This window comes from uncultured Mucilaginibacter sp., from assembly GCF_913773635.1.
Classification (GTDB): Bacteria; Bacteroidota; Bacteroidia; order Sphingobacteriales; family Sphingobacteriaceae; genus Mucilaginibacter.
Map to the genome: position 1 here is coordinate 1 of NZ_CAJYGQ010000001.1, position 57671 is coordinate 57671.

Consider the following 57671-nt stretch of genomic DNA (forward strand, 5'->3'; position numbering starts at 1 on the left):
GCACCAGCGGCATGAGCATCAAAGGCCATGCGTACACCGAGGGTGTGATCTTTGCAGGTATGCAACAACAATCAGCTCAACGCACTCCTGCACAGGTACTGGCCAGCAGAGAATAAGCTGCAAGTAGCAAAGCCCCTGAATAGATTATTAAATAGATTGTGAAGTAGGATAGGCCGCATCATTGATGTGGCCTGTGTTGTTTATTGGTTAACGTACTTGTTAAGGGTGCCAAGATTGTGTACTGCGCTACCCATGGTGTTGTTAAAGTAAGCGTAAACGGTTTTCCCATCGTCTATCCACTCTTTTATATGTGTAGAGTATTCTTGAAGAAAATCGTCGGTATAGCTGCCGCGGAAGCCGCCTTGCGGACCATGAAAGCGAAGATAAACGAAGTCGACATTACCTACCCTAAGTGGCGCCGCTGAAGCGGGCAAATCATGAATTACTAAACCTGCTCTATGATCATCAAGTGAATCAAAAACCTCGTTGGTATACCATGACCGGTGCCTGAACTCTACCGCAATTTTCCATTTAGCAGTAACGTCTGCATCTTTAAGGGTATTTAATAACATGCTCAGCTGCGATATATTAACTGTTGTTGCGGGAGGTAGTTGCAGGAGTATGCAGCCTCTTCTTTCTCCTGCAAAATTGATGATGTGCATAAACTTATATACATCATCGGGCGAGAAAGCCAACGACTTGTTGTGCGTAATCTCTTTCCAAAGCTTAAAAGTAAATCTGAACGTTTCTGGAGTTTCGGTAGCCCACCGCGCAACCGTTTGAGGTAGTGGTAATTTATAGAATGTGCTGTTGACTTCAACACTATTAAACAATGATGCGTAGTAGGTTAAACGGCTTTTTTGTTTAAAATCTTCAGGAAAGTGCTGCTTATTGGCAACCGGTAAAACCACGTTGCTGGTGCCTGAAAAATAAGCGCTGCTAAAGTCAAAATCTATCCCCGCCATACCAGTTAAACACCCGGATAAAACAAGTGTGTTAACAAGTGGTAATATTTAAGAGCTAATAAAGCATTTCGATATAATCTATAATTGTCATTCCGCCTGGCATCCGGCGTTCAATTGTACGTGTGCCGGCTTTGCTTTCATGAAGTAATAAGCCTAGTTCACTGTCAAACTTGCTACCCAGGTTTAGTTTTTCACTGTATTCAGTAAATGTCAAGGCAAGGCTAGCCAGTGATACTTCAGAGAGGTATACTTCAGAAGTCTCGGGTGTATGTTGCTCCGCACACAGATCAATGGTCATAAATGCAATAAAGTTGGTATTGCAAATATACTTTCAAGTCAGGGCGCAATTATCAGTGTAAATACGCGAGTTGAAATTCACGTAATACTACCTGTTTACAACGGAACTTCGAAAAGTTGATGCCTGATAGCAAAAAGAACCAAACCTGCTGTATTGCGGCTGTTTGTTTTGGTTAGTAAATTATTACGATGCCCTTCTACCGTTCGCACGCTGATAAACAATATTTGTGCAATTTCGGCATTATTAAACTCCTTACATATCAAATCTAATACGGCACGCTCACGTTCGGTAAGGGTTTCATGCACCGGTTTCAGCTTTTTAGATGATTTATTACGTGCCTTGGCGGCAGCAGTAAGCGCGCGCAGTGTTAGTTGATTAATGTAAAAGCCTTCGCTGTAAACCATTCTAACCGCCTTAATCAAATCTTCCTTATCGCAGTTTTTTGCTAGATAAGAAGCCGCTCCGTCGTCAATTACCTGAGTAATTAGCTCCTCTTCCAAATGAACCGATAGCATAATTATTTTAAGCTCCGGTTTGCTTTTATGCAGCTGGCGGTTAAGTTCAATGCCATTCATAAACGGCATATCAATATCCAACAGGGCAACGTCAGGTAAATGAGGGGCAGCTTTGAGCTTTTCTAAAAAATCAAGTCCGTTTTCGGCAATAAATAGCAACTCAAACTCATCAACTGACTGTATAAGCATGCCAAGGCTTTGTCCAAATATTTTATGATCATCTGCAATTGCTACTCTTACTTTATTCATCAGTAATAAATTATTTTAAAGGATATATAATATCAATCCTGAACCCTTTGCCATGCGTATTAATAACCTCGTAAGTTGCATCAATAATACTTAAACGGCTTTCAATGTTTTGCATACCCATGCCATTCCCTGTAAAATTTGGAGGTAAGCCTATACCGTTATCGGTATACTGTATTAGCAATGTATGAGGGTTTGAGCAGGCAAAAGTAATTTCTATCACGCTTGCCTTAGCATGTTTTATAGTGTTGTTTAATAATTCCTCCAGCACACGGTATATGGCAGTTGCAGCTTCGGTTTCGAGGCGGCTTATTATTTCGGGCACCTGGTTGTCAATGCTGCCTTGCAGGTAGTTTGTTCGGTTTATAAATTCAAGTTGTTTATTCAATGCCGCATTTAAACCATGCAACGTAAGCAACGATGGTGAAAGATGATGTGCAATATGGCGTAACTCGGCAACAATAGTATCGATGGTTTCTTTGGTGTTGCTTTTAAACAGTTTAAAATTACTTTGTTGATCGTTCGCTGGCTCGAAAACGTCAATCATCAGGCGTAAGCCCGACAAGGCCGCTCCAATATCATCATGTAAATCCTGGCCTATGCGTTTCCTTTCCGCTTCCTGTGAGGTAATTACGGCATTCAGCAATACACGCTGATGCTTTAGTTCAGCTTCCTGCGCAAGTTCTCTTTGCTTAAGCAAGCGGTTTTGATTGCGTACGTGCATGTAAATGATTGACAAGGCCAAAGCCAGCATCCCCAGCGTACCAATACCCAGTAAAACAGCAATGTTATCACCTGTTACCTGCATTAATCAAGAAAGTTAAGCTTACAGCAGGCAGCTGAAATGGGTAATTAGATAATTGTGTTGGTATAAACATTAAGGCTGTGCCGTTATCGTATCTGAATTTATTTGGATAAAAATATTTATAAATGATGAAAAACAGCTTAAATATGTATAAAAAGCTACAATTTAAGGCATTAAATGTGCTGGTCACGAAAAGTTTCAAGGCTTGATGATGGTACTTTCCCCTGAATAAAAAATCACGTATTTATACGTGTAAAAAACTACGATTTTGCTTATTATTTTTGAATAATGGTTAATATGGTTAATCCATAATGGCCTGATTAAACCAATACAATAATCTTTAAGGTAAACTATAACAAAAACATAACAAGCTGTTAATGAGTTATATTTATTGTAGTAACCAGTAAGGAACCTATACAGAACGATATTGTGATTATGACCTTACCTACGCCTAATCAAAATGTAGACGGTAAATTATTTAGCCTGTTAGTGGCCAGTGTTAAAGACGCTGCCATTATATGGATTGATATCAACGGCTATATTTTAAGCTGGAATTTGGGCGCAGAACACATACAAGGTTATACCGAAAATGAAATAATCGGCCAACATGTTTCAGTCTTTTACCAACCTAATGACATAAACCGCAAACAGCTTCGCAACAACCTTAACCAGGCGTTAAAAAATGGCATGTACGAAACAGAAGGGTGGAGGGTACGTAAAGACGGCAGTAGTTTTTGGGCGCACGTGGTATTTACGACACTTTATAATGATAACGGACATTTAATTGGTTTTGCCAAAGTAACCCGCGACATGACCGAGCGAAAGCTGCTTGACGACCAAAAGGCGCATGCCAACGCTGAGCTTGAGCGGAGGGTTGCCGAAAATACCCGCAAAATTCTGACTACCGAATTACGCTTTCGGAAACTGATTGAAAATAGTTATGATGGCATCGCATTATTAGATCGCAGCCTGGTAATATTTTACCAAAGCATGTCGGCCGAACGGATAAGCGGCTGGCGTGCTGGTGATTTGGTGACGCTTAAGATGGTTGAGATTACTCATCCTGACGATGCTGACTCGCTTAGGCAACTCTTTAATGAGATACTGGCTAAACCCGGTGTGCCGGAAATTCTTACGTTCCGCATAAGGCATAAGAACGGTCATTATATATGGTTAGAAAGCGTTTTTACCAACATGCTTGAGGACAAAAACGTGAAGGCTATAGTGTGTAATTTCAGGAACGTAACCGAGCGTAAAAGCGGTGAAACGGAACGCGATAAAATGATAGCCGATTTGGTGCAGCGCAACAAAGATTTAGAGCAGTTCACATATATTGTTTCACACAATCTCAGGGCGCCGGTAGCTAATATTACCGGACTATCTGCCTTGCTGAATGCTACGGTTGATGACGATCCGGAAAGTCAGGAAGTGTTGCAGGCACTTTCACATTCTATTAATAATTTGGATAAGGTTATTTTAGATTTAAACCACATTTTACAAGCCGGTAGCGCTGCCAACGATAAGATAGAGACTATTGATTTTCCTATACTTATTGAAGAGATAAGGATGAGCATACATCATCTGATTGAAAAAAATAACGCCATCCTTATAGCTGACTTTAATGATTTAAGTCAAATAAATAGTTTAAAAAGCTACATCTACAGCATATTTCAAAATTTAATAACCAATAGCATTAAATACAGGCGGGCTGATGTAGCTCCGCTTATAATCATAACAGGTGAGCGCGAAGGTGATAAAATTAAAATCTCATTTAAAGACAATGGTAAAGGGATAAATCTTTCGCGACACGGCAATAATTTGTTTGGCCTTTACAAGCGTTTTGACCGTAGCGTTGAAGGCAAGGGAATGGGCCTGTTTATGGTGAAAATACAGGTTGAACGCTTGGGCGGAACCATACAGGTGCAAAGTGAGCCGGAACAGGGAACAGAGTTCATCATCCAGTTTCCGCTAAATAAAAAATAGTATTGTGGTGGTAAATACCCGTTATGAAATTCAGGTATTAATACTCATAAATAGAGCCTGATACTTTAATAATTTGCACCAATTTAGTTTCTCGTTGAAGCCAATTTTAATACTTAGTTTTTGTTAGTATATAGTTTTATTTTAGGTAAGGGAAACCTCCAAACGCAAGGTTTGGGGGTTTTATTAAATCTATTTAGCACGTGCATTAGCTCAGTATTTTCATATATTATCGTATTTTTGATAACTGTATTTGTTCCTCGGCAAAATCAGTTATGTTTCGTTGTGTAACCCTTTTATATTTATCGTCATTGTTACGCACCGTTCTGTTGGTTCTGGCATTTTTTTCCTTTCCATTTAACTGGTGCTTTGCGCAAGCTATAAGGGTTATTACAACTAAAGACGGCTTGCCTCAGTCGGTAGTCTCCGGATTGCAGCAAGACCGCAATGACTTTGTTTGGGTAGCCACACGTAATGGGTTAGCCCGTTATGATGGCACTAAATTCAAAGTTTTCCAGCACGACATTTACAACCCGGCAACCATAGCCTCTAACCTTATAATTTCAACTGCTTTTGATGAAAAGAATACGCTATGGATTGAGCATGAATCAGGAGAGATAGACGAACTTAACACCAATACCGAAGTAATCAAACATTATCCTGCTGCTCAGTACCTGAAAAACAAAGGTTTACGCTTTGTGAGGCGTGGCTGGCTTGTTGATGCTAAAAAACAATTATGGGCTGTTCAGCGTAACGGGGGCTTGGTTTGTGCTACAACCAATGGGCAAGTAAATCTATATTCATTGGCAAATAAGGGATTGCCATCTGACACCATACATGCCATGACATTAGATAAACAGCAAAATCTTTGGGTGCTTACACAGTATGGCTTAAGTAAATTCAATGCCCATGCCAGAAGATTTGAAAACTATAAATGCTCGTTAACGCCTGATTTTAATAACTACTTTGAATCAGAAAAAGAAATAATTGACTTACACCAGCGATCAAATGGTGATTTGATGTGGGGCGATTGCCGGTGTCTATACTTTTTTAGCAATACAAAGCACTCTTTCAAAACAATACCTATGCCCAAAGCCAATGTTCATGGAGTGCGCTGGATGAGAAGCGGTAATGACGGTAAGGAGTATTTTGAAAATGGTGGAGAAATTTTTGAATACACTGACAAGTTTGGAATAAAGCCCTTGTTTAAAGCGGGGAGCGGTGTACAATTTGATGCCTGCTCATTCATGGTTGACCGTTCGGGACTTTTATGGGTAGGCACTAACACGGCAGGCATTCAACAAATTTCTTTGAATACGCCCCGGTTTACTTCCTATAACTACAAATTAAGCTTTCATCATGATGTGCTTGAGCAGTTGCTAGCTATAAATGCCGATGCTACATTTAATTGGGCTACTGCCGATGGGCCAAAAGCTGCATCAAGTTACCACTTTAGGTCGGTTTATGATAGCCATCATAATTTATGGATGGCCTTGAACAACAAAGTGGGCTTTTACAACAGCAAAGCTAAACAGGTAACTCAAATGCCGGTGGTGCCTATAAACAAAGTTTTTAAAGACGGCGGAATAGGGATTCAGGGCATAACAATTACAGCTGATGGCCGGCCAATGGTTATTACCTATAACGGGCAAATACTTGAGTGGGATAACCAAAAGCAGAAATGGATAACCTTTATTAACGAAAAATTCATAAGCAACAAATTAAGTGAAACGGTAATTCCGAGGGATATATTAAATGATGGTGAAAGGCTTTGGATCACTACAGATGGAGACGGTTTATTAGTGATCGATATCAAGTCGAAATCCTTAAAGCAGTTGAAATATAAGTCGGTCAAAGGATCGCTTCCAACCGATAAGCTGTTAGGAATTCTGCCAGACCCTAAACAAAAAGACATTCTTTGGATTGGGGGCTACGAGGGTTTGATTTACTTCAATAAGAAAACGCTTACCTGTGAAGTGTTCTCATTAAAACAAGGCTTACCTGATAATACCATTTATTCGTTACAAGCAGACAAAGGCGGATACTTATGGCTCAGCACTAACAAAGGATTATGCAGGTTTAATACCCAAAATAAACATGTGCGCATTTTTCAAACAACACACGGCTTGCCTGGAGATGAATTTAACCGTTTCCATCACCTCAGTTTGCCTGACGGCCGATTAGCATTTGGTGGGCCAGACGGTTGGACAGCATTTGATCCGGTTAACATCCGCAACGATAATTTCAAACCTCGCGTTGCTTTAACCGGTTTGGAAATAAACAATACCTACACCGATCGTATTTCAAGCAATAACACATTTACGAGCATGCATGATGTGCAGGAACTCAAACTGCCTCATGATCAAAATACGCTCACCTTTCATTTCGCCGGCTTGCAGTTCAATCAACCTAATGATTTGCACTACCGGTTCAGGATGGTTGGTTATGATGATGATTGGATTGAAGCTGATAATTTACAATCAGCCAGTTATACTAAAATTCCTCCCGGTACTTATCTTTTTAAAGTCAACGCCAGCAATACATCAGGCCAGTGGAGCAATTATATAAGGTACGTACGCGTAACCATCAATTCACCTTGGTGGCTTAGTTGGCCGGCTTACATATTATATGGCCTTATATTGGCTTGTTTAATTTGGCTATACACTAGATATCGGATAAACAAAGAGATAATTAACAGGGAGCTTGAGCTAAAGCAAAATGAATCGAAGCAGCTTAGAGAAGTTGATGAGCTTAAAACAAGGCTTTTCGCTAACATAACGCATGAGTTCCGTACACCGCTTACGCTTATTTTAGGACCTGCCCAACAATTAAAGCGTGAACCACACATTACAGGCGAGCATACTTTGCTTGCTGAAACTATTGAACGTAATGCACGGCATATGTTGGAGCTGATTAACCAGCTAATGGATATGGCCAGGCTTGAAGCAAAAGCGCTCACACCTCGTGAGGATATAGGCAGTCCGGCTGTAGCAATTAATGCCATTGTATCAGCATTCGGGCAAGAAGTAAATGCGAAGAAAATTACCTTGAGCTTTGAGGATAGTACAAATGGTAGCAATTATGTCTTCGCGTCAGACTTGCTTGGGCACATTATTTTCAATTTATTAGGCAATGCTGTTAAATATACTGCCGAAAATGGCGAAATTAAGATAATTCTGATTGCTGTAGATGAGGGCATACAGCTAATAGTTAAAGATACAGGCTTAGGTATTCCTGCTAGGGATTTGCCTCATGTCTTTAAACGATTTTATCAGGTTGGTAGCAGCACAGCTTACAAAAAAAGTGAACCAAGGCCTGCAGGAACAGGTATAGGCCTTTCGTTGGTTAAGGAAATAGTGGAACTGCAGGGCGGCAACATTGATGTTAAAAGTGTTTATGCCGATGAAGGAGCCGTTTCAGGCACTGAGTTCACCGTCTTTCTTCCTTATCAAAAGCCCGATATACAAACAGCTGCGGTGCAGGAAGGCGTAGAACACAATGCTACATTGGTTGTCAATGAGACCAGTTCGGTTACAACATCAGCAGTAATCTTACTGGTTGAAGATAATCCTGACTTAGCTTTATTTATCATCAATAGCCTGCGCAATCATTACCATGTAGAACATGCTTGGAATGGTTTGGAGGCAAGTAATATGGCCTTGGAGCTAATGCCTGATTTAGTTTTAAGTGATGTATTAATGCCTGTGATGGATGGTCTGGCGCTGTGTAAAATATTAAAAGAAGATTTGCGCACAAGTCATATACCGGTTTTGCTACTTACCGCCCGTTCCGGCTCCGAAAATAAAATTGAAGGATTGGAAATTGGAGCCGATGATTACCTTACAAAGCCGTTTGAAGTAGCCGAACTTTTACTGCGCATTCAAAACATATTTAAAAGGCAGCAAAGCTTCAAAGATTTTATAAAGAGAGAGCTTAGCCTGCCCGCTAAAAAGGAGAGTACTCCGCAGGTAAATGTGGTAAACGATGAGTTTATCAAAAGCTTATATAGTTTTATAGACAACAATTTAGACGATGCAGGCTTTGGCGTTGATCAACTTTTGACGCTCACGAATATGAGCCGTACAAGTCTGCACCGGAAAGTTAAAGCCATAGCGGGTATGTCAACTACCGAACTCATACGTAACTACCGTTTAAAGTGTGCATCTGTGCTTTTACAACAAGGCCATAGTAGTTCTGATGCCGCTTACCATTGTGGATTTTCCAGCGCCGCATATTTTTCAAAATGCTTTCGCGATGTTTACGGACTTACACCCGGTGAGTTTGTAAAACAGTCTTTAACCCCAAATTGAAACGATTTTTATAGCATTTGAAACAGAATTGATAGGCGTGAAGCGGTGCTTAATGCACCTTTGCACTGTTGTTTTAGATGTCGAAAAGCACATCCGATACAAAGATATTTCAACCTAAACCTTATCAACAATGTCTGTTAAGTTTGTACTAAACTTTATCATCATATTGCTTACGGGTTTGTTTATCACAGCGCCCGTGTATGCTGATACTTTTGCGCCTGCTATAGTAAGTGAAGAAGGCTTTGGGCCAAGTTCACTGCTATTGATTGTGCCAGTAACAGCTCTGTTAGGGTTAATTGTGTTAGGATTTATACAATCAGGTAAAAAGCCTAGCAGAAAAAACATGCATGTTGATATTGAAGAGCATGTATCAACACGAATACACAACAAACAAAGTAGTCACAACCGCGAGTTTAATTTTGACAACAAGGATATGCAAAGTTATTTAGCCAAGCCGGTTGCAAAAAAGGAATACACCTAAACCTTAATCACCACTCCAATCACGTTTTACTGTATTGCAAATGGCTCAAAATAGTTTATGCAGGGGAAAACAGTTAAATGTAAAAGGGCAAGCTTAACGGCTTGCCCTTTTGGTTGTAAGTCAAACTCTGTCAGCTACGACAGGTGATTCGGTGGTTGAATCATCAGCTGGGCGTTTACGCCAGTAATTAGCCAGTATAGAGCCGGAGATATTCATCCACGGACTGAACACCGCAGCTGCCAAGCCAACTGTAGCTAATTTCCCCATGGTGCCGGCCAAACCTGAGGCCATACCACCGTTTTGTAAACCTACTTCAAAGGCTACAGTACGCGATGAATTTTTATCCAAGCCAAACAGGCGACTTAGCCAGTAGCCAAAAAAGTACCCTGCACCGTTGTGTATTACCGATGCTATAAAGAGCAATAAACCTACGTTTAACAAATTTTCGCGTCCGGCAGCTGTAGTTACGGCCGTAAAGTACACAATGCCAAACATGGAAAGGTAGGGTATAAATTCGTCAACCTTAGGCAAAGATCTATAAAGCTGGTGATACACAGCTCCGACCAAAAAGGCGCCAATCATAAAGCCAAAAACTTCTAAAGAGAGTAGAGCAGCTTCGTTAAAATAGCTCTCATATATACGGTATAACTCTAAGGGTAGGGCAGCAAGGTAACAGGCACATAGCAATGCAATTATGTAAACTTTACGACGCTGTGGTGAAAGTGCCCGCTTCAAATAATCATGTAACAAGGCTGCACCTATAGGTACCAACACTATTTTGATGATTTCCATCATCATGTTAATGAATTTGATTTGAATTAGTGTGCCCGCCAGCAACTTCATCAGCACAGGAGTCAAAAAAGGAGCTGCCAACGTTGCCATTGCTGTAACCGTTACCGATAATACAAGGTTTGCACGTGCCAGGTAAACCATTACGTTTGAAGCTAACCCGCTTGAACAGGATCCTATAAGGATGATTCCGGCAGCTATTTCGGGCTCAAAGTTAAACACCTTGGTAAGCAGCAAGCCCATTAGCGGCATTACAGTAAAGTGGCAAGCTAACCCTATCAATACACCCTTGCTGGTACTACCAAGGCCTGTAAAATCGCGAAGGCTCATTTGTATGCCCATGCCAAACATCACCATTTGCACCACAGCCAAAATGAGCCACTTATTGCGCAAGTCAAAACTGCCCCACTTTAAAAAAGCTCCGGGGTAAACCATAGCCGCAACCACAGCAGTGATAATCCATGCCGTGTATTGATAATTTGCTACAGCAGGAACTGCACCTATACCAATGGCTCCAAATAGGCAAAGACAAACAGCAGCTGGCTGCCAAATGTTGGCTGATAGTGAAAATAAACCGTACAGTAAAACCAGTGCAGCAATTCCGGCTGCATTTAGGCATGCTTTTCTAACCGTTTTCATCGGTTGAAATGGTTAAAGTACGGTTGCTATATACTTTATAGCAGTTGGCGGACTTGCAACGATTGGAACTGTTTTGTCAGTTTCGTTTAATCCATCTACCACCCGCGCCATAGATGCCTGCGCCAGAAGAATTACGTCAACCTGTGCCGATAGCTCACGCAGGGCAGCTGTTACAATATTATCGTGGGTATCTGTATCGCCACTCATCAGTGCCTCAAACGCACCGTCGCACAGCTTTGAGGTTAGCTCAATCTCTTTACTAGCCAAGGCGGCACGGCGTATCACTAAATCGCTTGTTGGTTCTAGCGTAGTTGATAGGGTTGCTATAACGCCAATGCGTTTACCCATTCGTACGGCCTCGTCGGCCATTGGCTGGTCTACACGTAATACAGGTACACCGGCATTTTCGGCGGCTGCTTCTACAGCCGGACCAATTGACGAACAGGTTACCAAGATATAATCAGCACCCGAATCTTGTGCCGAAGCCACATAATCGGCCACGCGTTTGCTAATGGCAGGAGTGAGGCTACCACGGCTCCTGATGTTTTTTACCAAGCTATCATCAACAATATTTACAATGTTTACGCCGGGCAGTTGGTCTTTAACCAATTGCTGAAACACAGGTATCAGCGTATGCGACGTGTGAATTAATGCTAATGTCTTCATTTATAATTTATAATGGTTTTCCTTTTAGTGCAGTTAAGTAGTAGTTGTCATCGCCCACCTGCCCACCTTTAATATTTACCTGTAGCCCATCTACAGGTTTACCGGGGGCATAGGCTTTGCATAGTGGCGCACCTGTCCACAATGGCGCTATCATTTCAACCGCTTCAATGCCCAATGCGCGCGCGGTATAACTTGAGGTGTCACCTCCGGCAATCACTAAACGTTTAATATTGGTTTGATTAATTACGGCATTGGCCACCAAGCCAAGTGCAGTACCGAATATTTTGGGAGTTTGCGTACGTATGGTTTGTGCATCCCAGCCACGTTTTTCAAACATTGCCTTTGCATCTTTTATACGCTCGTCATGGTTGCCGGTGCTGGTATGTATAATCACACTTTTGCCTTGATGAATACTGTTTACCGCAGCTGCAATGACAGGTAAAATAGTAGCTTTTATGTCTGCTCCCTGCGCTAAAGCCGTAGTATTTATGGGAATGCTTTCAAAATCATGAGCCAAAGCAGTTTCAATTTGCCTTGACGTTACGGGCGAACAACTGCCCGAAATTACCAGCAACTGTTCTACCTCATCCGCTGCAGCCCATGTTGCAGGCGAATTCACTTCATGTGCCGATTGCCAGTAACTGCCCAAAGCCATCTCGATGCCAGATGAGCCTACCGAAAAAAGCGGACTTTGTCTGTCTGCATAATCATCTATTAATTGGCCTGCCTGCCTTAAATGTTCTTCTTCTAAGCCATCGAACAAAACAATTTTAGCCCCCGATTGGGTGATGGTTTTTAAAGATTGCCTGGCATCCTCTAAAGGCTGCGTTATCTTGAAGACATCCATCAGGCCAATACTTTTGTCGGTTTGTTTAGCCAAATGCACCCTTAAATCGCTTTCGTCAGCCGGTGTAACCGGGTGGCAACGCATGGATGGATGACGGTCTAAACGAAAGACTTCACCTTTGCTGCCAATGCCCATGCGGGCAAACAGGTTGCCAAAAAAACAATATCTGCCTAAAGCGGGTGCAGCTACTAGTAGGGGTACAAACGGCGCTTTAAATGCTTCTGCTCCAACATCTATAGCCCGGCCAATGCTGCCAATAGTGGGCGAAGAATCGAACGTGGAGCAAACCTTATAATGAACATGCGGAGCACCTAATAATTTAAGCGCCTTAAAGGCTGGCTTCAATACAGCCTCCATATCATCAGGTGACATAGAGCGCGTTAGCCCGGCTACACCAATAGCCTGTAAATTCTTATACTGTAATAATTGCTCAGCTGTTGGCGGCTGCATAAACAACACCGTCTTTATACCTGCACGGCTCAAAAATTCCAGCGCATCTGTCGATCCTGTGAAATCATCGCCATAGTAGGCCAATAAAAGTTGATTGTTTACCGCCATGCTTCAACTATTTAGCGCCAAATTTTTTAACTGAATTATTAAACTCAGGGTAGGTTGATGCTGCTTGTTCGAGGGTTAGTCCGTCAACAGCGCCTTTCCAGGCTTGTTGCAGCGCTACAACACCGCCGGTTGGCCCATCAGGATGAGCCATAATACCGCCGCCTGCCATGTAAAGCAAATCGGTGGTTTGGGTACGACGATAGGTTTCAAAAGCCTGACCACCCCACTGGCCCGATGATACCACCGGTAATACAGTAGAGCCGTTATCTAAAGGTTTTAGACAGGCCTCAATAGAGCGAGCTACAGAATCATCCGACTCCCAAAACTTATTTTGAATGCCGTTTACGTGTATCTGGTCAACCCCGGCCAAACGCCAAAGCTTTTGGTACGCCGGGAACTCGATACCCAGCAACGGGTGACGGTTAAGCATACCCCAACCGTTGCGGTGCCCATGAATGGCTAACTCACGTTGATCGCATATTTTTTTTACTCCCGATAAACCCACGCTGTTAAGACTTACCATGGCACAAGTGCCGCCAGCATTCACAATGTATTCATACCGGCCAAGCATCTTGTCAACCTCATCGCTTAAGTTAAAGGCATACATTACTTTTTTACCGGTTTTATCGGCGTGAGCATTAATTACACGCATAATAGCATCAACCCGGTCTTCAAATGATGAGTTGGCCGATGCGGAAAGCAGCTCATCATCTTTGATAAAGTCGATACCTGCTTCGGCTAAAGTCTTAACTAATTCGGCCGTTTGCTCAGGCGTCATGCCTATGCTGGGCTTAATGATGGTACCAATCAGCGGACGACCTTGTACACCGGTTAATTGGCGACAACCGTCAATCCCAAACTGCGGTCCTTTAAAATGCTTGCTATATGAAGGCGGCAGTTCAATATCCATCAGTTTTAAGCCGGTAAACTGTGTTATTTCATATAAATTACCTTGCAGCGTAGATATCAGTACAGGCAGATTGTATCCAAAATTTTCAACCGACCATGAAACCTCAATGCTGGCGCGATGGTACTCGCCGGTTTTGGAGGTAGCGCCTGGTATAGCAGGCTCTTTTACCGTTTCGAGATGAGTGATTTTCTCAACCCGTGCCGCAAAACGTGCTTTTAACTCCTCCGTTTCACCCGGAACAGCCACAAACGTACCGCTTGATTGCTCACCGGCTAGCACTTGGGCAGCCTTCTCTAATTCGTAAGGGGTTTCAATATAATATTTACCGGTAACTCTTTCCATAACTAAACTGTAACGATTTGTTTCTTGATTTTATAACCGTTTAGGCCAAAGTATAGGATAATCAGGAAGCACAGTAGCGGTACAATGTAGCCCGATTGAACATTATCGCCGTTACTGTCAATAATAAGTCCCATAATGACAGGCAGTATCGCACCGCCAACTATCGACATAATCAACCATGAAGAACCCGGTTTGGTGTCATCACCTAATCCTTCAACTCCTAATGCAAATATTGTAGGGAACATGATAGACATAAAAAAGCCCACACCGCCTAAAGCATAAATTACATACCCACCCTCGCCTAAAATGGCTACCACGCAAAGCAATGTAGCGAGTACGGCAAATACTGATAGTAAAACATTTGGCTTTATATATTTGAGTAAGAAAGTACCAATGAAGCGTCCGGCAACAAATAAGCCACCATACAGCCAGCTTAAATAAGTGCCTGCAGTTTTCTCGTCAAAATGTGCGCCTTGATGGGCCATACGTATAAAAAAACTGGTTACACAAACCTGCGCACCCACATAAAAGAATTGAGCAATAACTGCCCAAAGCAAATGACGGTGACGTAGAGCGCCTAAAAAGCTACCGCCAGATGTCTCTTCCTTGGCTCTGTTTTTTATTTCGGGCAAATTGCTCACTTTAAACAGTAAAGCCACTGCAATTAATACACAGGCTAAAATAATGTAAGGCACTTTAACCGATGCTGCTTCGCCCGCAAAGTAGTTGGCCCTTTCAACGGCGCTCATAGCGGCCAGTTGTGCTTCGGTATACTCTTTACCTGATAGAATAAATATGGTGCCCAAATATGGCCCTACAATAGTGGCAAGACCATTAAATGATGCGGCAAGGTTGATACGTGTAGTAGCACCTGCCGGGTCGCCCAAAACGGTGGCGTAAGGGTTTGCAGCGGTTTCCAGGGTTGCTAATCCACACCCTATAATGAATAAAGCACCTAAGAATATAGGATAACTTAGCGTATTTGCTGCCGGAACGAACAGGAATGCTCCACCTGCAAAAAGGGTTAAGCCAATAATTATGCTGTTTTTATAACCAAACTTTTTTAGCAACATGCCTGCCGGAATAGCCATCAGAAAATAGGCGGCAAAAACCGAAGTGTCAATAAGTGTTGATTGCCAGTTTTTTAATTGACATGCTTTTCTTAAATGTGGAATAAGTATCGAATCCAGGTTGTGGGCCATACCCCACAAAAAGAAAAGGCTAACAATTAAAATAAAAGGTAAAGTGTAGCTTTTACCTGTAGAATTAGTTTCGGTTACCAGGCCTGAATCCTGGTCGGTAATTAATGCCATTAGTTTAAATTTGGTTATGGGGTTAATTTTTGCGCTTCGTCAGGAGCAGGTGGTCGCAGGCCAGCACAACTTCCCCGTGCTGATTAATGACTTCCACATGTTCGGTAACGGTACCGTATTCAGGCTTTTTAGCATCCGTTTTTTCAGAAATAGTTACCTCTGAATGGATGGTGTCGCCAATAAATACCGGTTTTACAAAGCGCAATTTATCATAACCTTTTGAAAAAGCTTCAGGATTTATTTCGGAAGCGGTTAAGCCAATGCCAATAGCAAATATCATAGTGCCGTGGGCTATACGCTGTTTGAACGGCTGGGTAGCACACCATTCGGCATCTAAGTGGTGCGGAAAAAAATCGCCCGTGTGGCCCGCGTGCACCACAAAGTCGGTTTCGGTAATAGTGCGGCCAAGGGTTACGCGTTTATCGCCTATGGTATAATCTTCAAAAAAGGTTGATTTAAAGTACATAGTATTTTTTGATTTCACCGATTGATTTTATGATATCACCGATGCTTTGATTTATTTAATCGAGTCATTTCGAACGATAGAGAGAAATCTTTTTAGCTTGATAAGCTGAACGCTTTGAAAAGATTTCTCCCTAAGTCGAAATGACAGTTTTCTTAGTTTATTTTAATTACAGATACTATTATGCTAATTCTTTAATTCAGTAAATTCTGATTCAGACATTAGCCAATTTCTCACTTACCACAACACCGCCATTATCGCTGCTTTGATAAGCACTTTCAACAACGGCCATGGTTTTTACTACGTCTTCTACATGGGTAGGTAATACATCAGTCTCGCTGTTTTGGTAGCGCATAAGGCTGGACATGGTGCCGATGAATGCATCCGGGAACCATGAGCCTTCCAGCTCAATTTCTTTCCATTTAAGTTGTTTGCCTTCTTCGATAATGCAGTATTCAAACTTGTCGGGTACGCCATGCGGATAATCCATTAGCAAACCCATACGGGCTTTGATGGCGCCTTTGGTACCTTCCCATTTTATAAAGCTTTCCTGGTTGTGGGGGCCAAATGAGTGATCGTGATTGGTGTTAATCACCGCATGCATGGTATCGCCATAATCAAACAAAATGGTTGACCGTGAAGACGACAGCTTTTTAGCCGGATGTTTCAGCGTTTTAGCATACACGCTCCGCGGATCACCCAAAAATGAGCGCATCAAATCAATGTAGTGAATGCTGTGGTATTGTATCTCCAAACGCGGGTGCACCATCACAAAGGGAAATAATTCCCAAGGCGTTTCAAGGGTTACACGCACCTCCATATCATAAAGTTCACCAATCAGGCCTTGCTCTATCATGTAGCGGGCAGCGCTTACATAAGGCGCAAAACGCAACTGGCAGTTAATGGCAGCATTCAATTTTTTGCGCCTGCAAACCTCCAGTATTTCTTTAGTTTGCCAAAAGTAGTCGCCCATGGGTTTTTGTATGAGCACGCCGCAACCGTCGGGCAGTTGTTCCAGCGTTTCCACAAACTTTTCCGGCATTATGGTGATGTCGTAAACTGCATTAGCCGGTGCATTTGCTACGGCATCAGCAACGGTATCGTACACGTTAGGTATTCCCCACTCTGCGGCCAGCTTTTCGGCGCGGGCGCGGGTGCGATTGGTTATGCCCACAACGCTGAAGCCGGCTTTTTTATAAGCAGGCAAATGCGCATCGGCCACAATGCCACCTGCGCCTATAATAATGATAGGTAGCGGGGTTTGTGGTAGTATGGGTTTGTAAGGTATTTGCATGTTTTTAAGAAGTAGTAAGTTTTGCGATTTTTTGCTGCGCGATATTTAATATCTCCTCCACGGCACTATCAGTATTTAAGGCAGCTAAAACAGCTTCATCAATAACATGAGCTATTTGCGCCCAGTTGCTTTTTTGGGGGAGCATACGGGCTACGGTATGAAGTTCTTCCAGTTTGTGATAGTACGGAATGATAGCATTTACACCGCCATCGTTCCAGGTTGATATACGGCAGCCTATACCGCCTTCTAAGGTTAATAGTTTATCGTTACGCTGATTTACGGCAAAGCGTAGAAAATCATAAGCCGTTTGCTTGTGCCTGCTTCCTGAGCCAATGGTGTACAACCAATAAACGTTTAGTGACGCCGATTCGGAGCCTGATGCAGCGGGTAATTTAGCCACATCAACCTTGCCTTTAACGGCCGATTCGGCAATTACCTCGCACATGGATGCAAAACCAAACCAGTTCACCATCATGGCAGCCTCGCCGCGCGCAAAGGCCATACCCATTTGTACCGATTCATAATTAACCGATTGCGGGTGTACAGCTGTTTTATCGAGTAACAGTTGCTTGTAAAACTCCAGCGCTTCGATGGCCTGCGGAGTATCAATTTTTACTTTGCCATTGGCATCAGTTAGCTGGCCGCCGCGTGTCCATAACTGTAATACAAAATCAAACACGGTATTATGGCCGTCGGGGTAACCGGCAAACACGGTACCAAAGAGGTTTTGTTCAGGACGATTGAAAAAACGCGCTACGGTTTGAAATTCGTCCCACGTTTGCGGTACGCGTAGGGGAGTGCCATGCTGGTTGAAATAGGCTTGCTGCTCCCGGCTGTCTTCAAACAAATCTTTGCGGTAAATAAAGCATTCCGGGCCATCATGAAACGGCAACCCGGCTATGCTTTCGCCAAATTTTTGTGCAGATAATAGCGAATTACTCCATCCCGAAGGAAAATCTTCAGGTGGGTTTTGAGCAATTAGAGGTTGAAGATCGAGCAGTGCACCAGTCGTCCAGGCTTCGTACAACCAGTCGGTTACCACATGCGCAATATCCCAATTGCCGTTTTGCAGCCCTTTTTGTTCAATGATGCTGTCATAAAGCAATTCCAAATCCATGGGTACCATTTCGGCATTCATTGTGCAGCCGGTTTCGGCGCAAAAGCTATCCCACATTTTTTGCAGGGCGCTTTCAAAAGGGCCAAATTTACGTACCGCTATCCTAATGGTATCTCGCTCACTCATGGCTTATGCTTTAAATTCCTGTAATATCGCCTCAGTATTTTCGCCCAAAGCAGGCGAACCTTTGGTCGAGGTAAATATTTCGCCATCAATGCGGATAGGGCAGCGGGTAGTGCGATAGCTGTAACCATCGTTCATGCGCACCTCCTGTATCATATTGAGTGCTTTAAAGCCATCCTGTTGCATCAGCACATCCCAGCTTAGTACTTCGGCACACCAAATGTCGGCGGCCAAAAGCACTTCTAACCAGCTCTCTGTAGTGCCGGTTTGCAGATGTGCGGCCAGTATGGACTTAATTTCATCGCGCTGATGAAATGCCTGACCAGCATCGGTATAAGCCAGCAAGGGATCACATTTTAACAATTGCCCCAACTGCGGAATTGACCCCATAGCCAAGGCCATGTAACCGTTACCGGTTTTATAAACACCATAAGGTGCGCCTAAATAGGCGTGTGCATTATTTTTCTCTGAGCGTTCGGGCAGTTTGCCGTCGTAGTAATACGTGGTAACAGCCTCGAATTGCAAATCATAAGCCGATTCGAGCATGCTTACCTGTACCAATGCACCTTGGCCTTTAATGGTGCGGCGTACCAAACAAGCTAAAATGCCTTGAGCCAGGTGCGTACCGGCCAGCATATCAATAATGGACAAGCCCATCGGCACCGGTCCGCCGGCATTACCGGTGAGCCAGGTTAGGCCGGTTAACGATTGTAATAACAAATCTTGCCCCGGCTTGTCTTTCCAGGGGCCAACGTTGCCATAGCCCGATATTTCGCCGTAAACAACATTTGGGTTTACTGCTTTTACGCTTTCGTAATCAAAACCTAAACGTTCCATAACGCCGGGGCGGTAGTTGTGCATTACCACGTCGGCTTTCTTTACCAGTTCCCAAACGTTTTGGCGGTCGGCTGCATTCTTCAGGTCGGCGGTAAAGCTCTCCTTATTGCGGTTTATAGCATGGAAAACCGAGGATTCACCATTCATGATCACATTTGAAGTGTACAGGTGGCGGCAAATATCGCCTGTTTCGGGGCGTTCAATTTTGATAATACGGGCACCTAAATCAGCCAGTCTTAAACCTGCTGATGGCCCCGATAAAAACTGGCTGAAATCAACCACTAAATAATCTTCTAAAGGCTTCATGCTTCGGTTAAATTAAATTGTTGATTGATTAATTCGGTACTAACGCCGGGGCGCGGTGCCGCTACTGACGAGTAAAGGCGGGTATGATCTATACGGATAGGGCAGCGAGTGGTATTCAGCTGGCTACCATCGGGCAATATAACATGTTGTTGAATGCCCATTAACGTAAATGCTTCGTGCTGTAAACTTTCGGCATAGCTTAAAATCTGGCTACACCAAATATCCAGCGGCTCTAAAATAGCAAGCCACTCGGCAGTAGTTTTGGTTTGAAGTTGTGCTGCTATGAGTTCCATGATTTCATCACGCTGATCAAACCATGATGCACGGGTAGCAAAAGCACTTAAGTCAACACCTAAAGCTTTACCTATGTTGTGCAAATTGCCCATGGCTAAAGCCAAATAAGCATCAGCTGTACGATAAATACCATATGGTGCACTCAAATAGGGGTGACCGGTACCTTTTATTTTACTGCGCTGCGGTAGCTTTTCGCCATCATTTAAATGGGTAGTTAGGAACTCAAATTGCAGGTCGAGTACTGACTCCAACAAGCTCACCTCAACTAAAACGCTTTTTTGCGTTTTAGCGCGTTTAATTAGAGCGGCTAAAATACCTTGTACAAAGTGCGCCCCGCACATAATGTCGGCAACGGCCAGTCCAAATGGAACCGGGCCAGCATCTTGTGTGTCGGATAAATAGGTTAAGCCCGATAACGACTGAATTAACAAATCCTGCCCAGGGCGTGAAGCCCAAGGGCCTGTTGCACCATAGCCGGTGACCACACCATAAATAATTTTAGGGTTTATGGCTTGCACGGTTTCATAATCCAACCCGATTTTTTCCATTACACCGGGGCGGAAGTTGTGTGTCATCACATCGGCTTGCGCAATGAGTTTCTTCACACGCTCCAGGTCGTCAGGATTTTTCAAATCTGCTGCGTATGATTCCTTATTGCGGTTAATGGTATGAAAAACCAGGCTGTCGCCATTTACAAATATATTGCGGATGGCTATTTGCCGTCCGGCTTCGCCTTTCACGGGGCGTTCAATTTTTATAACGCGGGCACCCAAATCGGCCAGGCGCAAGCCTGCTGTTGGTCCGGCCATAAACTGGCTGAACTCCAGTACTACCAATCCCTCTAATGGCTTAACCATGCTTGACTTCTTTTTTAGATTCGCGGTAAAGGTTATCTAAAGCGTCTAACACTTCGTTTTCGCTGCCGCCGTTCATTAGGTAGTTGCGTACTATGTCGCCGCCATGATCCTGAAAATACATTGACCCATTATAACGCGGACGTAAAAAGGCGCGCTGCAAGGCAGGCAGGGTATTGCTGAAATAGTCGGTGCTGATGGCGTTGGTATGCTCGCTAGTCCAGGCCTGTAAGTGGCCGGGCTGACCGCCATTGTCGGTAAATAAACCGGCCTGGCAATCGGGCGAAGCCACAAATTCAGCGTATTTCATGGCAACGTCTATGTTTTTACAATTAGACGAAACGGCTAAACCGGTTCCGCCCAAGGTTGAGCGCAAGTTGGTTTTGCCATCAAGCGTAACCATATCATGAAAATGCAAGAGGCGGCGGGCATAACCCACGCGCGAATAATTTGAGTAACCGTAAGCAAACGGACAATAAGCAATATCATCGGTAAGCGTCATGCGCTCGTATACTTTAATAGGGTTGTAATCAAAGCATTTTGGGTCTGCCAATTGCGCCAACTGGCGGTACATTTGCAGTGATTGTTTGCCAATTTCGCGGCTAACCACGGTATCTTCCGCCTCAAAAGGGTCTTCGCCCAGTGAGCAGCAGAAAGTGTAAAAGGTCATTAATGAATCGATAGGAATCAGCGGGCAGGCAACCAATCCGCGTTTAGCCAGATCAATCAGTTCGTCGTAAGTTGACGGGACATCTGTACCATGTTCCTGCAAAATGTCCTGACGACTTGATGCTACCGGCGTGGCAGCATCAATAGGCAACGCCCATTGCTGACCATGAAAATTATAGCTTTCGTATGATTGGCCTACACTATTAAACTCCTGATCTTTTAAGAACTCTGGTGATAAAAACTCGTCAAACGGTAAGATTGTGCGTGTATTGGCTGCAAAGCCGGCCCAGGGGTGGTCAATAACCAACAGGTCATAACGCTCGGCTAACTGCTCGATAGATAAATCAGCAAATTGTTGTAGCGAGCGTTTTTCCCAGGTAATTTCAACACCGGGGTTCAGTTCGCTAAAACGCTGTGCGGTGGCGGTCATAGGTACAAAGCCGCGGCTGTGATTCCAGGTAATTCCTTTAAGTATAACTTGATCAGACATAAATGTATGTATAGACGGTTCACTAGCACGTTATTTAAAAATTGCTGACTTTATTACAGCATTTGTTCAAACAGCATCTATAGTAAACGCAACTTAGATTATTGGTACGTTAGCAAATGTATTGGCCTGAGCATAAAATTGCTTATACTATATATGCAAGGAGTTGTAATATTTTAGCATGACTTATTTATAAACCAGCAAAAATGTTCTTATGCATTGTGACCAAGCGATTATAGTAACTATGTTTTTCCTGAAGGTCTGAATAGTTTTTGTGTACATTAGATCGCATTGATTCAAACTGTACCGAAAACGCACAATACCTGTTGCAAAGCCGCACATCAGTTATTTTAGTTTATGTATTAAATATCTGATAATTTGATACTTGTGTTTTTGGTATTGTTTTGTAGCTTTATAAAGTATTCTTTTTTGGAATAAATGATTGAATGCTAAAAATTTAAAAAGCTTATGAAAAAGTTTACCCTTATCGCATTTATGGTTTTAGGCTGCTCTGCAGCTATGGCTCAAAACAAATGGACTACTGAACCTTATTTAACTAAAAACCTGTCTTCGGCAGGTATCAAAGATGTTTTTGCTGAAACTTCTGGGGGCAGCATTTCTGTATCTGGCGTTGCTGCATCAGAGGCCCGTATTGAAGTTTACGTATCGCCAAATAACAGCAATGATGATATAACAAAAGAAGAACTTAAACAGCGCCTGGAAGATAATTACAAACTTGAAATCACAGATGCCAATCACGAATTGCATGTTACAGCTAAAAGCAAAGCATTCAATTTAAATTGGCGCAAAGCTGTAAGTATATCTTTCAAAATATATGTGCCTAAAGCAGTTGCAACAAATTTGCGCACAAGTGGTGGCAGCATTAACATTGGCAACCTTACCGGCGTGCAAAACTTTGCTACCAGTGGTGGTAGTTTAAAAGTTAGCAATGTAAGCGGTAAAATTAAAGGTCGCACAAGTGGCGGCAGCATTCATGTTGATAATGCTAAGCAAGAAATTGACCTTACTACAAGTGGAGGTAGTATTGTGGCCAGCAATTGTGAGGGTAAAATTAGCCTTACCACCAGCGGCGGCTCGTTAAAATTAAATAATCTTAGCGGCAATATTAATGCTACAACCAGCGGAGGCAGTATCCACGCCGACGGAATATCGGGAGAATTAATTACTTCAACATCAGGCGGTAGTGTGAACTTATCCCAACTGGCTTGTAGTGTTGAAGGCTCAACCAGTGGTGGCAGCATTCATGCCGATTTCAAAAGCGTAGGGAAGTATGTAAGATTATCAACCAGCGCAGGTGGTATTAGTATCACCATGCCAACCCCTAAAGGCCTTGATCTTGATTTAAAAGGCAGCCGTGTAAACGCATCCCTAAGCAATTTTTCGGGTACTAAAGAGAAAGATCGCGTAGAAGGAAAACTAAATGGTGGAGGTATACCGGTTACCGCTCATGCATCAAGCGGATCTGTTAATTTGAACTTCAATTAAAAAACATACAACCTTATCAATCATTCTGCAGGCCGTTCTTTTTTGGGAACGGCCTTTTTTTATGGCAGTGCCAACAAAACGATTCACATACTCAAAAAGTTAAAGCAAATGTTTTAATAAAACTCACTAAGCCGAAAATTGATGCTATCTTGCTTGCTTATTAATTAATACATCCAATTGCCGCCATGGACAACATTGAAAATATAACCGCGTCAAAAGAAGCGGCCGAGAACTGGTTCACATCAGGAGCCTACCTTAACGGTTTGGAAATAAAACCTCATAAAACAACCGATATGCTTGAATTTGCGCGCCAGTATGCTGCCAACAAGCAGCAGTGGGATACGGCGTTTGAATATTTGAAAAATACAGACTTAAAAGCGTTGAACGAGGGTAAACACAGCTTGGAAGGCAGCGATTTGTACATAGCTGTAAGTGAAAGTACAAATAAAGATTTGGCTGATGCAAAATGGGAATCCCATAAAAAAGCGATTGATATTCAGTATGTAATTGATGGTGCCGAGCAAATGGGAGTTACCCAGGCATCGCAATTAAACGTAACCGACCCCTATGACGAACTGAAAGACGTTATGTTTTATAAAGGTGAGGGTGAACTGCATTTAGCAACACCGGCCGAATTCTTTGTCTTTTTTCCGTCTGACGTACACCGGCCTATGGTTAAAGCCGATGGTTATTGGGGCAGCAAAAAGATTGTTTTGAAACTAAAGTATATGGAGTAGGTATTGCTGAGGAGCTTTCAAAGCGGAAAATTCCTGTTGGTGGTAAGATTGATTTTAGCTGAGTGTAGTGGTGCAACTTTCATATTCATTTTGAGCCTTAAAGAGGTTGAAGCAAATGCATGTTATTTTGGTGCATGAAGCCGCTTAAGTAGAGTTTTTATTGTAATTTTAAAAACTAATTGACCCCCTCGTTAAGTGTGAATTTAAATATTGAGAAAGCTCAGCATCTGACAAATTCAGAAATTTTAGCAACCCGGGCCCTGTTTTACCGCTACGGAAGCTGGCTGTTAGGTTACATAGTTGAGATAGTAAAAGATCATGAAGTAGCCGAGCAGTATCTGGCAGACATTTTTAAAGAAGTTCCTTACAAAATTAACGAGCTTAGTGGCACAGGAAGCGATTCGTGGAAACAATTAAGGATGCTTGCGCAAGCTAAATTAAAGGCAGCTTACCATAGGAATTTAAGTGGAAAAGACTTTTTTGCTGAAAGGGTGAAGTTTGACGGAGTTGTAAGTAGTTTAACTATTGAGCAACAAATTGTGTTTTGCGGCGTATATTATTATCAAAAATCAACTACAATTTTGGCTCATGAACTTAATTCAACTGATGCCGAAGTGAAGAGAATTTTAAGGGAAGCTTTTATGATGATGAAAAATGGATAAGAGGATACATGACTTTATAGAAAGTGGCATCCTTGAAGCATTTGTTACCGGTGCCGCCTCAGCAAATGAGGAGCTAGAGGTACTGCAAATGAAAAAGCAATTTCCGGAAGTAGAGCAGGCACTTAATGAATTGGAAATTGATATGGAGCACATTGCAATGCGCATGGCTTCACCACCGCCTCCGCAAATGTGGGATCGTATTGAAAGCGAAATTAATGGCTTGACAGTTACATCCAAGCATTTACCCCAGCATCCCGGCGATGCAAGCCAGTATTCATCTCAACAAAATCATAAGCCCGACTCCGGGTTTATTGAAGTGGAAGGCTCATCAACCCACATGCGTATACATAAAATTTGGCGTTGGGTGTTTGCTGCTGTATTTGTATTAGGCAAAATTTTTCTTGGCTTTGCTATATATTATTATTTGGAAAACCGCCAGTCTAAAGAAAATATACAAGAGCTTAAGCTTGAAATAAGGCATCTCAAAAGCAACCGTTAAGTTGCTGAAATACATACTAAGATTTATTCGATCAGAGCTATATTTCAATGAGCATATAGCGTTCGTTTATACCTATACTCTACTTAGCTACTGAGCTATCTGCAGCAATCGTTCCGTTTAAATACATTGCACTCCAAAAGCCCTTTGATTATTCTTACTTCAACACTGAGATAACAAATTGCTTAAAAAGTTAGCAAAATTACCGTTACCTTCGTTAATGCATATTTGCATAGTTGTAACGACGATTATATGGCTACAGAAGTAAAATGTCCTAATTGCAGTCACGGTTTTCCTATTGAGGAGGTAATGACCGAGGAGTATAAAAAGCAGCTTAGAAATAAGATGCAGCAGTACACCCAGCAAAAAGAGGATGAATTCAGGAAGAAGGAAGAGGAGTTTGCTGTAAAGCAACGTCAGCAGCAAATGCAGTTTGAGCAGCGTCTTACTGAAGAAAAGCGGGCTTTACAGCAGGATATGGAGCAGTCGCTCCGCAAATCAATACACGCCGATGTAGAAAATCAAATGCGCATGCTCGAAAATTCGCTTAAGGAGCAAGAGGAGAAGTTGCGTACATCGCGCCAGAAAGAGCTTGAATTTTTACAAAAAGAGCAAACGCTTAAACAACGTGAGGAAGAGCTTGAGCTGATAACAGAACGCAAGCTGCATGAACAGCGCGAAGCCTTAGCTGAACAAATACGCAAACAGGAAGCTGAGAAATTTTCATTACGTGATAATGAGTACCAGTTTAAAGTACGTGAACTCGAAAAGCAGCTTGATGATCAGAAAAAACTGGCCGAAGAGATGAAGCGTAAAGCCGAGCAAGGTTCTATGCAGTTGCAGGGCGAGGTGCAGGAGTTGATGCTGGAAGAGCAGCTACGTAGCTATTTCCCGTTTGATATGGTTAACGAGGTTGGTAAAGGAATACGCGGAGCCGACTGTATACAAACTGTTCGAAACCAATTTGGGCAGGAATGCGGTAAGATAATTTACGAAAGCAAGCGCACCAAAGAATTTGGCGGCGATTGGATAGAAAAGCTAAAAAAGGATATGCGCCAAATGGGTGCTGATATTGCCGTTATTGTAACCCAATGCTATCCAAAAGATATGGAGTGCTTTGGAGAAAAAGATGGCGTTTGGATATGTTCATTTAGTGAGGTAAAGGCTGTTTCTTACGTGTTAAGACAAGGTATAATGAAAACCTCGGCCATTGTGAAGGCACAGGAGGGGAAGGGTGATAAAATGCACTTGTTATATGATTACCTTACCAGCAGCGAGTTTAATGAGCAATGGAAAGCGCTGCGCGAAGGTTTTGGCAGCATGCGTATGTCAATTCAAAAAGAACGTGAGGCCATGGAGAAGCTATGGAAAGTGCGTGAAAAACAGTTGGAAAAAGTATTGTTAAGCGCGGTTCAAATACAGGGCTCAATTGAAGGTATTGCCGGTAATGATAATATACAATTAAGCTTAACCGATGATGACGATTTGTTGATGCTGGGTTAGCATAAAGGCTTTTTTGCAAACAATAGGGCGGTTGGGTTGTCGGTTAAATGATTACCAACCGCTTTTTGCATGCAAAGAAGCTTAATATTGTGCTTACTGGTGTTGGTGCTTGCAACAATTACTGCCAAAGCCCAATTTAACGATACCACTAATTACCATTTAATATTCAACGGTTCAGGCACGGCCAATCGTGCTCCTGAAGGTAATACCTATTTGCTTAATAACGCCTTGCGCTTTGAAGTAAAGAAAAAAAGCGTTTCACTTAATGCAACCAATTCATGGGTTTACGGAAAATCAAATGGGGCGGTCACCAATAACGATTATTCGGCAGCCGTTGATTTCAATTTGTATAAAGCAATTCCGCATGCCTACTATTGGGGATTAGCAAATTACAACACCAGTTTTTCACTCAAAATTAATAACCAACTACTGGCAGGGGCGGGTATTGCCTATAGTATTTTAGACAGGCCTGATGCTTACCTCAACGTAAGTGATGGTATACTATATGATTTAAGTGACATAAATACCAGCGATACCACACGCGAAGTTTACAATACTTACCGCAACTCTTTAAGGTTGCAGTTTCACTTTGTGATCAAAAATTTGATTACAATTGATAGCGGTAACTTTTGGCAGCCATCTTTACTGCGGTCAAATGATCATATCATTCGCACAACTTTTGGCCTGGGTTTTAAAGTAACCAACTGGCTTGCTTTAAACAGCTCATTTGCCTACAACAAAATTACACGTACAAAGGCAGAGAACACTTTGCTTACCTACGGACTTAAGCTTGAGAAATACTTTTAAAGTTATTTCAGTTCAGCCAAAAGATTATCGGTATCTAAACGCCGGGTGTACATTGTTAGGTTGCCGATTTCATCAGTTGGCCACAATCCGCGCGGGCGGTCCCAGTATAACTCAACACCGTTGAAATCAGGGTCATTTAAATAAATAGCCTCAGATACCCCATGATCAGACGCTCCTGTTATCTGCGGATATTGGGCATCAAGCAAGCGTTTCAATATAGCTGCAAGGTCTTTACGTTCGGGATATAAGATAGCGGTGTGGTACAAACCCGGGTAACGGTCAGGCGCAGGTTCTGAGCCGAGGCTGTGCCAGGTATTCAAACCAATATGATGATGATATCCGCCTGCCGATATAAAAGCAGCCTGTGCTCCATATTTCATAACCAGTTCAAACCCTAACAAACCACAATAAAAATCAAGTGAACGTTGTAAATCACTAACCTTTAAGTGAACGTGACCAATGCGAGTTTGTGATGGGATGGAATAACTCATTTAAATATATGTTTAAACATCAAATTTAAAATTTGTAACTGTTACCTTTGTATCATGATTGTCAAATCTGCCGAATTTATTTGTAGCAATACACAAATTTCAAAATTGCCACCTCCCGAAAAGCCGGAGTATGCTTTCATTGGCCGTTCCAATGTGGGTAAATCTTCACTCATCAATATGCTTACGGGCAAAAAGGGCTTGGCAAAAACATCGCAAACGCCCGGTAAAACACAGCTAATAAACCATTTTTACATAAACGAGCAATGGTACCTGGTTGATTTACCAGGCTATGGTTATGCTCGTATCTCCAAAAGTAAAAAAGAAGACTGGGATAAGTTTATACGTACCTATTTAGATAAGCGCGAGAGTTTGCAATGCGTACTTGTACTTATTGACAGCAGGCACGAACCGCAAAAAATTGATGTGGAGTTTTGTAATTGGTTGGGTGAAAAAGGACTATCATTTGTGTTGGTATTTACCAAAGCCGATAAGCAATCTAGTATAAAAACCGATCAGAATATTGCTAAGTTCCGTAAAGCTTTACTGGCAACGTTTGAGGAAGTACCGCAATTTTTTGTAACCTCATCAGAAAGTAAGTTGGGTAAAGACGAAGTGCTGGGCTTTATTGATGAAGTGAATAAGGGTTTTGAGGTAAACTGGTAACCGTAAAATTTACGCATTCTGAAAGTCTGAGCGTCCTTCTTACAGGTAAGGATAGATTGAACAAATTGAAATGAAAAAATACTTTTCTTTAGTTACCTTTTCGCATACCATATTTGCCATGCCATTTGCCTTCATAGGCTTTTTTCTGGCAGTTACAACCACCGAGCACACGTTTAATTGGGTTAAATTGTTACTGATGCTGTTATGCATGGTATTTGCCCGCAATTCGGCCATGGCTTTCAACCGCTATCTGGACAGGGATATTGATGCGCTCAACCCACGAACCAAAGTACGAGATATACCGGCCGGCCGAATTTCGCCTGCTAATGCGCTTACTTTCACGCTGGTTAATTGTGCGCTGTTCATCATTACAACATGGTTTATAAATAAGCTTTGTTTCTTTCTTTCGCCGGTTGCGCTACTGGTAGTGCTGGGTTATAGTGCTACCAAACGTTTTACTGCTTTATGCCATTTGGTATTGGGTTTAGGCTTATCGCTGGCGCCCATTGGTGCATATTTGGTGGTAACGGGTGAGTTTGCCATGTTACCTGTATTTTTTTCGCTTGCTGTAATTTGCTGGGTAAGTGGTTTTGATATTATTTATGCCCTGCAAGATGAAGACTTTGATCGTAACCATCACCTGCATTCTATACCTAGCGCTTTAGGTACCGTAAGGGCGTTAAATCTGTCAACCTTTTTGCATGTGCTGTCGGCCATATTTGTAATACTCCCTGCTGTATTTTATGAGTTTGGCTTTGCTTATTATATTGGTTTGGCCGTTTACTGCAGCATGCTGGTTTACCAGCACCGCCTGGTGAAACCAAATGATTTAAGCCGGGTAAATTTTGCTTTCATGACAACCAATGGTATAGCCAGTGTAGTATTTGCAGTATTCTTTTTAATTGACAGGTTGTGGATACACAAGTAGCCAATGAAATATTCAGAGTTGGAATGGCGCGCTTCATTACGTTTACCGACGATGAATGGCAGTTATGCTCGCAAAATATTGGCTACCTAACATTAAAAAAGAAAGAGAACTTTACTGTACCCGAAAGGGTTGAAGACCGCCTTGGGTTTATTGTCAGTGGGTCTGTTCGCTATTTTTACATAAAGGATGGCGAAGAAGTTACCGGTTACTTTTGCTTCGAAAAGGAATTTGTAAGCTCATACAAAAGTTTTTTAAGGATTGAGCCGGGTATCAATTACATTCAGGCTTTGGAAGATACAGAGATGATTGTTGTTACCCGCCAACAGTGGGAACAATTACTGGCGCATCCACAACTTGCTTATAAAATGGAACGCTTTGGCCGCTTACTGGCTGAGCATTATTTGTGTTGTTATGAAGACCGTATAGCTGCTTTTGTTACCGAAAGCCCTGAAGAACGATACTTAAAATTGTTAAGCAATGGTAAAGGCGTGTTGCAACGTATACCACAACATTACATAGCACATTATCTGGGTATTACCCACGTGTCTCTATCGCGGATACGTAAACGTATATTTGCTGATAGGCCGGTAGTTTAAGCATACAAGTAAACGTTGCAAAAAACAATTCTCTTAGGAATTTCTTATTTTTAGGAAAATCTGTTTTAGCCGAAAACTTATGCACGAGAGCTTCCTGTTTTATATTTGCCTGTTGCTTGTTATTATGCTGCTGGTTATGCTGGCGCAAAAAATCAAAATCTCTTACCCCATTGTATTGGTTGTAGGCGGCTTTGCTATCAGCTTCATACCTTCGGTTCCATCAATACATATATCACCACAGCTTATCTTTTTAATTTTTTTGCCACCGTTACTCTATGATGCTGCATGGCAAACATCATGGAAAGATTTTTGGAAGTGGCGCAGGGTTATTGCTTCATTCGCATTTCCAATAGTAATTATCACATCTGCCGTAATTGCTGTAATATCTAATCAGCTTATTCCAGGCTTTACTCTGGCTTTAGGGTTTTTACTAGGTGGAATAATTTCGCCGCCCGATGCCGTTTCAGCAACATCCATTTTAAAAGAAGTAAAAGTGCCTAAACGCACATCGGCCATATTAGAGGGCGAGAGTTTATTAAATGATGCATCCAGCTTAATTGTTTACCGTTTTGCGCTGGCAGCAGTTATAACGGGTAGTTTTTCGATAGGGGAGGCCTCTTATAAATTTATTGAGGTGGTTGTAATGGGTATTGCTACCGGGTTAATTATAGGAGTAATTTTTTATGCCCTTCACCGCTGGATGCCTACCACCGCTAGTATTGATACCGTACTAACTTTTGTGGAGCCTTACATCATGTATATTGTTGCCGAGCATTTTCACTACTCTGGGGTGTTGGCAGTAGTAACCGGTGGTCTTTATCTGTCTAACCGAAGCCATGTAATACTTAATCATGTAAGCCGGTTACAAACCGTAAATGTGTGGCAAACTATTGGCTTTTTATTCAATGGTTTTGTGTTTTTGTTGATAGGTTTAGAATTTACTGCTGTTATTAAAGCTACGGGTGCAAACCTCAATAGTAACCTAATTTATGGAATTGTAATTTCAATTTCCGTAATCATACTGCGGTTACTTAGTACCATGGGTGCATCGGTGTTTACTATGTTTGCCAGCAAATTTATTAAAACCGAAGATAGCCGCCCGGGGTGGCGCGGTCCTATGGTTATAGGCTGGGCAGGCATGCGCGGGGTTGTTTCGCTGGCATCGGCATTGTCAATACCGCTTGTGCTTAAAAGCGGGCAGCCCTTTCCACATCGCGAAACAATTGTTTTCATAACCTTTATTGTAATCATGTTTACGCTGGTATTTCAAGGGCTTACATTACCCTGGATAATTAAAAAATTTGGTGAGTCTGAGCGTGATTATTTAATTCCTGAGCATGAGCAGGAGGCAATGGTAAAATCTGAAATGAAGAACGTTGCCATTGCATTGCTTGATAAAGAATATAAAGAAGATGCTATCAGCAATATTCTCTTGAAAGAGTTAAAAACTCGCCTTTCGAATGAGTTGGCTTATGTTGACGGCAGGCACAGCAGGGATGAGCATGAAGCCGTGCAAAACAAACTGCGTTTTCAGGCCGCTTACAAACACGTAATTGAGGTACAGCGTCAAAAACTGCAGGAGCTTAACCAAAAGCCCGAGTTTGAAGAGGATGTGATTGATAAATATGTTTCTCAGCTTGATTTGGAAGAAGAAAAACTTAGGCAGCAATTTGAGCTTTAACAAAAATGACACTTTAAACATAATGAATTAAATGCAACTTAGTTGCTTTTGTATAGTTTTGCTGATATGAATTCAGCACAATATGATGTTATTATAATTGGGGGCAGCTATGCGGGTTTGCAAGCCGCCCTAACGCTTGGCCGATCAAAACGCCAAGTTTTGGTTATTGACTGCGGAATGCCCTGCAACAGGTTTACGCCACACTCGCATAATTTTTTAACCCATGATGGTAAAGCACCGCACGTTATAGCCGCCGAGGGTAGGGAGCAACTAAAGAATTATCCTAACGTGAAATTTTTGAAAGATACGGTGTTGGAGGCTCTTCAATTCAATGAAAATTTTGAGATTACCACTATCTTTGAAAAAAAAAAAATTATTGCCCGGAAGTTACTTTTTGCAACAGGAATAAGCGATGTAATGCCTGATATAAAAGGTTTTAATGATTGTTGGGGTAAGTCGGTTATACACTGCCCGTATTGCCATGGTTATGAGGTGAAAGGCCAGGTTACAGGCGTGTTTGGCAACGGCGAAAGCGGGTTTGAGTACGTTAAAACTGTAAGCCATTGGGCAGGTAAAGTGACATTGTTTACTAACGGACCTTCGTTGTTAAATAACGAAGAAACTCAAAAGCTTGCTGCCAAAAACATAACAGTAATTGAAACTCCTGTTACAGAAGTAATTCATGAGGAAGGGCAAATATCAGGCCTTGTTTTAAGTGATGGAACCACTGCTGGTTTAAGCGTTTTGTATGCGCATACTGCATTTAAGCAGCATTGTGATATACCGCAGGCTTTAGGTTGTGAAATGGCTGATACAGGTCATATCAAAACCAATGGTTATGGTAAAACCAACGTCATGGGACTTTATGTTGCGGGCGATTGCTGCGATCCGTTGCGTTCAGTATCAAGTGCGGTACGCGGAGGCATGGCTGCAGCGGCTTTTTTAAATAAAGAACTTATTAATGAAGATTTTTAAACCGTTATTATACTTAGCCATTCTGGCCACTTTTTTTGGCTGCGGTAAAAGGTATTCTATAGTCCGTTCGGCAAGGGGAGAGTATCATATTGATAGTACGCTTACCCTTGACTCGGGCATAGTGAAAACTTATTTGCCTTACAAAAGGAAAATGGAGGCACAAATGAACGCGGTTTTAGGAGAAAGTGCTGTAGCTTTAGAAAAGGAGCGTGGAACAGAAAGTCTGCTGGGAAATTTCTACGCTGACGCGGTAGCTTCCGAAGCCCGAAAACTGGTTAACTTTGATTTTACCATACCCACTACCAAAGGTGGTTTACGTAACGAAATTCCAAAGGGTAAAATAACTTTAAGTACCATATTTGAACTTATGCCATTTGAAAATGAGCTGGTGCTAATTAAACTTAAAGGAACTGATGTACAGCAATTGCTGAATTTTATAGCAGCAAGCAACGGTCAACCGGTTAGCGGCCTGCAAATGACCATAAGTGATAAAACGCCTGTTAATGTGATAATAAATGGAAAGCCATTTAATGTTGCCGACACCTATACCGTGTTAACGTCAGATTACCTGGCAAATGGTGGAGATAACACCAAAGGATTGGCAACACCGCTTGAACGTAAAACAATTGGCTTGCGAGTTCGGGATGCACTTGTAAACTATGTAAAAAATCAAACCGCATCAGGTAAAGTAATTAATGCTCAGTTAGATGGACGAATTAAAGAAAATTAACCGCAGGCAATTTGTTAAGGCTGGAAGTTTAGTTGCAGCTACGGCGGCAATGAGCGCTTATTCTATTGATGCATTAGCTGCCGGGGATTTGCAGCGGTTAACCATTTTGCATACCAATGATGTGCATAGCCGTATAGAGCCATTTCCGATGGATGGTTCGAGGAATCAAGGCTTAGGCGGGGCAGCAAGGCGGGCGTCTTTAATTAAGAAAGTTAGGAAAGAGCAAAGTAACGTGCTATTGCTCGACGCTGGTGATATATTTCAGGGTACACCGTACTTCAACATGTTTGGCGGCGAACTTGAACTAAAACTCATGAGCGATATGGGTTACGATGCCGCAACCATGGGCAACCATGATTTTGATAATGGCATTGAAGGGTTTTATAAGCAATTACCAAATGCTAATTTCCCTATACTAATGAGTAATTACGATTTTAGTAACACCGTAATGCACTCATCTACTAAGCCTTACAAAGTGTTTAACAAGCAGGGCTTAAAAATTGGTGTGTTTGGATTGGGCATCGAACTAGCCGGATTGGTTGATCCGCGGAATTACAGGGAGACGCAATACCTTGACCCGGTTAAAAAAGGAAACGAAATAGCAGCCCTGCTTAAAAATGAATTAAAATGCGATTTGGTGATATGCCTCTCGCATCTGGGCTATAGTTACCGTGATAACAAGGTATCTGATAAGGTGCTTGCTGCACAAACCCGTAATATTGATTTGATAATAGGCGGCCACACTCACACATTTTTGGATGAACCTGAAGATGTAAAAAACCTCGACGGAGAAGTTACTACTATAAACCAGGTTGGCTGGGCAGGTATAAACCTGGGGCGGATAGATTATTATTTTGAAAAGCGCAGCGGTACGAAAAGCAAACAGGCCTCGCAATATCAAATAACCAACGGCCTTTAATTACTTAACCTTCACCACGGCCGATTGGCAAACGTGAGTTGGTACTATACCGGTGGCATTTATTACTGTTTGTGCATCCTCTGGTAGTGTGTTGCCCGAAAATACCAGTACGGTATCCAGGCCAAACTTATTGCCACCTAATATGTCGGTATGCAATGTGTCTCCAACCATTAAAATATCCTTTTTGCTGATGTTTTCATTCTTAGCTCTGACAAGGTCATAGGCAAACATAAACATCTGCGAATCGGGCTTGCCAAAATGCAGGAACTTTTTGCCTACAATATGCTCAATCATATTAGCAAGCGCGCCTACGGCGATAGCCACGTTATGCATGGTTACAGGGTAAGCAAAGTCGGTGTTGGCTACTATGGCGGGTATATTGCGTTTACGCAACAGATTAACAGCTTTGTTTAAATCTGCAAACCAGTCAAACCCTTCATCGTCCATAAAAACAAGGCCGTTCACATGGTTAATGTTTTCCTCCGTGATATCACGCACGGGAATGGTATGTAGTCCGGCACTTTCAATGTAATGTGCCGAATCATCTGTACCCAGGTAAGCAACAATGCCGCCATCCACTTTTAAATCGAGGTAGTCTTTAGCCAGCATTCCTGATGATATAATTTTGTCGGGCGTTATCATATCCAGCCCAAGCTTTACAAATGACTGGGCCAGTTGCTGAGGGCTGCGTGATGCATCGTTGGTTACAATGTAATACTCTTTGTCGTTAGCTTCCAGGTAGTCAAAAGTATCTTTCATACCCGGAACCAATCCGCCGTAGTTTTTTATAACGCCAAACGAGTCGAAAAAAATCACTTTATAACGGTCGGCAAGAATTTTAAAGTCAACAGTTTTCATCATGGTTTCCGTAGGAGTTCACCGCAACTTTATAAAAGCGATGGTTTTAAAAATCTAGAGCATAAAGGATAATTAGCCCTTTATTAGTTTAAAAGCTAAGTTATTTGAGCTTTAATGCCTTTAATATTACTTCTGCATCAAAATCGCGTTCAACTGAGGGTAAGTAAATATCATAAGCCTCCTGCTGTAATTTATTGGCATACTGCTCATGAAAAAAGTGTTTACCATCTTTAATTACATAATTAAGTATAAAAAAGCGATAAGCCTCTTTCATAAAGTAAACCTCATTCACTGTTAGCGGATTATGCTTGTGATATTCTTCCAGAAATTGAATAAAGCGTTTCTCTGTAAGCGTCGTTATGTAGTAGCTAAAAACTGTGCGATCACCAACATCAGAAACCACCCTGCTAAAAAAGTAAAAGTCCATTACACGGTTGGTCATCCTAAACCAATCATAGTCCCAACGTGAATATAACTCCTGCTTATGCGTTACCGAAAAGTTGCCAATGTTCCAATCAATAAACACTGGGATAGTTTGAAAGGTATTTGCAGCGTACTTGGCCCGTCCTTTTAAATACTTATCACAATGATAACGCAACTGATCAACCTGGCTGCGCGTGCCAAACCTGCTTTCATCTTCAGCAATCTGATCTAACAGACTATTAATGTCAGTACGCATAGTCTTTGAAGACTTTGGCAACACCTTGCTTACCCGGGCGCAAGCCTTATGAAACTTAGCAGTTTGCTGGGCAAACTTGCGTATGTTATTGTCCTCTAACCGGCGGGGCAGCCGTTCCATAATGCGCGTTGGATTGTAAAATACCACCCAGGCTTCCTCACCGCTGCCGCGATGCCTGTAAATGTAAACCCTGTTATTTTTGAGTAATGACTTTGCAAGGAAGTTTTCATAAGGGTACAGCAAGTTATTGCTCAAGCTGTGTATAATACGATGATCTTCCTTAAAGTAGTCATATTTTCCAAAGCTTGATAGCTTTGCAATTACAATATCATCGTCTTCAAACCTAATTCTGAAAACCAGATTGGTTGATACATTGGCGCTTATATCGTCAATGCTTTTAATAATTTTTGAGGCATCATATCCTTCCCAGGCTTTACGTACAATTTGCCTGCTTAATTCGTGGTCCATAATTGGTTTTAAACGGTTGCCGTGGTTAGCAGCAAACCGTTATATAATTTCAAAATAACGTTTAAGTTCCCAGTCGGTAACGTGCCGGTTAAACTGCCGCCATTCCCAAACGCGCGTGTTGGTAAAGTGCTCAGTAAACACATCGCCAAAAAGCTCACGGGCAACTGCCGAGTTCTTCATGGTGGTAGCCGCATCAAACAAATTAGTAGCTATGCTGCCATTGCTTTTATAATTGTAACCGTTACCGTTAACGGGAGGCAAATTTAACGGTAATTTATGTTTTATACCATATAAACCAGAAGCTAACGCGGCAGAAAGAGCCAGATAAGGATTGGAGTCGGCCCCGGGTATACGTGTTTCCAGGCGGGTATAGTTGTGCGCATGGTTCAGTACCCGCAAAGCAGCTGTTCTGTTATCAATTCCCCAGGTAACGGTAGTCGGCGCCCATGCTCCTTCAACCAAACGTTTGTAGCTATTAACAGTTGGTGCGTACATAGGAACTATATGCGGTAAGCAATACAACTGCCCTGCAAGATAATGCTTCATAAGTTCGCTCATCTTGTTTTCGTCGGCTTCGTCATAAAACAAGTTTTTGCTTTTGTCCATGCTCCAGAGGCTTTGGTGTACATGGCCGCTGCAACCCGGCAAATCATGGCTCCACTTTGCCATAAAAGAAGCCATAATACCGTGTTTTGATGCTATTTCTTTCACGGCATTTTTTAATAATGCGGCTTTGTCTGCAGCAGCCAAAACCTCGTCATGCATTATTGCTATTTCATACACGCCGGGTCCGGTTTCAGTATGTAACCCTTCTACAGGTACACCAAATTGAGTTAACAAATTGAGAAGATCAAAATAAAAATCGCTTTGCTGCGAAGGACGTAATATAGAGTAGCCAAACATTCCCGGCGTTAGGGGATTGATGTTAGTAAAGCTTTTTTTTTCGAGTGATTGTGCTGTTTCAGAGAAATTAAACCATTCAAATTCCTGTGCAAACTCGGGGTGGAAGCCTAAGGCATTGCATTCCTCAGCAATTTTTTTTAGCAAAGTGCGGGGGCAGGGTACATGCTCATTTCCCTTCACATCAAAGTCGGCCAAAAAAAACGGCATATCATTTTGCCACGGTACCGTGCGAAAGGTTGACAAATCAATTTTGCACTGCTTATCAGGATAACCTGTATGCCATCCGGTTACATTTACATTATCATAGCCTTGATCGTTACTATCCCAACCAAAAACAACATCGCAAAAGCCATAGCCATCATCAAGTCCGGCTTCAAACTTTTGCCGATGAATTACTTTTCCCCTTAAAACACCGTCTATATCGGCAAAGGCAAACTTTATATGCTGTATATTATGGTTGTCTAAATAGTCGGTAATGTGTTTTTTATCCATAAGGCGAAAGGTTATGTGATAGTTGAGCAAGTTAAATAAATATGCAGTAATAAAGCTACACTTACACGTTTAAGCTAATTTTCAGCAGGTAATTTTACGCTGTTTTCTTTTAAATTAACATCGGTACGGTTATTGTTTTATACGTAAAGTAAGACAATGAGTTTGTCTAATGAAAATGATTGTTGAACTTAAGGATTGTGAATCATGAAAAATCAGGAAAATTTAACAAACAATGGTCAGGGCTCAACCACAGCCGATCGTAAATTTGCCAACCAGCGCGAAGTACAAAAAACAAAAGGTGTAAGTAATAGCGGTGGTCAGCCTTCATTTGTAACCTCAAATAAAGATAGCGACCGCGGTCAGAAGAATAAAAAATAAGAAACTGACCCACATTTAATAATTGGGGCCTCTTGTAGTTTACAAGGGGCTTTTTTGTTGTTTATTAATTTTTAATTAAATTTGTATCAGCAATTTATAGTTTGCCTAACGGTTATTTATTAACACAACAATTTTAGTTTGTACCCGTAGAAAGCATAAGATATTGCCTTATATTTACGGTACTACTTTAATGCCCCTGTTGAAATTTGTGCTATTGATTTTGGTGTTTTGCTTGCCTTTAGGTTTTGTTAAAGCACAATCTGCCGCTTCATTGCCGGTAGCAAAGCACAATAACGCACTTACCATTTCCGATTTGGATAAACTGGTTAAACGCTACCGTTATTCAAAACCCGATTCAGCCGTTTACTACGCAAATCAAGCTATTTTACTGGCCCAAAAAACTAATGACCTAAATGGAAAGGCTATGATGCTTAATCATTTAGGTATGATTGATGATAATTTGGGCGAGTTTGAATCATCAAGAGCAAAGTATTTTGAGGCACTGCAATTGTATCGCAAAAAGGGTAACGCTGTTGGCGAAGCTGCTGTAATAATACGCCTCGGTGTGGTTGAACTGCGGAAGGGTAATTATGATAAAGCAATAGGGTATTTCTTACAATCTCTTAAGGTTGCTGACCGTAGTAATAATGAGGCTGGTAAAATGGAGGCTTATTTAACCGTATCAGAAGGTTACGTAGGGCAGCGAAAATTTAAAATGGCCCTCACTTACCTTAACATTGCCGAAGGGATTAACAAAACGCTTCCCTTTTCAAATCTATCATTAAACATTTATAACAATTACGGTATTATTTACCGTGAATTAGGCCTTACCGAAAAGGCTAAGACTTACCTTGAAAAAGGAATTCTGTTAAGTGAAGAGCCGCAGTATCAAGGACTAAACATTACGCTTACAAATAACCTGGCAAAAGTATACAACAAAGAAGGTAACAAGCAAAAGTCAATTCAGCTTCAGAAGTCGGCATTGGAGAAGGCGCGTAAAATTCAAAACTATTTGCGTGAGTATCAAACCCTTACCGGCCTTGCTGATACCTACGGCGCTTTAAATGGAAGGGAAGCGATACATTATTACAATTTGGCTTTAAGCCTTGTGCGTGAAAAGGAAGCACATAAGCAGGAAATTGAGGTTTTGGGTAGATTAGCTGATTTATATAAATCGCAAAAAAACTTCGAAACCGCATTGCTGATGAAGGAAAAGCAAAATGCTTTGGCAGATAGTTTCTTTTATAAAAAGATGGCCAGACAGGTTGTTAGCTTGCAGTCGGGCTATGAATTATACAAATCAAAGGCGCGTGTTAACCAGTTAAAGCAGCAAAATAGCCGCCAAAGGCTCGAAAGCAACGTATTTATAGGTTTATGCATTGCATCATTATTAGTGGTTACTATTGTAAGCTACTATTTTTACAAAACCCGCAAACTTAACAAACTTCTAAATACGGCAAATACCAGCCTTGAAGAATCTAATCGGGTAAAAGATAAGCTGTTTTCTGTATTAGCACATGATCTAAGGTCGCCGTTTGCATCGGTTTTAGATTTGATGCATTTACTTGAGGATGATGATATTGGCGCCGAGGAGCGCGTAATGCTGGTGAAAAAGCTTACCACTGCTGCGAACATATCATTAGAAACGCTGAATATGCTGCTTAAGTGGGGCGAAATGCAGATAAAAGGCGTGAGGTTAAACAGTATGATTGTTGAACCTAAACAAGCTATTACGCGTGTTATGGGATTGGTAAGCTCGAGCGCTGAGAAAAAGATGATCAGGATAATTGATAGGGTGGACGAGCATATGGCTATTACAGTTGACCCTAATCATTTTGAATTCATTGTGCGTAACCTGTTATCAAACGCAGTTAAGTTTACGGCGTCGGGTGGTAACGTTGTTATAGCTGCAGAGATAGATACAGAGTTGTCTGAAGTTGTTTTTTCTGTAACAGATAGTGGAGTAGGTATAAAGACGGAGCGTATTGATCGTATTTTTAACATTAGCAACACCAGCACTAAAGGTACCAACAATGAAACCGGTACCAGCCTTGGGCTTTTAATTTGTAAGGAATTTATTGACCTTAATAAGGGTCGTATCTGGGTAAACAGCGTTGTAAATCAAGGGTCAACCTTTTACTTTGCCTTGCCTTTATTTAAGGTCACCGTGCCGGGTGTACAAATCAACACGTCGTCAGTAAAAGCCAGCAAGGCCGATATTTAGCGTTTTATTAATTGCTGGCAAATACAATTTGCGCAGTGTTTCGGCTGGTTTGTTCCAACAGTACTTTCTTTCCTTCGGTTAGTTGTTCAATTATATGCTGTTCAAAGTGGCGCAAGGTTATCAGCTTCAGGTTGCTGTTATATTTAACATTAAAGTTTTCCTGCAGCTGATTTAACAGCTTTTGAAATCGCTCGTCAACAAAGTCAAAACATGCAGACAGGCTTAACGCAGAGGTTTGCAAAACGTTGATTTTGACAAGGTTTTGAGCAAATATATTGTAAACGTTGCTTAAGTGTTTTTCGGTTATGAACGAGTAATCTTTAGCCGATACTGATAGCAACATCTGATTTTCTTTTACAATTATCACAGCTTTTTCAAAGCTTTGGTTGCTTGTATCTCCAATTTTGGTACCCGGAGCATCCGGATCACCAAAGGGCTTTACCAATAATGGGATGCCTGCGTTTTGTAAAGGCTTAATAGTTTTTGGGTGAATTACCGTTGCGCCGTAGTAAGTCATTTCCATAGCTTCTGCGTATGAAAGTTCATCAAACTTTACGGTATCAGTAAACAACTTGGGGTCGGCATTCAGTACACCCGGTACATCTTTCCAGGTTGTGACAGAACTTGCATTAAGGCAGGCCGCAAATATAGATGCTGTGTAGTCAGACCCTTCGCGGCCAAGCGTTGTGGTGAAGTTTTCAGATGTGCCTCCTAAAAAGCCCTGTGTTACAATGATGTTTTGGCTCAGCATTGCGGGTATATCATGCTGTATGCTTTCGCAAGTTTTGGTCCAGTCAACTACCCCTTCGCGGTATGTATTATCGGTATGAATATATCCTCTTACATCAAGCCATTTGCTATTTAAACCGCTTTGGTTAAGGTAAGCATCAACTATACGTGTTGACAGTAATTCACCAACCGATACCAGCTGATCGTAAATGAAGTCAAACGTATCTACCGGCTCATCTTCCAGCATCCAGTCAATCTCAACAAACGTGTTGTTTATTTCATCAAACACAGTATGCTCGGAGCCAAACAACTCATGCATAATACCATAGTGGTATTGCTTTATTTCCTCGTAAATGAGGTGCATTTCAACATTTTGCTCGAAGTAAGCTTTGGTAAGTTTTTCAAGCGCATTGGTTGTTTTTCCCATTGCCGATACTACAATCAACAGCGGTTCACCGGCATACTTATTTACAACGTTTGCAAGGTTTGCTACTCCTGCAGCATCTTTAACAGATGCTCCTCCAAATTTAAATACAAGCATTATTAATTATATCGGGCTGTGACGGTGCCTTGCTTAAGCAACGTTTTAATTTTTTCGTAAGGAATTTCTAAAGTAGTACGGCCGGCTGCATAAGGCTTAATTTCATACTGGTTGTATAAAAAAGTAAGACCTACTGGTGTAATTAAAAAATTTTGATTAAGACTGAATTTGGCATCCTTAAAAAAATAATTGTCAGCCAATGATGCCGTTTCAGAAAGGTTTTCCTGTTTGCGGAAAATTTGCTCTGCAATTTTATTTAATTCAGTCTCATAACCTGGCCTGAAAATGTCGCTCAGTAATATTTTCTTTTTGCCGGCCACATCCCAGTTGAGGTATCTAACAACGGTCATTCCATGCGCACCACCCGTAAACTGGTATCCGTTGTATTCCAAATTAAGTAAACTGCTGTCTTGACGTATTACGTCAACTTTACTATTTAACTCAAAAAATGCCGGTGATGTTGGATTTTGCTTTTTGAAATCTTTGTAGTCTTGCAAAAATTGCCAGCTAAGGCGTTGTAGTCCGGCTATTCCTTTTTGGCGGTCTAAAAGTGTTGACAGACCGGTTAATACGGTATCATTAAGTAAAGGCTGATTATCAAAAGCAGGGTAGCGGAATTTGATGGTAGTACAAGCACTATCAGGTTTGCCGGCGCAATCATCAGCTTTGGCATTTATAGTTTTAAACTGATAAGTAAGCGTATCCCGCCATACATCCGGAATATCATTTTTAGGCTTTCTTTCCACGCAGGCGGTTAAACTCAGGCCAGCTATGCTTATCAGTGTTAAAAATTTAGTTCTCATAACGGATAGTTTAGTATCTGCTCGGTTGATAATGATGCGTTAAGCCAACCTGCTTCCAGGCCTGCTTCATATTTTTTATAAAATTTTATTGCCGGTTCATTCCAGTCAAGCACCTGCCAGGTCATTCCGCTAAAGCCAAGCTCCCTTGCCTCTTGTATCATGCGGTTAAACAGCATTTTACCGATGCCTTTTCCGCGCATAATTTCAGTTACTATTAAATCTTCAAGGTAAAGGCGGCTGCCTTTCCAGGTTGAATAGCGCACGTAATAAAGGGCAAAACCCACAATAAATTCATTCACCTCTACAACAAAGGCTTTCCAAACTGGTTTTACGCCAAAGCCTGCTTCTTCAAATTGTTGCAAGGTAACCGTCACTTCCTGAGGGGCACGTTCATATACTGCCAGTTCTCTAATTAATTCCAACAACCGCGGACAATCTTGCTTTTGCGCCACTCTTAAATGTGCCTTCATACCTACAGTTAGTTGTTTTTGTAATGCTTTATAACGCGGTCGCCAAAAATGGTACTACCCAAACGTACCATAGTGCTTCCTTGCTCTATGGCAATCTTATAATCTCCAGACATGCCCATCGATAGGGTATCAAAGCTGTCTTCATGCCTGAAAAAGCTTTGTGTAATGCCATCAAAAAAAGTATCTAGTTCGTAAAACTCTTCTTTAATCTGCTTTTCGCTATCGGTATTGGTAGCAATGCCCATAAGCCCGCGTATACGGATGTTTTTTAATTGAGCAAACTCTTCAGATCGCAGCAATTCAATCACCTCGTCAAAGCCAAGGCCATATTTGGTTTCCTCGTCGGCAATGTAAACCTGCAGCAGGCAATCAATTACACGTTTGTTTTTCTCGGCCTGCTTGTTAATTTCCTGCAGCAATTTCAGGCTGTCAACCGATTGGATAAGGCTTATGAAGGGCGCAATGTATTTAACCTTATTAGTTTGTAAATGGCCAACCAAATGCCATTCAATGTCTTTTGGCAGTGCTTCATACTTTTCAACCAGCTCTTGCACCTGGTTTTCACCAAAAATGCGTTGACCGGCGTCATAAGCCTCTTGTAAATCGCTCACAGGCTTAGTTTTGGAAACCGCAACCAAGGTTACACTAACGGTATCAAGTTCGCGTTTAACACTATTAATATTATCAGTAATGCTCATTTATTATGTAAATTTGCTCTTTAAAATTAAGCTACATAAGCTGCTGCTAAAATTGCCTTTTATGGGGCAGAAATGTGAGGGCTACTTATGAGCCCGCTAAATTACAGAATGCGTATATATAAAATCTTGTTTTTTTTTGCAGCGGTTGTTATGCTTGCCTCTTGCAAGCAAGGCAGGCCCGATGGTATTCTGAGTCCCAAGCAAATGGTGCCTTTGTTGGTAGATGTTCACATAGTTGACGGAAGTTTATCAAACGTGCCTGCGATGCCCGATAGCTTGTTTAAGCATGGCGTAAGCCGATATGATAAACTTTTTAAAGCACATGGGGCAGATAGCGTTCAATTCAGAAAAAGCTTTGCCTGGTATGCTAACGAACCCGACCAGCTTTATGATATTTACGTTAAGGTGAGTGACATCATAAAGGCAAAGGCTGATTCATCATTAAAAGCCCGCGCCAAAACCGATTCATTATTACAGGTTAAGCAAAATAAATTGTTAGCCGAAAGAGCAAAACGTGTTGCCGATTCGGTAAGAAAAGCAGAGAAGCGTAAGGCTGATTCCATACGTAAGAAGGCAAAAACAGATTCTACTGTTAAAAAGCCTGTTAAACCGAAATTACTATAATGCTATATCCAGATAATAGTGCAGATAAATTAGGCTTTACCGAAGTAAAGGAACTGATTAAAGCACACTGCCTGAGTACTATGGGCCAGCAAATGGTTGATAAAATTCAGGTAATGAACAATTTTGATCTGATTCGTAAATTTTTGAGTCAGGCCAACGAATTTAAAAACATACTGCAAAATGATGTGGCATTGCCCATCAACCATTTTTTTGATATAAAATCATTGGCAAACAAGGTTAGAATTGAAGGTACTTTTCTTAGCGAGGAAGAGTTTTTTCAAATTCAAACTTCGTTAACAACCGTGTTTGCAGTAATAGCTTATTTTAATGAGCGCGAAGGGCAATATCCAAACCTTGAGGCATTATTTGAGCACCTGCCCATTGAAAAAACTATATTAAAAAAAATAGATATGGTGCTTGATGCAAAAGGTAAAATTCGCCCTAATGCATCAAGAGAACTGCAGGAAATTACCTCGGGCATAAGTAAAGCCGAACAGGAAGCGCGCCGCAAAATTGACCATATTTTTAAAAGTGCAAGCTCAAGCGGCTGGACGGCAGACGGCTCACTTACCATACGCGATGGCCGCTTATGCATACCTTTATTAGCCGAAAACAAGCGAAAGCTTAAGGGATTTATACACGACGAATCGGCCACAGGGCAAACCGTTTACATTGAACCCGAAGAAGTTTTCTCACTCAATAACCGCATCCGCGATTTGGAATTTGAACGCCGCCGAGAAATTGTAAGGATTCTTACCCAGTTAACCGACGAGCTCAGGCCCTATGTTCCGTTGCTGTTATCATATCATGGCTTACTTACCAAGCTTGATTTTGTTAGGGCAAAGGCGCTGTTTGCTATTGATGTTGAAGGTGTAATGCCTGTAGTAGTCAACGAAGCCAGGTTACGGTTCATCAATGCCCGCCATCCATTACTATTTTTAAGTTTTAAAAAAGAACAAAAAACTGTAGTGCCGCTTAACGTGCAAATTGATGAAGGTACGCGTATCATCACGGTATCAGGCCCCAATGCGGGTGGTAAGTCAGTTTGTATGAAAACTGTTGGTTTATTACAAATGATGATACAGGCCGGCTTGCTTATACCAGCCGATGAAAGCAGCACAGCCGGTGTGTTCAAACAATTGTTTGTTGATATAGGCGACGACCAGTCTATTGAAAGTGACCTGAGTACATATAGTGCGCATTTAAGTAAAATGAAGCACTTTGTTGAGATGGCTAACGGCAAAACCATGATTCTCATTGATGAGTTTGGTACAGGCACCGATCCGCAGTTTGGTGGCCCAATTGCCGAAGCGGTACTTGAATCGCTTAACCATAAGAAGGTGCGGGGCATGGTAACCACGCACTACTCTAACCTTAAAATATTTTCGAGTAATACCGAGGGCATTGAGAACGCCTCCATGCTGTTTGATAACGTGCAAATGAAGCCGTTATACCAGCTAGAGGTAGGCAAACCCGGTAGCTCATATGCATTTGAAATTGCCCAAAAAATAGGATTGCCTCAGCAGGTACTTAACCTGGCAAAAAATAAAATAGGTTTTACGCAAAAGAAGGTTGATACATTATTGGTTGACCTGGAGCGGGAGAAAAAGGAGATTTACGATACCAAAGTACAACTTAACCGCCAGCAAAAGCGTGTGGATGACTTACTTATAGAAAATGAAAAGCTGAAAAGCTACCTGGAGGAAAATCAGCGGGCGCTTATTCGAGATGCCAAGCAGCAGGCTAAGGATATTATCACTAACGCGAATAAGCTGGTTGAAAATACCATTGCCGAAATTAAAAATAATCAGGCTGATAAAGAGAAAACGCGTGCCCTGCGTGAGAACTTAAACCGCGAGGCGCAGAAGAACACGGTTAAAACAGAAGCGGCAGCTGCCAGGCAAATTGCCGATGAGGAAATTAAGGTTGGTGATTGGGTAAAGCTTACAGACTCGAACACTACGGGCCAGGTTATGGAAATAGCCAAAGACAATATTATTATTGCCATAGGTGATTTGCGTACTGTAGCCAAGCGCAAGCGCGTTCAAAAGGTATCACGTAAGGAAATTCCTAAAGAAATACGTCGGGCAGGTACCAGTGCTTCCTCTACCAGTGATGTAGCGGGTTTTAGTCCGGAGATTGACGTGCGGGGAATGCGTGGTGAAGATGCGTTGCATGCCATTGAAAAGCTCTTAGACCGAGCCATTATGATGAGTTTTAATAACCTTAAAGTTATTCATGGCAAGGGTGATGGTATTTTAAGGAAACTAATACGTGGCTACCTAAAAAAGTATAACGAAGTAAGCCACATGGAAGATGAACACCCGGATAGGGGCGGTGATGGAATAACTTACGTGCATTTAAAATAATAGAAAATTATAACGTATGCCAAAAGGGTATCAGTGCTGGTGATGTGATTGCCGGCCTTGATACCCTTTGTTTCTAAACAACTGCCCGGGCGTGGCGTTATTAAGTGGTGTATGATGTAAAAGATTTCGTGCTGGAGGTCCATAAGCGTTTATATGCCGTTTACGGTAGCCAAATCAAATATTTTCATGACTATGATCCACTAAGTGAATTGGTGTCAACGTTGCTTTCTCATCGTACAAAAAACAGCCACTCAGCAGAGGCATTAACTAATTTGCAAAACACTTTTGGCTCGTGGGAAAATGTACGTGATGCAGATGTAAGTGAGGTTCAGGCAGCACTTAAACCTTGTACGTGGCCCGAACAAAAAGCGCCCAGATTACAGCAGGTTTTAAGGCTGATTACTGAGCAGCGTGGCGAACTTAATTTAGACTTTTTAGCTGATACCGATGTGAACAAAGCTCGCCTATGGCTGGAATCTTTTCCGGGAGTAGGCCCAAAGAGCAGCGCTGCCGTAATATCCTTCAGCAATTTGCGTGGTAGAGCGTTACCTGTTGATTCGCATCACTATAGAGTAGCTGTAAGGTTAGGATTGATTGATGTAAAAATAGGTGAGGGTAAAGCTAACCGCATTTTAGAAAATCAAGTACCGGCTGAGTTTACAGCTAAAGAAATGTTTGATCACCACCAGGTGATGATGAGGCATGGGCAAAAGGTGTGTTTTTACTTTAAACCCGATTGTATTAATTGCGTGTTACTGGATAGTTGTTCAACAGGTAAAACGTTATCAAGCACTGTTGGCGAAAACATTTCACGCCATTCGCCAATCAATAATTAAAAGCCTACTTTTTTGGACAACTGCCGCAGCGTTTGCCTTTCTTATACTTTTTACAGCACTTTTTGTAAACGCAATCAAGTTGAAAAGTAAAATCTTTCAATATAAACTGATTAGCAGTATATTGGGCTGGATTATTTATTTGCTCTTGTTCCATGGCACTTGTCGGGTACAAAAGTAGTTTATATTTATTCTAAATAAAAACACTTTTAAAAGTTATTAAAACTACCATGAATAAACTTTTTTCCGTTTTGTTGCTCACTTTAGGCAGTGCTGTATCGTGCTTTGCACAAACAATTGATATCAAAAGTTCTGACGAGCATATACACTACATGGGGCGTGTTGATAACAAACCCGATAGTACGATGTTGTCATGGTCGGGTAATAGCGTTAAGATAAATTTTAGCGGCAGTGATGTTAAGGCATTGCTTAAAGATGAAAGTGGGCAAAACTTTTACAACGTGATTGTTGATGGACAGGTAGTCCAAAAAATAAATCCATCAAACCAAAAAAAATGGTATACGCTGGCCACAGGCTTGAAGCCCGGGAAGCATTCATTGGAGTTATTCAAGCTATCAGAATGGGCGTTTGGTAAGACATGGTTTTATGGGTTCAACTTAGGGAAAGGCACACAAATTTTGCCGGCACCTCCAGAGAAAGCTCGCAAAATTGAGTTTTACGGAAATTCAATAACCTGTGGGTTTGGCAACCTTGATACTACCAAGCTTGACAGAGGTACACCGCCATTTGAAGACAATTACCAAAGCTATGCCGCTATTACCGCCAGGCATTTTAACGCCGAATACAGTTGCATTGCACGAAGCGGTATAGGCATTATGGTAAGCTGGTTTCCGTTAATTATGCCCGAAATGTACAACCGTTTAGATGCCAATGATTCAACAAGCCGCTGGGACTTTAGCAAATACACGCCTGATGTAGTAGTGGTCAACCTTTTTCAAAACGACTCATGGATCGTTTTAAAACCCGAAAATGAACAATTCAAAGCACGCTTTGGTACGCAGGCACCCACATCTGAATTTATAATCAAAAGCTATCAAAACTTCATCTCAACCATACGTTCAAAATATCCGAAGGCGCAAATTATATGCGCTTTAGGTAGTATGGATGCTACTCGCGCAGGTTCGGCGTGGCCGGGTTATGTTCAGCAAGCTGTAAAGAACCTACAAGATAAAAATATTCACTCGCTGATGTTTCCGTTTAAAAATACCGGTGGGCACCCAAGCTTAAAAGAGCATAAAGCAATGTCTGAGCAATTAATAAGCTATATCAGTAAGAATATAAAGTGGTGATAGCTTATCAAGTACATTGTTAGCAAAGATTTAACTCACTTCAGGACGCTGAGATTGATGCATTTACAAAAAGCGGCAAAGGCCCAACGATTAGGAATTGATGAGCCTTTGTTGTGGCTTTTGCTGCTTAATAGCTTTACAGCATACAAATGTACTTAGCCTATTTCTTTTGATATATCAGAAAATGCTGCATAGGTAATCCGTTTTTGTCCTCAACAAATGTAAACCCATTAGCGGCCAGTTCCTTGGTAATTTGTTTTTCGGTTGTTTTATGAAGTTCTTTAATGGGCACTTCCGGATCTTCACCGCGGTATTCAAGCATAACAATTTTACCTCCCGGCTTTAAAGACTTATATAAAGCCTGCAAGTATTCCTGCGGAAACTCCAGTTCGTGGTAAACATCAACCAACAAAGCTAAATCAACGCTGTTGTTGGGCAGGTTAGGCGATTTTTCCATGCCTTTAACCACCTCAACATTGTTTTGCTTAAGTTCTTTACTACGCAGTTTTAAATAGTCAAGTGCTTCATCCTGCAACTCAATAGCCAAAACCTTACTTACTTTAGGCGCTATGCGAAAGGTGTAAAAACCAGTACCTGCACCTATATCAGCCACCACACTTTTTTTATCTACCGGGAGATTTTTAACAGCAAGCTGTACATTTTCTTCCTGATTGCGTGTGTCGCGTTCAAGCCATCCGGCACCGCTAAAGCCCATAACCTGGGCAATTTCACGGCCCTTGTACACTTTACCTATGCCGTTTTTAGCCGGCTTTTTGTAAGTGTAAACGGTGTCTTTTTGCTGGGTTGCCTTTTGTTCGTCATTACGGGTAGTTGCATGCTGGTTACAACAGCAAAAAAACAACACGGCGGGTAAAAGGCAAGTCCTTAAATTTAACATAGCTTGAGTGTGATTTACGTTAAAGCAAGGCTAATTTACCTTATTTGTTTTAAAAAGGCATATAAAATATCAAGTTAGAGGCAAAGGCGCTTAACTGATTTTTTTGTCGCAATGGCTCATTTGCTTTACAAGCCAGTAGCTGGCACCGCCTGCAATGCCTAAACGTAAAATAGTACTTAATAATAAAGCAATGGTGCTGCACATAATGATAATGGTTTTATGACCAAAAGCCCTGGCATTTGATCTGGTTTGAATTAAATCCTTGTTTACGTAATAATTTGCGTAGCTCAACTACCATCGTATTGTTACCCACAATATAGAAAAAAGTATTTTGAAGGTTGTATGATTGCTGTAACAGCCACTCGGTTAAACTATGATGGCCGTACACATCATTACGGGCAATTGGTTGCAGTGGCGAACGCAGATATTCTTTAAACTGATTACGATGCTCCTGATTGCCAATAACCACTGCACCTGAAAACCGCGTTGACGGCAGCGTAAGCTGCTGCATGGCCAGCAAATGCCCGATGCTGCTTTCATCTCCCAGGCATATTACCGATGATGTAACATTAGGCGTTTGCCGGGTTGAGTTAGTACTAACATAGCTTACAGTATCACCCTTTTGAAGTTTTTGTGCCCATTGACTGCCGGCACCATTATGGTTGGCATCAACAAACAGCGTACAGGTTTGAGTGTCGGCATCCCAGCCTGATGGGGTATAATCACGATACGTAAGATCGGCTACTTTGCATTTTATATACGGTACTTCGTGCCAGGTATCCATAGTGGTTTTTGGCAGGTGAAGGTCGATTTCGATAATGGTTGATGGCTCCCACTTGCGCACTTCAAGTACCTGGCCGTACTTAAGCATTCGGCTTTCTATTAAGCCTAAAGCTTTCTTCTTTAATCGTTGCATGGTATGGCTTTGCATTGTAATAATTGCTGATTAATATTACAAAGAAAGCCACACTGCTCAACTCCTGAAATGGAACAATTAAGGTAAGTGTTGGACTATTTGCGGTAAGTTGCTTTAAAAGCTAACGGTGTTTTACCGGTTGATTTTTTAAATAAACGGGAAAAGTATGTATGGTCATTATAACCTACCTCGTGCGCAATTTGCTTCACATTAAGGTTGCTGTAATATAAAAGACGTTTGGCTTCTAACATTACCTCATTAGTTATCCAGTATGAAACCGGCAAGCCTGTTGTGGTTTTTAACGATTCATTGAGGTACGACTCAGAGATGTTTAGCATGGATGCATAAGCTGCTGGGCGCTTCTCTGTTTTAAAGTTAGCGTTAAGTATGTTTTTAAAGTCCTGCATTATTTGTGAAGGACGTAACTTCTTTCTACCGGAATCGTGCAGTGTTTCATAGCCGCAAGCGGCCATACCTATAAAGGAATGTAGCAGTGAATGCAGTATCTCGAGGTAAAAAGGCGAATGTTTATGATGATTAAAATGGTTGTACAGTAGTTTAATTAACGTCAGGCAGTGTAGGTGGCTTGCCTCATCAAGTTTATATGGTTGCTGCAACAGCAGCTGGTTTTCAAACACCATGCGATATTCTTTTGGAACCAGCATAGTATCAACCGCAATAAACCAACCTTCGGCTTCGCTGTTTTCTATTTTATGATGAACCTGTGCAGGCAGCACATAAAAAATTGATTTTTCGCGAATAGCAACCTCTTCAAAGTCAATCATGATAGACCCATAACCACTATCAATCATGAAAAATATATAATGATCATCGCGGTGTGCACCAAGATTTTTTACGTCCTGCATGCGCGCGTCAAAATCGGCGGTATGTTTTATTTCAATGCCAATGCCGCTATGTTCGGTAAGTTTATGTACGGGTATGTGTTGCATAAATAAACCCTCCCTTGTAGGGGAGGGTTGCAAAATATGTTAAAAAGCAAGTTGGCTAAATTAAGCTGTATAGCCTAATATTTTCAACACTTGCTTGCTATTCTGTTCTTCGCCAAACACTTCAAAGTTAAATGTTTCATCGCGGTTGCGGCGTATTAAAACGTGCTTAGGCGATGGGAGCAAACAGTGATGTATGCCACCGTATCCGCTTAATACCTCCTGATAAGCACCTGTATTAAAGAAACCCAAATATTGCACTTTACGTGTTTTAGGCATATAAACGCTGTTCATGTGTGCTTCCTGGTTGTAATAATCCTGCCCATCGCAGGTTATACCGCCAAGGTTTACACGTTCGTATTCAGCATCCCAATTGTTTATAGGCAGCAAAATATACTTCTGGTTTAACGCCCAAACATCAGGCAGGTTAGTAATAAAAGAGCCATCCAGCATTAACCATTTTTCACGGTCATTTTGTTGTTTACGGCCTAAAACCTTGTATAATATGCCCGAAGCCTCTGCACAGGTATATTTACCAAATTCGGTAATGATATCCGGTTCTTCAACTTCGTGCTCAGCACAAATCTCTTTAATACGGCTTACGATTTCATTAATCATGTACTCGTAATCAAAGTCAAAAACCAATGAATCTTTAAAAGGCATACCACCACCAATATCAAGTGTATCGAGGTGTGGGTTTATCTTTTTAAACTTACAGTAAAGCGTAACGTATTTTTCTAACTCATTCCAGTAATACGGTGTATCTGAAATACCTGAGTTAATGAAAAAGTGTAGCAGCTTAACGTGGAAGTTAGGATTTTTCTCAATCTTATTGTAATACAGATCAATTACGTCCTCCATTCGGATGCCTAAACGCGAGGTATAAAACTGCGAGTCGGGCTGTTCTTCCGAAGCTATACGTATGCCTAGATTGCAAGGTTCATCAAGCTCAATCTCGTCATCATAAATATTGAACTCTTCTTTGTTATCTAAAACAGGTATAATGTTTTTAAACCCGTCGTGCAGCATATCAACAATGTATTGCTTATACTGGTAGGTTTTAAATCCGTTACATATCACCGTAATCTCTTTACTCACTACACCCTTTTTCTCCAAAGCATCAATCATTGGCATATCAAAAGCCGATGATGTTTCAAGGTGAATGTCGTTGCGTAATGCCTCTTCAACTACGTGCTTAAAATGCGAGCTTTTAGTGCAATAGCAATATTTATAGCTGCCGCGATAGTTGTTTTTAATAATAGCCTGCTGAAACATAAGTTTAGCCTGCTGAATTTTTTTAGATATGATTGGCACATACGTAAACCTCAACGGTGTACCGTACGTTTCAATCATTTCCATTAGGTTGAGGTCATGAAAGTATAACTCATCATCTATGATCTCGAAGCCTTCCTGCGGAAAACCCACGCTCAGGTCCAGAAACTCCTGGTAACTTTGCATTCTTTATTACGTAGTTTAAATTTTGGCAAAAATGAATTTTTTTTAGCTAAATAGTGCTTAAAAACTCATACAAATTTATCGCTTAATTGTAATTTGTTAATTAACTATAGTTTGTTGGTTATAAGCTTGTTGACTTATGGGTTTAATAATTAAGTTGTTGGATGATTATGTAGGTATAAAAACAAACCATATTAGGTTTAGTTTGAGCCGGTTAGAAGCCTATGAATATATAAGATAAACCAGCTAACAAGCGCAGCAATTACATAGCCTTTCGCATTTTGCTAAAAAATTCAGGCGTTACACCAATGTACGAGGCTATTTGCTTTTGTGGTAATTGATGAATTAAAGTTGGATAACGCTTGCAAAAGCGGTCGTATCGTTCTGCAGCAGGCAAACTCAGGTTATCAATAAGGCGTTGCTGATAAGCTACTAATGACTTTTCGGCCAGTATGCGAAACACCCGCTCAAACTTAGGCACTTGTTTATATAAATCTTCCTGACTGCTTTTTGGAAGCAACAGCATCTCGGTATCTTCCAACGCTTCAATATTTAGGCTGCCTGGTTGATGGGTAAGTAAGCTGTACATGTCGGCCATCCACCAATCACGCGGGGCAAAGCTAAGCACATGTTCGTAGCCGTTGTGGTCTACAGTGTAGCCCCTCAAGCATCCCGAAATAACAAACGCCGAATGGCGGCAAATATCGCCGTTGGCAACCCAATGGTGTTTGCGTTTAATTTGCTTTGGTTGAAGCATGCCAGTAAATAAATCCTTTTCGGCCAACGTAAGCATCACATGCTTGCTTACATTTTCAGTAATCAGTTCAAAATGCGCGTTCATAAAAGAATAAAAGTAAAACTTTATTCATGAACTGCAGGATTATAAAAGGTGAGTTGTAATTATCACTATTAAGTGTGCAAGATACACTATCCTTAAAAACTATAATTAATAAAGCGGGTTTCAAGTGTGTATATCGGTAATATGAGCATGAAAAACAGAATTTTATTGATAGACGATGACAAGCTTACCTTAAGCATAACATCATTAATTCTTGAAAAAAGAGGGTATGTAGTTAAACGCCATGAGTGTGTTGAAGGTATATACGATGCAATAGAAAAATTCGAGCCTCATTTAATTATACTTGATGCAAGGCTTCCGGATGGCGATGGTCGTAAAGTTTGCCAAGAAATAAAATTGAATAAGAGTTTGCAGCACATTCAGGTTATCATGTGTTCGGGGTTAATGGATATAATGGAATCTTTTAACCAGCAAGGACCGCCTGATGGTGTTATACCTAAACCTTTTGATATGGATCAGTTTTTAAGCCTTATTCACAATAAGCTTCCTTTGGCTGCATAAGTTAAGAGCAAAAAGGTGTATGTAAGATTAATATTACATACACAGCCATTACCATAAGAACAAATGGCCATGCACTGGCTTGTATATTTGTAGCCATTCTACCTGCATGAAATACTTAGTTTACATTAGTACGGCAGATCATCTCATGAATCAAGATGAGCTTTTGGATATACTGGAGGCAAGCCGCAAAAACAACAAAAAAAATAATCTTACCGGCATGCTGCTTTACGGTGAAGGCGTGTTTATACAAATGCTGGAAGGTGAACCATCCCAACTTGCCGAAACATACAAAGCAATTGAGCATGACTTCCGTCATAAAAATATTATAAAAATGACGGAAGGCGAAATGGAGCAACGGCATTTTCCTGAGTGGCGCATGGGTTTTAAGGCAGCTAATGCCGATGAACTGGCACAATTTGATGCTTACATTGATCCGCGGCAACCCGGATTTTTGAGCAGCGAAAAGTCAAATGCCATCATTAATATGATGAAAACTTTTGCCGACACCAACCGCATGTCTGATAATTACTAATAACAAGTTCACGATTAAAAATTACAGGTAAACAACGTTTATCAGGTTTTGCTAATCTATTCTGTACAGTTTCCTTAATAACAAAATCGTTATCTTTACGGCCTCATGAGTAAAATTGTAACGCCGTATCAAAACCAACAGTCAACTAAAAAAGAGCAGGTTGCCGATATGTTCAATAACATATCAAAAACTTATGATTTTTTGAACCACTTTATGTCGTTGGGGATTGACATTGTTTGGCGAAAAATTGCAATTAATGAGCTTAAGGCTGCACAGCCAAAACGTATACTTGATGTTGCTACAGGCACAGGTGACTTTGCTTTTGAAGCATTATCCATATTAAAGCCCGACAAGATTATTGGCGTCGATATTTCGGCGGGAATGCTTGACATTGCTAAACAGAAGATAGCCAAACGCGGACTAAGCGATCGTTTTGAGGTGCGTTTGGGTGACTCTGAAAAGCTACCATTTGAAAGTAATGAGTTTGATGCCCTCACAGTTGCTTACGGGGTACGCAACTTTGAAAACCTCGAGGCTGGCCTGGCCGATATGAGGCGCGTACTAAAACCAGGCGGCAAAGCCGTAGTGCTTGAGTTTTCAAAGCCAAAGGTGTTTCCGGTTAAGCAGCTTTACAATTTTTATTTTAAATACATTACACCTGGTATAGGCCGGCTTTTCTCAAAAGATGCCCGTGCCTATTCATACCTGCCTGAGTCTGTTGCTGCATTTCCTGATGGTAAAAGTTTTGTAGCCCTTATGGAAAAGGTTGGTTTTAAAAGCACGAAAAACAGGCCTTTATTATTTGGTATTTGTTCTGTTTACACAGGTATAAAGTAAATGATGGTAAAAAAGGCCATAAGCTTACTGGCATTATTGCTACTTGGCAACCTAGGCTATGCACAGGTGCAGGCCTGGGGTGGAGGTGCCGATGAAAACCTGATAAGTTTTGGCTTTAGCTTTCAATATATACAGCAAGACTACAAAATTGTAAGGCAGGATACGTGGCGAACACCCATAAAAGATCCTGAAACCGGCAGCAATTTAACCAGCCCTTTAACTCGTATAAGCTCAAAGCCAACGCCCGGTTTTACTGTGGGTTTTATAACACGTTACAGGGTGGCCGAGCATTTAGAGTTGAGAACAACCCCTGCTTTGGTATTTGCCGATCGTGAGCTTAATTATGAATTTGAAAATAAGGCTGATGATTTGAACCGTCAAATTCAAACTACATCTATTGACATGCCTTTGCTGCTAAAGCTCCGGTCAGACAGGTTAAAAAATTTCCGGGCTTATTTGGTTGCTGGTGTAAAGTACTCGCTTGCAGTAAATAAAGGTAAGATTGACCCCAACGACGAACCCTTGCAACAAAAAATCCTAAACCGGAGGGGAATAGGATCATATGAGTTTGGCTTGGGATGCGATATATATTTTGAGTACTTCAAAATGTCGCCCGAAATTAAGGTAGCCAACTCTTTCAACAGTGTTTTAGTCGGAAATGCTCCCTTAAGCCAGCCATTAAACAAGCTGTTTTTGCATAGTTTAATGTTCAGTTTACATTTTGAGTAATTTAAAACAAACTTCGTTACTGTGCTTTAAGGTCACTGTTTATAACAGTTTTTAATAATCGTTCAGCTGTTCGCCAATTGTTTGTATCTCCTCGGCACTAAAGCCAGCATCATCAATTGCGGCCCATGTATACATTGTTTCCTTGTATATGCTTATCGAAAAATCATCGGTAGTGACGTCATAGTAGGTGGTTTCGCCTTCAATATGCGGATGCACGGTTGCCTCAATCAGTCGGCTGTTTATTGATAATGTTATTCCAAAGTCTTCCATAGTTTCTATTTAACAACGTAACACCTGTTAAGGTTGTGTTAAAAAGTACAATAATCCAACATTTAATACCTACCTTACAAAAAAAGAAATTTAAACTAAAAACTGATGGCTTTTATTGATCGTGTGTTGGAGCAGCCTTCCTATGGCTGGATGAACGAAGATGGTGATTTATCAAAGCCTAAGGCTTCCCAAATTTTCAAGGAATTTTTTTTCAGGCTAAACGTTTTTTCTAATAAAAAGAATTGGCTGTCATTCACAAGCTGGATGATGATTGTTTGCCTGGCGGTTCCATTATCCTTTTTTATCTTCAAGTATTTTACGTTTGCGCTCTTATTTATTGCCTTTGCCTATAGTATGATAGTGATGGGGTCGCATGGTACAGTTTGGTATCACCGTTACTGTACACACCGGGCGTATAAGTTTCGTAACCCTGTTTGGCGTTTCATTACTCAAAATATAACGCTTAAAATTATTCCCGAAGAGATTTACGTTATATCACATCACGTACATCATGCCAAGTCAGATCAGCCGGGTGATCCTTACAAC

The 57671-nt window shown here is 41.4% G+C and carries 56 protein-coding genes (1 of these 56 running past the window's edge); 27 read left to right on the forward strand and 29 right to left on the reverse strand.

Annotated elements, in window-relative coordinates:
- Window positions 1–200: 200 nt before the first annotated feature.
- From QZ407_RS00005 to QZ407_RS00020, 4 genes are all read right to left on the reverse strand, one after another.
- A complete protein-coding gene (locus tag QZ407_RS00005; RefSeq protein ID WP_295767011.1) occupies window positions 201–965 on the reverse strand; it encodes a DUF72 domain-containing protein in 765 nt (254 codons plus the stop codon).
- 55 nt (window positions 966–1020) lie between these two features.
- Window positions 1021–1263, reverse strand: a complete 243-nt coding sequence (locus QZ407_RS00010) for a hypothetical protein (protein WP_295767012.1) — start codon at window positions 1261–1263, stop codon at window positions 1021–1023.
- Between the two features lie 95 nt (window positions 1264–1358).
- Window positions 1359–2027, reverse strand: coding sequence for a response regulator transcription factor (locus QZ407_RS00015; RefSeq protein ID WP_295767013.1), 669 nt, complete (start codon window positions 2025–2027; stop codon window positions 1359–1361).
- Between the two features lie 10 nt (window positions 2028–2037).
- The gene (locus QZ407_RS00020) at window positions 2038–2832 is read right to left on the reverse strand and encodes an ATP-binding protein (RefSeq protein ID WP_295767014.1); all 795 of its coding nucleotides are present in this window, start codon (window positions 2830–2832) and stop codon (window positions 2038–2040) included.
- A 432-nt stretch (window positions 2833–3264) separates the two neighbouring features.
- On the opposite strand from QZ407_RS00020, the gene QZ407_RS00025 reads away from it, so the two are divergent.
- The 3 genes from QZ407_RS00025 to QZ407_RS00035 all read left to right on the forward strand — a co-directional run bounded on the left by QZ407_RS00025 (window position 3265) and on the right by QZ407_RS00035 (window position 9600).
- Entirely contained in the window at window positions 3265–4812 is a 1548-nt protein-coding gene (locus tag QZ407_RS00025) for a PAS domain S-box protein (RefSeq protein WP_295767015.1), read from the forward strand.
- Window positions 4813–5120: 308 nt separating this feature from the next.
- Window positions 5121–9119, forward strand: coding sequence for a hybrid sensor histidine kinase/response regulator transcription factor (locus QZ407_RS00030; RefSeq protein ID WP_295767016.1), 3999 nt, complete (start codon window positions 5121–5123; stop codon window positions 9117–9119).
- 130 nt (window positions 9120–9249) lie between these two features.
- Complete coding sequence (locus tag QZ407_RS00035) at window positions 9250–9600, forward strand: hypothetical protein (protein ID WP_295767017.1); 351 nt, start codon at window positions 9250–9252, stop codon at window positions 9598–9600.
- A gap of 120 nt (window positions 9601–9720) precedes the next feature.
- Here the strand turns inward: QZ407_RS00035 and QZ407_RS00040 are convergent, their stop codons facing one another.
- The 11 genes from QZ407_RS00040 to QZ407_RS00090 all read right to left on the reverse strand — a co-directional run bounded on the left by QZ407_RS00040 (window position 9721) and on the right by QZ407_RS00090 (window position 22111).
- Window positions 9721–11028 carry a bile acid:sodium symporter family protein gene (locus tag QZ407_RS00040; protein WP_295767018.1) on the reverse strand — a complete coding sequence of 436 codons (1308 nt, stop codon included), beginning with the start codon at window positions 11026–11028 and terminating at the stop codon, window positions 9721–9723.
- Between the two features lie 12 nt (window positions 11029–11040).
- Window positions 11041–11694, reverse strand: coding sequence for an aspartate/glutamate racemase family protein (locus QZ407_RS00045; RefSeq protein WP_295767019.1), 654 nt, complete (start codon window positions 11692–11694; stop codon window positions 11041–11043).
- 7 nt (window positions 11695–11701) lie between these two features.
- Window positions 11702–13099, reverse strand: coding sequence for a four-carbon acid sugar kinase family protein (locus tag QZ407_RS00050; RefSeq protein WP_295767020.1), 1398 nt, complete (start codon window positions 13097–13099; stop codon window positions 11702–11704).
- A gap of 7 nt (window positions 13100–13106) precedes the next feature.
- Window positions 13107–14351 carry a ribulose-bisphosphate carboxylase large subunit family protein gene (locus QZ407_RS00055; RefSeq protein ID WP_295767021.1) on the reverse strand — a complete coding sequence of 415 codons (1245 nt, stop codon included), beginning with the start codon at window positions 14349–14351 and terminating at the stop codon, window positions 13107–13109.
- 2 nt (window positions 14352–14353) lie between these two features.
- The gene (fucP, locus tag QZ407_RS00060; protein ID WP_295767022.1) at window positions 14354–15664 is read right to left on the reverse strand and encodes an L-fucose:H+ symporter permease; all 1311 of its coding nucleotides are present in this window, start codon (window positions 15662–15664) and stop codon (window positions 14354–14356) included.
- A 22-nt stretch (window positions 15665–15686) separates the two neighbouring features.
- A complete protein-coding gene (locus tag QZ407_RS00065; protein WP_295767023.1) occupies window positions 15687–16130 on the reverse strand; it encodes a MaoC/PaaZ C-terminal domain-containing protein in 444 nt (147 codons plus the stop codon).
- 211 nt (window positions 16131–16341) lie between these two features.
- Entirely contained in the window at window positions 16342–17421 is a 1080-nt protein-coding gene (locus QZ407_RS00070; RefSeq protein ID WP_295767024.1) for a Gfo/Idh/MocA family oxidoreductase, read from the reverse strand.
- A 4-nt stretch (window positions 17422–17425) separates the two neighbouring features.
- On the reverse strand, window positions 17426–18664 hold the full coding sequence (locus tag QZ407_RS00075) for an extracellular solute-binding protein (protein ID WP_295767025.1): 1239 nt from the start codon (window positions 18662–18664) through the stop codon (window positions 17426–17428).
- A gap of 3 nt (window positions 18665–18667) precedes the next feature.
- Entirely contained in the window at window positions 18668–19804 is a 1137-nt protein-coding gene (locus QZ407_RS00080) for a CaiB/BaiF CoA-transferase family protein (protein ID WP_295767026.1), read from the reverse strand.
- Entirely contained in the window at window positions 19801–20955 is a 1155-nt protein-coding gene (locus QZ407_RS00085; RefSeq protein ID WP_295767027.1) for a CaiB/BaiF CoA-transferase family protein, read from the reverse strand. The genes QZ407_RS00080 and QZ407_RS00085 overlap by 4 nt, the downstream gene beginning before the upstream one ends.
- Window positions 20948–22111 carry an extracellular solute-binding protein gene (locus QZ407_RS00090; RefSeq protein WP_295767028.1) on the reverse strand — a complete coding sequence of 388 codons (1164 nt, stop codon included), beginning with the start codon at window positions 22109–22111 and terminating at the stop codon, window positions 20948–20950. Before QZ407_RS00090 ends, QZ407_RS00085 begins: the two co-directional genes overlap by 8 nt.
- Window positions 22112–22576: 465 nt before the next feature.
- Between QZ407_RS00090 and QZ407_RS00095 the strand changes: the two genes are divergently transcribed.
- The 6 genes from QZ407_RS00095 to QZ407_RS00120 all read left to right on the forward strand — a co-directional run bounded on the left by QZ407_RS00095 (window position 22577) and on the right by QZ407_RS00120 (window position 27819).
- Window positions 22577–23614 carry a hypothetical protein gene (locus QZ407_RS00095; protein WP_295767029.1) on the forward strand — a complete coding sequence of 346 codons (1038 nt, stop codon included), beginning with the start codon at window positions 22577–22579 and terminating at the stop codon, window positions 23612–23614.
- A 185-nt stretch (window positions 23615–23799) separates the two neighbouring features.
- Complete coding sequence (locus QZ407_RS00100) at window positions 23800–24351, forward strand: YhcH/YjgK/YiaL family protein (RefSeq protein ID WP_295767030.1); 552 nt, start codon at window positions 23800–23802, stop codon at window positions 24349–24351.
- 197 nt (window positions 24352–24548) lie between these two features.
- Entirely contained in the window at window positions 24549–25013 is a 465-nt protein-coding gene (locus QZ407_RS00105) for a hypothetical protein (protein WP_295767031.1), read from the forward strand.
- Window positions 25006–25512, forward strand: coding sequence for a hypothetical protein (locus QZ407_RS00110; protein WP_295767032.1), 507 nt, complete (start codon window positions 25006–25008; stop codon window positions 25510–25512). Before QZ407_RS00105 ends, QZ407_RS00110 begins: the two co-directional genes overlap by 8 nt.
- A gap of 249 nt (window positions 25513–25761) precedes the next feature.
- On the forward strand, window positions 25762–27012 hold the full coding sequence (locus QZ407_RS00115; protein ID WP_295767033.1) for a DUF2130 domain-containing protein: 1251 nt from the start codon (window positions 25762–25764) through the stop codon (window positions 27010–27012).
- A 69-nt stretch (window positions 27013–27081) separates the two neighbouring features.
- A complete protein-coding gene (locus QZ407_RS00120; RefSeq protein ID WP_295767034.1) occupies window positions 27082–27819 on the forward strand; it encodes a DUF481 domain-containing protein in 738 nt (245 codons plus the stop codon).
- A gap of 2 nt (window positions 27820–27821) precedes the next feature.
- On the opposite strand, the gene QZ407_RS00125 is transcribed toward QZ407_RS00120, so the two are convergent.
- Window positions 27822–28310 carry a VOC family protein gene (locus QZ407_RS00125; protein WP_295767035.1) on the reverse strand — a complete coding sequence of 163 codons (489 nt, stop codon included), beginning with the start codon at window positions 28308–28310 and terminating at the stop codon, window positions 27822–27824.
- 54 nt (window positions 28311–28364) lie between these two features.
- Here QZ407_RS00125 and yihA point away from each other — a divergent pair, with 54 nt between their 5' ends.
- From yihA to QZ407_RS00160, 7 genes are all read left to right on the forward strand, one after another.
- The gene (gene yihA / locus QZ407_RS00130; protein WP_157543441.1) at window positions 28365–28973 is read left to right on the forward strand and encodes a ribosome biogenesis GTP-binding protein YihA/YsxC; all 609 of its coding nucleotides are present in this window, start codon (window positions 28365–28367) and stop codon (window positions 28971–28973) included.
- Window positions 28974–29043: 70 nt separating this feature from the next.
- A complete protein-coding gene (locus QZ407_RS00135; protein ID WP_295767036.1) occupies window positions 29044–29901 on the forward strand; it encodes a UbiA-like polyprenyltransferase in 858 nt (285 codons plus the stop codon).
- On the forward strand, window positions 29886–30497 hold the full coding sequence (locus QZ407_RS00140) for a Crp/Fnr family transcriptional regulator (protein ID WP_295767037.1): 612 nt from the start codon (window positions 29886–29888) through the stop codon (window positions 30495–30497). Before QZ407_RS00135 ends, QZ407_RS00140 begins: the two co-directional genes overlap by 16 nt.
- A gap of 79 nt (window positions 30498–30576) precedes the next feature.
- Window positions 30577–32178: a Na+/H+ antiporter gene (locus QZ407_RS00145; RefSeq protein ID WP_295767038.1), complete on the forward strand. Its 1602-nt coding sequence runs from the start codon at window positions 30577–30579 to the stop codon at window positions 32176–32178.
- A gap of 66 nt (window positions 32179–32244) precedes the next feature.
- On the forward strand, window positions 32245–33153 hold the full coding sequence (locus QZ407_RS00150; protein ID WP_295767039.1) for an NAD(P)/FAD-dependent oxidoreductase: 909 nt from the start codon (window positions 32245–32247) through the stop codon (window positions 33151–33153).
- Window positions 33140–33883 carry a 5'-nucleotidase gene (locus QZ407_RS00155; protein ID WP_295767040.1) on the forward strand — a complete coding sequence of 248 codons (744 nt, stop codon included), beginning with the start codon at window positions 33140–33142 and terminating at the stop codon, window positions 33881–33883. Before QZ407_RS00150 ends, QZ407_RS00155 begins: the two co-directional genes overlap by 14 nt.
- On the forward strand, window positions 33861–34802 hold the full coding sequence (locus tag QZ407_RS00160) for a metallophosphoesterase (RefSeq protein WP_295767041.1): 942 nt from the start codon (window positions 33861–33863) through the stop codon (window positions 34800–34802). The genes QZ407_RS00155 and QZ407_RS00160 overlap by 23 nt, the downstream gene beginning before the upstream one ends.
- On the opposite strand, the gene QZ407_RS00165 is transcribed toward QZ407_RS00160, so the two are convergent.
- The 3 genes from QZ407_RS00165 to QZ407_RS00175 form a co-directional block, all read right to left on the reverse strand.
- Window positions 34803–35663, reverse strand: a complete 861-nt coding sequence (locus QZ407_RS00165; RefSeq protein ID WP_157543434.1) for an HAD-IIA family hydrolase — start codon at window positions 35661–35663, stop codon at window positions 34803–34805.
- Between the two features lie 97 nt (window positions 35664–35760).
- On the reverse strand, window positions 35761–36807 hold the full coding sequence (locus QZ407_RS00170; RefSeq protein ID WP_295767042.1) for a hypothetical protein: 1047 nt from the start codon (window positions 36805–36807) through the stop codon (window positions 35761–35763).
- Between the two features lie 39 nt (window positions 36808–36846).
- Window positions 36847–38202: a glutamine synthetase family protein gene (locus QZ407_RS00175; RefSeq protein WP_295767043.1), complete on the reverse strand. Its 1356-nt coding sequence runs from the start codon at window positions 38200–38202 to the stop codon at window positions 36847–36849.
- Window positions 38203–38406: 204 nt separating this feature from the next.
- Here QZ407_RS00175 and QZ407_RS00180 point away from each other — a divergent pair, with 204 nt between their 5' ends.
- Both QZ407_RS00180 and QZ407_RS00185 read left to right on the forward strand, forming a co-directional pair.
- Window positions 38407–38580 (forward strand): hypothetical protein, encoded by a 174-nt coding sequence (locus QZ407_RS00180; protein WP_295767044.1) that lies wholly within the window; start codon window positions 38407–38409, stop codon window positions 38578–38580.
- Between the two features lie 190 nt (window positions 38581–38770).
- Complete coding sequence (locus QZ407_RS00185; protein ID WP_295767045.1) at window positions 38771–40804, forward strand: ATP-binding protein; 2034 nt, start codon at window positions 38771–38773, stop codon at window positions 40802–40804.
- A gap of 7 nt (window positions 40805–40811) precedes the next feature.
- Here QZ407_RS00185 and QZ407_RS00190 read toward each other — a convergent pair whose 3' ends face one another.
- From QZ407_RS00190 to QZ407_RS00205, 4 genes are read right to left on the reverse strand one after another with little or no spacing between them, the layout of a single operon-like run.
- The gene (locus QZ407_RS00190) at window positions 40812–42074 is read right to left on the reverse strand and encodes an aspartate kinase (RefSeq protein WP_295767046.1); all 1263 of its coding nucleotides are present in this window, start codon (window positions 42072–42074) and stop codon (window positions 40812–40814) included.
- Window positions 42075–42076: 2 nt separating this feature from the next.
- Window positions 42077–42877 carry a DUF3298 and DUF4163 domain-containing protein gene (locus QZ407_RS00195; RefSeq protein WP_295767047.1) on the reverse strand — a complete coding sequence of 267 codons (801 nt, stop codon included), beginning with the start codon at window positions 42875–42877 and terminating at the stop codon, window positions 42077–42079.
- Window positions 42874–43347 carry a GNAT family N-acetyltransferase gene (locus QZ407_RS00200; RefSeq protein ID WP_295767048.1) on the reverse strand — a complete coding sequence of 158 codons (474 nt, stop codon included), beginning with the start codon at window positions 43345–43347 and terminating at the stop codon, window positions 42874–42876. The genes QZ407_RS00195 and QZ407_RS00200 overlap by 4 nt, the downstream gene beginning before the upstream one ends.
- A gap of 8 nt (window positions 43348–43355) precedes the next feature.
- Window positions 43356–44045: a YggS family pyridoxal phosphate-dependent enzyme gene (locus tag QZ407_RS00205; protein WP_157543427.1), complete on the reverse strand. Its 690-nt coding sequence runs from the start codon at window positions 44043–44045 to the stop codon at window positions 43356–43358.
- A 150-nt stretch (window positions 44046–44195) separates the two neighbouring features.
- Between QZ407_RS00205 and QZ407_RS00210 the strand changes: the two genes are divergently transcribed.
- The 4 genes from QZ407_RS00210 to QZ407_RS00225 all read left to right on the forward strand — a co-directional run bounded on the left by QZ407_RS00210 (window position 44196) and on the right by QZ407_RS00225 (window position 49181).
- The gene (locus QZ407_RS00210; protein WP_295767049.1) at window positions 44196–44669 is read left to right on the forward strand and encodes a DUF4296 domain-containing protein; all 474 of its coding nucleotides are present in this window, start codon (window positions 44196–44198) and stop codon (window positions 44667–44669) included.
- Window positions 44669–47038 (forward strand): endonuclease MutS2, encoded by a 2370-nt coding sequence (locus tag QZ407_RS00215; protein WP_295767050.1) that lies wholly within the window; start codon window positions 44669–44671, stop codon window positions 47036–47038. The genes QZ407_RS00210 and QZ407_RS00215 overlap by 1 nt, the downstream gene beginning before the upstream one ends.
- 107 nt (window positions 47039–47145) lie before the next feature.
- Entirely contained in the window at window positions 47146–47874 is a 729-nt protein-coding gene (locus QZ407_RS00220; protein ID WP_295767051.1) for a hypothetical protein, read from the forward strand.
- Window positions 47875–48101: 227 nt separating this feature from the next.
- Entirely contained in the window at window positions 48102–49181 is a 1080-nt protein-coding gene (locus tag QZ407_RS00225; RefSeq protein ID WP_295767052.1) for an SGNH/GDSL hydrolase family protein, read from the forward strand.
- A gap of 160 nt (window positions 49182–49341) precedes the next feature.
- Here the strand turns inward: QZ407_RS00225 and QZ407_RS00230 are convergent, their stop codons facing one another.
- The 5 genes from QZ407_RS00230 to QZ407_RS00250 all read right to left on the reverse strand — a co-directional run bounded on the left by QZ407_RS00230 (window position 49342) and on the right by QZ407_RS00250 (window position 54238).
- Window positions 49342–50079: a class I SAM-dependent methyltransferase gene (locus QZ407_RS00230; protein ID WP_295767053.1), complete on the reverse strand. Its 738-nt coding sequence runs from the start codon at window positions 50077–50079 to the stop codon at window positions 49342–49344.
- Between the two features lie 217 nt (window positions 50080–50296).
- Complete coding sequence (locus QZ407_RS00235) at window positions 50297–51010, reverse strand: SIP domain-containing protein (RefSeq protein WP_295767054.1); 714 nt, start codon at window positions 51008–51010, stop codon at window positions 50297–50299.
- 80 nt (window positions 51011–51090) lie between these two features.
- Window positions 51091–51945, reverse strand: coding sequence for an AraC family transcriptional regulator (locus tag QZ407_RS00240; RefSeq protein WP_295767055.1), 855 nt, complete (start codon window positions 51943–51945; stop codon window positions 51091–51093).
- A 60-nt stretch (window positions 51946–52005) separates the two neighbouring features.
- On the reverse strand, window positions 52006–53400 hold the full coding sequence (locus QZ407_RS00245) for an arginine decarboxylase (RefSeq protein WP_157543419.1): 1395 nt from the start codon (window positions 53398–53400) through the stop codon (window positions 52006–52008).
- 259 nt (window positions 53401–53659) lie between these two features.
- Window positions 53660–54238 carry a Crp/Fnr family transcriptional regulator gene (locus QZ407_RS00250; protein ID WP_295767056.1) on the reverse strand — a complete coding sequence of 193 codons (579 nt, stop codon included), beginning with the start codon at window positions 54236–54238 and terminating at the stop codon, window positions 53660–53662.
- Window positions 54239–54385: 147 nt separating this feature from the next.
- Between QZ407_RS00250 and QZ407_RS00255 the strand changes: the two genes are divergently transcribed.
- From QZ407_RS00255 to QZ407_RS00270, 4 genes are all read left to right on the forward strand, one after another.
- Window positions 54386–54757 (forward strand): response regulator, encoded by a 372-nt coding sequence (locus tag QZ407_RS00255; protein ID WP_295767057.1) that lies wholly within the window; start codon window positions 54386–54388, stop codon window positions 54755–54757.
- A 106-nt stretch (window positions 54758–54863) separates the two neighbouring features.
- Entirely contained in the window at window positions 54864–55289 is a 426-nt protein-coding gene (locus tag QZ407_RS00260; RefSeq protein WP_295767058.1) for a BLUF domain-containing protein, read from the forward strand.
- 105 nt (window positions 55290–55394) lie between these two features.
- Entirely contained in the window at window positions 55395–56126 is a 732-nt protein-coding gene (ubiE, locus tag QZ407_RS00265) for a bifunctional demethylmenaquinone methyltransferase/2-methoxy-6-polyprenyl-1,4-benzoquinol methylase UbiE (RefSeq protein WP_295767059.1), read from the forward strand.
- Complete coding sequence (locus QZ407_RS00270; RefSeq protein WP_295767060.1) at window positions 56127–56855, forward strand: outer membrane beta-barrel protein; 729 nt, start codon at window positions 56127–56129, stop codon at window positions 56853–56855.
- A gap of 51 nt (window positions 56856–56906) precedes the next feature.
- Here QZ407_RS00270 and QZ407_RS00275 read toward each other — a convergent pair whose 3' ends face one another.
- Window positions 56907–57125: a hypothetical protein gene (locus QZ407_RS00275; RefSeq protein WP_295767061.1), complete on the reverse strand. Its 219-nt coding sequence runs from the start codon at window positions 57123–57125 to the stop codon at window positions 56907–56909.
- Window positions 57126–57230: 105 nt separating this feature from the next.
- Here QZ407_RS00275 and QZ407_RS00280 point away from each other — a divergent pair, with 105 nt between their 5' ends.
- On the forward strand, window positions 57231–57671 hold the beginning of the coding sequence (locus tag QZ407_RS00280) for a fatty acid desaturase (protein ID WP_295767062.1). Its footprint extends 615 nt past the window's final position; only the first 441 of its 1056 coding nucleotides appear in the window; it begins with the start codon at window positions 57231–57233; the stop codon falls past the right edge of the window.

What these genes read in the sequence shown, in the direction of transcription:
- QZ407_RS00005 (WP_295767011.1), bottom strand. Translation starts at nt 965, where the DNA reads ATGGCGGGGATAGATTTTGACTTTAGCAGCGCTTATTTTTCAGGCACC.
- QZ407_RS00010 (WP_295767012.1), bottom strand. Translation starts at nt 1,263, where the DNA reads ATGACCATTGATCTGTGTGCGGAGCAACATACACCCGAGACTTCTGAA.
- QZ407_RS00015 (WP_295767013.1), bottom strand. Translation starts at nt 2,027, where the DNA reads ATGAATAAAGTAAGAGTAGCAATTGCAGATGATCATAAAATATTTGGA.
- QZ407_RS00020 (WP_295767014.1), bottom strand. Translation starts at nt 2,832, where the DNA reads ATGCAGGTAACAGGTGATAACATTGCTGTTTTACTGGGTATTGGTACG.
- QZ407_RS00025 (WP_295767015.1), top strand. Translation starts at nt 3,265, where the DNA reads ATGACCTTACCTACGCCTAATCAAAATGTAGACGGTAAATTATTTAGC.
- QZ407_RS00035 (WP_295767017.1), top strand. Translation starts at nt 9,250, where the DNA reads ATGTCTGTTAAGTTTGTACTAAACTTTATCATCATATTGCTTACGGGT.
- QZ407_RS00040 (WP_295767018.1), bottom strand. Translation starts at nt 11,028, where the DNA reads ATGAAAACGGTTAGAAAAGCATGCCTAAATGCAGCCGGAATTGCTGCA.
- QZ407_RS00045 (WP_295767019.1), bottom strand. Translation starts at nt 11,694, where the DNA reads ATGAAGACATTAGCATTAATTCACACGTCGCATACGCTGATACCTGTG.
- QZ407_RS00050 (WP_295767020.1), bottom strand. Translation starts at nt 13,099, where the DNA reads ATGGCGGTAAACAATCAACTTTTATTGGCCTACTATGGCGATGATTTC.
- QZ407_RS00055 (WP_295767021.1), bottom strand. Translation starts at nt 14,351, where the DNA reads ATGGAAAGAGTTACCGGTAAATATTATATTGAAACCCCTTACGAATTA.
- fucP (WP_295767022.1), bottom strand. Translation starts at nt 15,664, where the DNA reads ATGGCATTAATTACCGACCAGGATTCAGGCCTGGTAACCGAAACTAAT.
- QZ407_RS00065 (WP_295767023.1), bottom strand. Translation starts at nt 16,130, where the DNA reads ATGTACTTTAAATCAACCTTTTTTGAAGATTATACCATAGGCGATAAA.
- QZ407_RS00070 (WP_295767024.1), bottom strand. Translation starts at nt 17,421, where the DNA reads ATGCAAATACCTTACAAACCCATACTACCACAAACCCCGCTACCTATC.
- QZ407_RS00075 (WP_295767025.1), bottom strand. Translation starts at nt 18,664, where the DNA reads ATGAGTGAGCGAGATACCATTAGGATAGCGGTACGTAAATTTGGCCCT.
- QZ407_RS00080 (WP_295767026.1), bottom strand. Translation starts at nt 19,804, where the DNA reads ATGAAGCCTTTAGAAGATTATTTAGTGGTTGATTTCAGCCAGTTTTTA.
- QZ407_RS00085 (WP_295767027.1), bottom strand. Translation starts at nt 20,955, where the DNA reads ATGGTTAAGCCATTAGAGGGATTGGTAGTACTGGAGTTCAGCCAGTTT.
- QZ407_RS00090 (WP_295767028.1), bottom strand. Translation starts at nt 22,111, where the DNA reads ATGTCTGATCAAGTTATACTTAAAGGAATTACCTGGAATCACAGCCGC.
- QZ407_RS00095 (WP_295767029.1), top strand. Translation starts at nt 22,577, where the DNA reads ATGAAAAAGTTTACCCTTATCGCATTTATGGTTTTAGGCTGCTCTGCA.
- QZ407_RS00100 (WP_295767030.1), top strand. Translation starts at nt 23,800, where the DNA reads ATGGACAACATTGAAAATATAACCGCGTCAAAAGAAGCGGCCGAGAAC.
- QZ407_RS00110 (WP_295767032.1), top strand. Translation starts at nt 25,006, where the DNA reads ATGGATAAGAGGATACATGACTTTATAGAAAGTGGCATCCTTGAAGCA.
- QZ407_RS00115 (WP_295767033.1), top strand. Translation starts at nt 25,762, where the DNA reads ATGGCTACAGAAGTAAAATGTCCTAATTGCAGTCACGGTTTTCCTATT.
- QZ407_RS00120 (WP_295767034.1), top strand. Translation starts at nt 27,082, where the DNA reads ATGCAAAGAAGCTTAATATTGTGCTTACTGGTGTTGGTGCTTGCAACA.
- QZ407_RS00125 (WP_295767035.1), bottom strand. Translation starts at nt 28,310, where the DNA reads ATGAGTTATTCCATCCCATCACAAACTCGCATTGGTCACGTTCACTTA.
- yihA (WP_157543441.1), top strand. Translation starts at nt 28,365, where the DNA reads ATGATTGTCAAATCTGCCGAATTTATTTGTAGCAATACACAAATTTCA.
- QZ407_RS00135 (WP_295767036.1), top strand. Translation starts at nt 29,044, where the DNA reads ATGAAAAAATACTTTTCTTTAGTTACCTTTTCGCATACCATATTTGCC.
- QZ407_RS00145 (WP_295767038.1), top strand. Translation starts at nt 30,577, where the DNA reads ATGCACGAGAGCTTCCTGTTTTATATTTGCCTGTTGCTTGTTATTATG.
- QZ407_RS00150 (WP_295767039.1), top strand. Translation starts at nt 32,245, where the DNA reads ATGAATTCAGCACAATATGATGTTATTATAATTGGGGGCAGCTATGCG.
- QZ407_RS00155 (WP_295767040.1), top strand. Translation starts at nt 33,140, where the DNA reads ATGAAGATTTTTAAACCGTTATTATACTTAGCCATTCTGGCCACTTTT.
- QZ407_RS00160 (WP_295767041.1), top strand. Translation starts at nt 33,861, where the DNA reads ATGGACGAATTAAAGAAAATTAACCGCAGGCAATTTGTTAAGGCTGGA.
- QZ407_RS00165 (WP_157543434.1), bottom strand. Translation starts at nt 35,663, where the DNA reads ATGATGAAAACTGTTGACTTTAAAATTCTTGCCGACCGTTATAAAGTG.
- QZ407_RS00170 (WP_295767042.1), bottom strand. Translation starts at nt 36,807, where the DNA reads ATGGACCACGAATTAAGCAGGCAAATTGTACGTAAAGCCTGGGAAGGA.
- QZ407_RS00175 (WP_295767043.1), bottom strand. Translation starts at nt 38,202, where the DNA reads ATGGATAAAAAACACATTACCGACTATTTAGACAACCATAATATACAG.
- QZ407_RS00180 (WP_295767044.1), top strand. Translation starts at nt 38,407, where the DNA reads ATGAAAAATCAGGAAAATTTAACAAACAATGGTCAGGGCTCAACCACA.
- QZ407_RS00185 (WP_295767045.1), top strand. Translation starts at nt 38,771, where the DNA reads ATGCCCCTGTTGAAATTTGTGCTATTGATTTTGGTGTTTTGCTTGCCT.
- QZ407_RS00190 (WP_295767046.1), bottom strand. Translation starts at nt 42,074, where the DNA reads ATGCTTGTATTTAAATTTGGAGGAGCATCTGTTAAAGATGCTGCAGGA.
- QZ407_RS00195 (WP_295767047.1), bottom strand. Translation starts at nt 42,877, where the DNA reads ATGAGAACTAAATTTTTAACACTGATAAGCATAGCTGGCCTGAGTTTA.
- QZ407_RS00200 (WP_295767048.1), bottom strand. Translation starts at nt 43,347, where the DNA reads ATGAAGGCACATTTAAGAGTGGCGCAAAAGCAAGATTGTCCGCGGTTG.
- QZ407_RS00205 (WP_157543427.1), bottom strand. Translation starts at nt 44,045, where the DNA reads ATGAGCATTACTGATAATATTAATAGTGTTAAACGCGAACTTGATACC.
- QZ407_RS00210 (WP_295767049.1), top strand. Translation starts at nt 44,196, where the DNA reads ATGCTTGCCTCTTGCAAGCAAGGCAGGCCCGATGGTATTCTGAGTCCC.
- QZ407_RS00215 (WP_295767050.1), top strand. Translation starts at nt 44,669, where the DNA reads ATGCTATATCCAGATAATAGTGCAGATAAATTAGGCTTTACCGAAGTA.
- QZ407_RS00225 (WP_295767052.1), top strand. Translation starts at nt 48,102, where the DNA reads ATGAATAAACTTTTTTCCGTTTTGTTGCTCACTTTAGGCAGTGCTGTA.
- QZ407_RS00230 (WP_295767053.1), bottom strand. Translation starts at nt 50,079, where the DNA reads ATGTTAAATTTAAGGACTTGCCTTTTACCCGCCGTGTTGTTTTTTTGC.
- QZ407_RS00235 (WP_295767054.1), bottom strand. Translation starts at nt 51,010, where the DNA reads ATGCAAAGCCATACCATGCAACGATTAAAGAAGAAAGCTTTAGGCTTA.
- QZ407_RS00240 (WP_295767055.1), bottom strand. Translation starts at nt 51,945, where the DNA reads ATGCAACACATACCCGTACATAAACTTACCGAACATAGCGGCATTGGC.
- QZ407_RS00245 (WP_157543419.1), bottom strand. Translation starts at nt 53,400, where the DNA reads ATGCAAAGTTACCAGGAGTTTCTGGACCTGAGCGTGGGTTTTCCGCAG.
- QZ407_RS00250 (WP_295767056.1), bottom strand. Translation starts at nt 54,238, where the DNA reads ATGAACGCGCATTTTGAACTGATTACTGAAAATGTAAGCAAGCATGTG.
- QZ407_RS00255 (WP_295767057.1), top strand. Translation starts at nt 54,386, where the DNA reads ATGAAAAACAGAATTTTATTGATAGACGATGACAAGCTTACCTTAAGC.
- QZ407_RS00260 (WP_295767058.1), top strand. Translation starts at nt 54,864, where the DNA reads ATGAAATACTTAGTTTACATTAGTACGGCAGATCATCTCATGAATCAA.
- ubiE (WP_295767059.1), top strand. Translation starts at nt 55,395, where the DNA reads ATGAGTAAAATTGTAACGCCGTATCAAAACCAACAGTCAACTAAAAAA.
- QZ407_RS00270 (WP_295767060.1), top strand. Translation starts at nt 56,127, where the DNA reads ATGATGGTAAAAAAGGCCATAAGCTTACTGGCATTATTGCTACTTGGC.
- QZ407_RS00275 (WP_295767061.1), bottom strand. Translation starts at nt 57,125, where the DNA reads ATGGAAGACTTTGGAATAACATTATCAATAAACAGCCGACTGATTGAG.